At 69.5% G+C, this 51,099-nt stretch carries 42 protein-coding genes; 12 read left to right on the top strand and 30 right to left on the bottom strand.

All coding sequences use genetic code 11. From position 1 onward, the window contains the following. The 3 genes from G6035_RS14880 to G6035_RS14875 all read right to left on the bottom strand — a co-directional run. The coding region (locus tag G6035_RS14880) for a sugar phosphate nucleotidyltransferase (RefSeq protein WP_256128021.1) at positions 1 to 153 on the bottom strand (153 nt) is incomplete at its 3' end. A 136-nt stretch (positions 154 to 289) separates the two neighbouring features. Beyond that, positions 290 to 415 carry a hypothetical protein gene (locus G6035_RS20215; RefSeq protein WP_256128017.1) on the bottom strand — a complete coding sequence of 42 codons (126 nt, stop codon included), beginning with the start codon at positions 413 to 415 and terminating at the stop codon, positions 290 to 292. Between the two features lie 174 nt (positions 416 to 589). Further along, positions 590 to 958 carry an Hpt domain-containing protein gene (locus tag G6035_RS14875; RefSeq protein ID WP_176617881.1) on the bottom strand — a complete coding sequence of 123 codons (369 nt, stop codon included), beginning with the start codon at positions 956 to 958 and terminating at the stop codon, positions 590 to 592. Positions 959 to 1,223: 265 nt separating this feature from the next. Here G6035_RS14875 and G6035_RS14870 point away from each other — a divergent pair, with 265 nt between their 5' ends. The 5 genes from G6035_RS14870 (at position 1,224) to G6035_RS14850 (ending at position 4,875) form a co-directional block, all read left to right on the top strand. Continuing rightward, the gene (locus G6035_RS14870) at positions 1,224 to 1,772 is read left to right on the top strand and encodes an alternate-type signal peptide domain-containing protein (RefSeq protein WP_176617880.1); all 549 of its coding nucleotides are present in this window, start codon (positions 1,224 to 1,226) and stop codon (positions 1,770 to 1,772) included. A gap of 106 nt (positions 1,773 to 1,878) precedes the next feature. Beyond that, complete coding sequence (locus G6035_RS14865) at positions 1,879 to 2,472, top strand: hypothetical protein (RefSeq protein ID WP_176617879.1); 594 nt, start codon at positions 1,879 to 1,881, stop codon at positions 2,470 to 2,472. A gap of 23 nt (positions 2,473 to 2,495) precedes the next feature. Then, positions 2,496 to 3,107 (top strand): signal peptidase I, encoded by a 612-nt coding sequence (locus tag G6035_RS14860; RefSeq protein ID WP_176617878.1) that lies wholly within the window; start codon positions 2,496 to 2,498, stop codon positions 3,105 to 3,107. Then, a complete protein-coding gene (locus tag G6035_RS14855; RefSeq protein WP_176617877.1) occupies positions 3,104 to 3,940 on the top strand; it encodes a hypothetical protein in 837 nt (278 codons plus the stop codon). The genes G6035_RS14860 and G6035_RS14855 overlap by 4 nt, the downstream gene beginning before the upstream one ends. Beyond that, positions 3,937 to 4,875 (top strand): hypothetical protein, encoded by a 939-nt coding sequence (locus G6035_RS14850; RefSeq protein ID WP_176617876.1) that lies wholly within the window; start codon positions 3,937 to 3,939, stop codon positions 4,873 to 4,875. Before G6035_RS14855 ends, G6035_RS14850 begins: the two co-directional genes overlap by 4 nt. Here G6035_RS14850 and G6035_RS14845 read toward each other — a convergent pair. After that, a complete protein-coding gene (locus G6035_RS14845; RefSeq protein ID WP_176617875.1) occupies positions 4,872 to 6,539 on the bottom strand; it encodes a cell wall metabolism sensor histidine kinase WalK in 1,668 nt (555 codons plus the stop codon). The genes G6035_RS14850 and G6035_RS14845 overlap by 4 nt on opposite strands. A 195-nt stretch (positions 6,540 to 6,734) precedes the next feature. Between G6035_RS14845 and G6035_RS14840 the strand changes: the two genes are divergently transcribed. Further along, positions 6,735 to 7,613 carry a response regulator transcription factor gene (locus G6035_RS14840; protein ID WP_176617874.1) on the top strand — a complete coding sequence of 293 codons (879 nt, stop codon included), beginning with the start codon at positions 6,735 to 6,737 and terminating at the stop codon, positions 7,611 to 7,613. A gap of 39 nt (positions 7,614 to 7,652) precedes the next feature. Here G6035_RS14840 and G6035_RS14835 read toward each other — a convergent pair whose 3' ends face one another. From G6035_RS14835 to G6035_RS14775, 13 genes are all read right to left on the bottom strand, one after another. Continuing rightward, complete coding sequence (locus tag G6035_RS14835; RefSeq protein WP_176617873.1) at positions 7,653 to 8,918, bottom strand: alkaline phosphatase family protein; 1,266 nt, start codon at positions 8,916 to 8,918, stop codon at positions 7,653 to 7,655. Next, on the bottom strand, positions 8,905 to 9,231 hold the full coding sequence (locus G6035_RS14830; protein WP_176617872.1) for a hypothetical protein: 327 nt from the start codon (positions 9,229 to 9,231) through the stop codon (positions 8,905 to 8,907). Before G6035_RS14830 ends, G6035_RS14835 begins: the two co-directional genes overlap by 14 nt. Beyond that, positions 9,164 to 12,772, bottom strand: a complete 3,609-nt coding sequence (locus G6035_RS14825; RefSeq protein ID WP_176617871.1) for a hypothetical protein — start codon at positions 12,770 to 12,772, stop codon at positions 9,164 to 9,166. The genes G6035_RS14830 and G6035_RS14825 overlap by 68 nt, the downstream gene beginning before the upstream one ends. Beyond that, complete coding sequence (locus tag G6035_RS14820; protein WP_176617870.1) at positions 12,769 to 13,596, bottom strand: glycosyltransferase; 828 nt, start codon at positions 13,594 to 13,596, stop codon at positions 12,769 to 12,771. The genes G6035_RS14825 and G6035_RS14820 overlap by 4 nt, the downstream gene beginning before the upstream one ends. Further along, on the bottom strand, positions 13,593 to 17,192 hold the full coding sequence (locus G6035_RS20210; RefSeq protein WP_256128016.1) for a polysaccharide lyase: 3,600 nt from the start codon (positions 17,190 to 17,192) through the stop codon (positions 13,593 to 13,595). The genes G6035_RS14820 and G6035_RS20210 overlap by 4 nt, the downstream gene beginning before the upstream one ends. A 62-nt stretch (positions 17,193 to 17,254) precedes the next feature. After that, positions 17,255 to 17,464: a hypothetical protein gene (locus G6035_RS14810; RefSeq protein WP_176617869.1), complete on the bottom strand. Its 210-nt coding sequence runs from the start codon at positions 17,462 to 17,464 to the stop codon at positions 17,255 to 17,257. Continuing rightward, entirely contained in the window at positions 17,451 to 18,542 is a 1,092-nt protein-coding gene (locus tag G6035_RS14805) for a hypothetical protein (RefSeq protein ID WP_176617868.1), read from the bottom strand. The genes G6035_RS14810 and G6035_RS14805 overlap by 14 nt, the downstream gene beginning before the upstream one ends. Before the next feature lie 11 nt (positions 18,543 to 18,553). Next, positions 18,554 to 19,972 carry a hypothetical protein gene (locus tag G6035_RS14800; protein WP_176617867.1) on the bottom strand — a complete coding sequence of 473 codons (1,419 nt, stop codon included), beginning with the start codon at positions 19,970 to 19,972 and terminating at the stop codon, positions 18,554 to 18,556. Then, positions 19,969 to 20,943 carry a glycosyltransferase family 2 protein gene (locus G6035_RS14795; protein ID WP_176617866.1) on the bottom strand — a complete coding sequence of 325 codons (975 nt, stop codon included), beginning with the start codon at positions 20,941 to 20,943 and terminating at the stop codon, positions 19,969 to 19,971. Before G6035_RS14795 ends, G6035_RS14800 begins: the two co-directional genes overlap by 4 nt. Before the next feature lies 1 nt (position 20,944). Further along, positions 20,945 to 21,730, bottom strand: a complete 786-nt coding sequence (locus G6035_RS14790) for a glycosyltransferase family 2 protein (RefSeq protein ID WP_371131027.1) — start codon at positions 21,728 to 21,730, stop codon at positions 20,945 to 20,947. A 421-nt stretch (positions 21,731 to 22,151) separates the two neighbouring features. Further along, positions 22,152 to 23,306 (bottom strand): glycoside hydrolase family 16 protein, encoded by a 1,155-nt coding sequence (locus G6035_RS14785; RefSeq protein ID WP_256128015.1) that lies wholly within the window; start codon positions 23,304 to 23,306, stop codon positions 22,152 to 22,154. A gap of 326 nt (positions 23,307 to 23,632) precedes the next feature. After that, complete coding sequence (locus tag G6035_RS14780) at positions 23,633 to 25,435, bottom strand: hypothetical protein (RefSeq protein WP_176617865.1); 1,803 nt, start codon at positions 25,433 to 25,435, stop codon at positions 23,633 to 23,635. Between the two features lie 1,223 nt (positions 25,436 to 26,658). Further along, the gene (locus G6035_RS14775) at positions 26,659 to 27,159 is read right to left on the bottom strand and encodes a DUF2505 domain-containing protein (RefSeq protein WP_176617864.1); all 501 of its coding nucleotides are present in this window, start codon (positions 27,157 to 27,159) and stop codon (positions 26,659 to 26,661) included. Positions 27,160 to 27,355: 196 nt separating this feature from the next. On the opposite strand from G6035_RS14775, the gene mfd reads away from it, so the two are divergent. Continuing rightward, positions 27,356 to 31,060 (top strand): transcription-repair coupling factor, encoded by a 3,705-nt coding sequence (gene mfd, locus G6035_RS14770; RefSeq protein ID WP_176617863.1) that lies wholly within the window; start codon positions 27,356 to 27,358, stop codon positions 31,058 to 31,060. Positions 31,061 to 31,115: 55 nt separating this feature from the next. Next, positions 31,116 to 31,664: an acyl-CoA thioesterase gene (locus tag G6035_RS14765; RefSeq protein WP_176617862.1), complete on the top strand. Its 549-nt coding sequence runs from the start codon at positions 31,116 to 31,118 to the stop codon at positions 31,662 to 31,664. 108 nt (positions 31,665 to 31,772) lie between these two features. On the opposite strand, the gene G6035_RS14760 is transcribed toward G6035_RS14765, so the two are convergent. The 3 genes from G6035_RS14760 to G6035_RS14750 all read right to left on the bottom strand — a co-directional run bounded on the left by G6035_RS14760 (position 31,773) and on the right by G6035_RS14750 (position 33,953). Further along, positions 31,773 to 32,000, bottom strand: a complete 228-nt coding sequence (locus tag G6035_RS14760; RefSeq protein ID WP_176617861.1) for a hypothetical protein — start codon at positions 31,998 to 32,000, stop codon at positions 31,773 to 31,775. 84 nt (positions 32,001 to 32,084) lie between these two features. Continuing rightward, positions 32,085 to 32,792, bottom strand: coding sequence for a deoxyribose-phosphate aldolase (deoC, locus tag G6035_RS14755; protein ID WP_176617860.1), 708 nt, complete (start codon positions 32,790 to 32,792; stop codon positions 32,085 to 32,087). 78 nt (positions 32,793 to 32,870) lie between these two features. Beyond that, positions 32,871 to 33,953: a YeiH family protein gene (locus tag G6035_RS14750; protein ID WP_176617859.1), complete on the bottom strand. Its 1,083-nt coding sequence runs from the start codon at positions 33,951 to 33,953 to the stop codon at positions 32,871 to 32,873. A 70-nt stretch (positions 33,954 to 34,023) separates the two neighbouring features. Here G6035_RS14750 and G6035_RS14745 point away from each other — a divergent pair, with 70 nt between their 5' ends. Then, positions 34,024 to 34,944, top strand: a complete 921-nt coding sequence (locus G6035_RS14745) for a LysR substrate-binding domain-containing protein (protein WP_176617858.1) — start codon at positions 34,024 to 34,026, stop codon at positions 34,942 to 34,944. Here G6035_RS14745 and G6035_RS14740 read toward each other — a convergent pair. The 3 genes from G6035_RS14740 to nirB form a co-directional block, all read right to left on the bottom strand. Beyond that, the gene (locus G6035_RS14740; RefSeq protein ID WP_176617857.1) at positions 34,926 to 36,122 is read right to left on the bottom strand and encodes a uroporphyrinogen-III synthase; all 1,197 of its coding nucleotides are present in this window, start codon (positions 36,120 to 36,122) and stop codon (positions 34,926 to 34,928) included. The genes G6035_RS14745 and G6035_RS14740 overlap by 19 nt on opposite strands. Beyond that, positions 36,119 to 37,009, bottom strand: coding sequence for a uroporphyrinogen-III C-methyltransferase (cobA, locus tag G6035_RS14735; protein ID WP_256128014.1), 891 nt, complete (start codon positions 37,007 to 37,009; stop codon positions 36,119 to 36,121). Before cobA ends, G6035_RS14740 begins: the two co-directional genes overlap by 4 nt. Before the next feature lie 72 nt (positions 37,010 to 37,081). Beyond that, positions 37,082 to 39,760, bottom strand: a complete 2,679-nt coding sequence (gene nirB, locus G6035_RS14730; RefSeq protein WP_371131026.1) for a nitrite reductase large subunit NirB — start codon at positions 39,758 to 39,760, stop codon at positions 37,082 to 37,084. A gap of 406 nt (positions 39,761 to 40,166) precedes the next feature. Here nirB and nirD point away from each other — a divergent pair, with 406 nt between their 5' ends. Together nirD and G6035_RS14720 are read left to right on the top strand one after the other, a co-directional pair. After that, positions 40,167 to 40,562, top strand: coding sequence for a nitrite reductase small subunit NirD (gene nirD / locus G6035_RS14725; protein ID WP_371131028.1), 396 nt, complete (start codon positions 40,167 to 40,169; stop codon positions 40,560 to 40,562). An 86-nt stretch (positions 40,563 to 40,648) separates the two neighbouring features. Further along, positions 40,649 to 40,864 carry a DUF2945 domain-containing protein gene (locus tag G6035_RS14720; protein ID WP_176617855.1) on the top strand — a complete coding sequence of 72 codons (216 nt, stop codon included), beginning with the start codon at positions 40,649 to 40,651 and terminating at the stop codon, positions 40,862 to 40,864. Positions 40,865 to 40,992: 128 nt separating this feature from the next. On the opposite strand, the gene G6035_RS14715 is transcribed toward G6035_RS14720, so the two are convergent. The 5 genes from G6035_RS14715 to G6035_RS14695 all read right to left on the bottom strand — a co-directional run bounded on the left by G6035_RS14715 (position 40,993) and on the right by G6035_RS14695 (position 47,319). Next, complete coding sequence (locus tag G6035_RS14715; protein ID WP_176617854.1) at positions 40,993 to 42,399, bottom strand: mycothione reductase; 1,407 nt, start codon at positions 42,397 to 42,399, stop codon at positions 40,993 to 40,995. After that, positions 42,389 to 43,606 (bottom strand): YihY/virulence factor BrkB family protein, encoded by a 1,218-nt coding sequence (locus G6035_RS14710; RefSeq protein ID WP_218063257.1) that lies wholly within the window; start codon positions 43,604 to 43,606, stop codon positions 42,389 to 42,391. The genes G6035_RS14715 and G6035_RS14710 overlap by 11 nt, the downstream gene beginning before the upstream one ends. 105 nt (positions 43,607 to 43,711) lie before the next feature. Beyond that, on the bottom strand, positions 43,712 to 44,350 hold the full coding sequence (locus tag G6035_RS14705; protein ID WP_176617853.1) for a DUF1992 domain-containing protein: 639 nt from the start codon (positions 44,348 to 44,350) through the stop codon (positions 43,712 to 43,714). A gap of 91 nt (positions 44,351 to 44,441) precedes the next feature. Further along, positions 44,442 to 46,241: a phospho-sugar mutase gene (locus tag G6035_RS14700; protein ID WP_371131025.1), complete on the bottom strand. Its 1,800-nt coding sequence runs from the start codon at positions 46,239 to 46,241 to the stop codon at positions 44,442 to 44,444. A gap of 256 nt (positions 46,242 to 46,497) precedes the next feature. Then, complete coding sequence (locus G6035_RS14695; protein ID WP_176617852.1) at positions 46,498 to 47,319, bottom strand: purine-nucleoside phosphorylase; 822 nt, start codon at positions 47,317 to 47,319, stop codon at positions 46,498 to 46,500. A gap of 156 nt (positions 47,320 to 47,475) precedes the next feature. On the opposite strand from G6035_RS14695, the gene G6035_RS14690 reads away from it, so the two are divergent. Continuing rightward, the gene (locus tag G6035_RS14690) at positions 47,476 to 48,852 is read left to right on the top strand and encodes an NAD(P)H-quinone dehydrogenase (protein ID WP_256128018.1); all 1,377 of its coding nucleotides are present in this window, start codon (positions 47,476 to 47,478) and stop codon (positions 48,850 to 48,852) included. A 120-nt stretch (positions 48,853 to 48,972) separates the two neighbouring features. Here G6035_RS14690 and G6035_RS14685 read toward each other — a convergent pair whose 3' ends face one another. Together G6035_RS14685 and G6035_RS14680 are read right to left on the bottom strand one after the other, a co-directional pair. Next, positions 48,973 to 50,700, bottom strand: a complete 1,728-nt coding sequence (locus G6035_RS14685) for an FAD-dependent oxidoreductase (protein WP_176617850.1) — start codon at positions 50,698 to 50,700, stop codon at positions 48,973 to 48,975. Then, a partial coding sequence (locus tag G6035_RS14680) for a molybdopterin dinucleotide binding domain-containing protein (RefSeq protein WP_305144534.1) occupies positions 50,697 to 51,099 on the bottom strand: 403 nt, incomplete at its 5' end. The genes G6035_RS14685 and G6035_RS14680, both read right to left, overlap by 4 nt.

The following is a 51,099-nucleotide window of genomic DNA, read 5'->3' as shown; positions in this document are numbered from 1 at the left end:
ACTCCCCGTCAAGTCATGCAAAAACTTCGGCGCCGCCGCCCGCGACAAAGGCCACAGCCTGGTCCCGACACCCCCGGCCGGAATAACCGCTACGAATTTGTCCACTGGGCTGTATCCGGGCGCAGCTGCGCCCCGGAATGCATTGGTGTTCATTCTTGACACTGTACCCATGGACCGCCCCAATCCCACTTTGTTGTACCTACACCTGGATGTGATTCCCGCGATAGCGGCATGTCCATTCGCACGGATCCAGGCGCCGGCGTCCCCGCCGCAGCCCCGCGGAGGTGCATTAGTGAAGCACCGCCAGGAGTGTCCAGGCGACGGCAACGGCAACAGCGGCCACGAGGCCCGTCATCAGGTACTTCCGGGACGCCGGGCGGGCGCCGACGGCGATGCCCTTGTGTCTGCCGCTCATGTGGATGCCTTCCCTCTGCGTTTGGCGAATTTGCCCTACCTTCCACGGTAGGCTGGCGCGACCGGGGCGGACAGAGTGGTGACCACTGGCTTTTTTGCGGGCCGGCACTTGCTTCTCCGCCGCCGTTACTTGGTCCATGTTTCCTTGGTCTTTGCGGACCGATTGACGGGTGCCCTAGGCGCGCCGGACATACCGTTCCAGCAGTGCATCCACCGTTCGCTGCCCGCACCGCCCCAAGGAGGGCAGGGCGGCCGTGGCGCCGCCCAGGCAGCCGCTGCGCAGGTTCTTGATCAAGTCCTGGGTGCACTGTTCCAAGCGCTGGGCGCCCACCATGTGGCTGGAGGTGCAAAGGCTCAGTGCCGCATCCATGGCGTCTTCCAGGTCTTCTGCCGTCACGGCGGAGGCCAGCCGCTGGAACCGCCCGGACCACATGGCCACATAGTTGTTGACGAATCCCTTGCACAAGGCGGTTTCCCCGCCCAGGGAATCCTCCAGCTCGTGCAACTGGGCCAGGCTCACCAAGGGTGGACATGGACGTGACATTGCGTGCCTTCCCTTCCCTTTGGTGCCAACTTTCAGTGTTTCCAGCCTAGTTCCCGGGCCCGCCAAACCCATGTATTTTCGGCGAATTGAGCAGATCCTGCCCAAATATTGAGCTTGCCTGGAGGTCTTGGGAGCTTGGGTAAACCTTTGGCGGACCTTCCGCTGATCTTCCCTAAATTGGCGGCATTTTCTTGAGGTGCCTGCCGGATGGTTGTACCCATCGGCAGGAAAACCCGCCGGGAACACTTGAACAAGGGGTCTCACAATGAACAAGATGGTCAAAGGCGCAATCGCAACCGGCGTAGGCGTCATCCTTTTGGTAGGCGGCGGCGGCACGCTGGCCACATGGAACCAGGCACAGCAGGCCAACATGGGCTCCGTGGTTTCCGGTGACCTGAACCTGGCGGCCACCAACGGCAAGTGGACCAACGCCGCCGGCACCGTCATCCCGGACATCACCGCCTACCACGTGGTTCCGGGCGATGTACTGACGTACACGCAGGACGTCACCGTCACGCTCACCGGCGACCTCATGCAGGCCAAGCTGGCGGTCACCGGTGCCGGCCAGGACGGCACCGGCGCCACTGCCTTCGGCGGCGCCGCAACCCTCAGCCCCACCACGCTGACCAAGGGCACCCAGATTCTTCCGGATACCATCCTCACCCCGGCCGATTCCGGAGTGGTCAAGGCGTCCACCACCTTCACCTTCAACACCTCCACCACGGGGCGCACCGCCACCAACGCCACGTACAACCTGGGCGGCATCGGTTACGCGCTGGTCCAGCAGGCGCCCGCCTCCGCGAACAACTCGTAGCCGGGGCGGCCGTTCCCCTGAAGGGGCTGCGGCCAACCCATCCGTTGATGACCCCGGTGGTGTGCCGGCGGACTGCCGGTACACCACCACCCTGTTCGGAGAAGCCATGCGAAGTACGCCCATGCTGAAGGCGGCCGGCCTGGTCCTGGCCGCAGTCCTCCTGGGACTCATGGCCGTCCCGGGCAGCTACGCACTCTGGAACTCGGCCGCCAGCGCCAGCGCCGGCACCATCCAGGCAGCGGACTTCAGGGTCACATTGACTGACACGCAGACCAGCAACACCACGGACATGACACTTCCCAACGGCACCGCCGCCGCCATTGCACTCACCACCACGCCGGCCGGAGCCCTGGTTCCCGGACAGGCCACCTACGCCGGCGTCCAGGTGGGAAACGTCACGAACGCCGGCGGAGCCTTCACCATCCGCGCCGCCGTTGGCTCCACGCCCGTCAAGACGGACACCGGCAGCGGCCTGGCAGGCTACCTGACCGTCAAGGCCGTGGCTGCAGGGTCCCTGGCCCAATGCGCCAGCGCCTCCCTGTACACCTTGGCACTGCCCACCGACCTGCCCTCCATGGCCATCGCCAAGGGGAGCACCGGGGTGTTCTGCTTCCAGGTCAGCCTCAACGCGGCCATGCCCGCCAACCTGGCTGGAAGCACCGCCGGGATCTCCATTCCCCTCACCGTCGCCCAGCAATAGACCAACACCAGAGAAGGATCGCCATGACCGCCACCCACACAGCCACTCCGGTGGCCCAGCCCGCAACGCCGGCAAGCACGGGCACGCCCGCACGGCGCTGGCTGCGCCTGGCCGGGCGCGCCGTGGCGTACCTGCTGTTCCTGGTGGCCGCGCTGGCGGCCCTGGTCCTGGTGGTGGCACCGCTGGCCACCGGCTCCCAGACGTACACGGTCCTGACCAACTCGATGGCACCGAAATACGCGCCGGGCACGTTCATGGTGGTCAAGCCCACGCCGTTCGCCGACCTCCGCGTGGGCGACATCATCACCTACCAGATCGCCTCCGGAAAGCCGGCCGTGATCAGCCACCGGATCATTTCCGTGGGCACCACCCAGTCCGGCGAACGCGTGTTCACCACCAAGGGGGACAACAACTCCCTGGCCGACGCCGGCCCCGTCCACGCCCAGCAGGTCCGCGGCAAGCTGCTGTACGCCGTGCCCTACGTGGGCTTTGTGGCCAACTCGCTGGGCCAGACCAACCGCGGGGCCATCCTGCCCATTGCAGCCGTGGGGCTCATCGGCTTCGGCGCCTTCAGCATGGTCCAGGGCGCCTGGGGGAAGAAACGCACCAAGAAGGAATCCGGACAGGGCGCATGAACCCCGCCCGGTCCGCAGCCCGCCGGAGGCCCCGCCGGGTCCGCGCAGCGGCCGTGGTGGCCGGCGGCCTCCTGGCAGCCGCCGCATCCGGCCTGGCGGCAGGTCCCGCCAGCGCCGACGGCGGCCCGGCCATGGAACTGAGCAGCGATGGCACCCACTTCAGCAGCAACCGGGAGCCTGTGGTCTTCCCCAATCTCTCCGGCATGGTGCCCGGCGATTTCCGCCGCGGCACCGTCTGGGTACGCAACTCAGGTACCGCACCGGCGGAGATCTCCCTGGCCGTGACCTCGGCCCGGGGAAATGCCGTCCTGACGCAATCCCTTGAACTCGCCGCCGGATCGCACGGCGGGCCCGCGGCCACCGTGCCCCTGGCCGCCCCCGGAGGCTGCCGCAGCGTATTCCACGGCCTGGCGCTGGCCCCCGGCCAGACCGCGCGCCTGGAACTGGCCCTTGGCCTGGACGCCTCCGCCACCAACGCCACCCGCCGCGAAAACGCCGCGTTTGGGCTGCTCTTCCTCATGCAGGAAGCCGGTGCCGGCGCCACCATCCAGGCGTGCCACGCGCCGGACGGGACGGCCGCCCCGGCCGCCCGGACCACCCTGCCCCAGCTGGCCGGCACCAGCGGCACTGCCGTGGAGGCGGGCACCGCACCGGCCGCGCCCGAAGCGGCCGGTGCGCCGTCCGGCGTCGGGCATCAGGAGGATCCCGCACCGGACCCGGCGCCGCACAGTAATGTGGTGGGCAACGACCAGCGCCCCGGGCAGCTGCTGCTGCTTGCCGGCGGCCTGTTCTGTGCCGCTGCCCTGGCCAAAAGAAGGCGGAGGAATCCATGAGAAGCCGCCAGCCCCGGCCGGAGGCGGGCCATGCCGCAGGTGCATGGTCGCGGCTCCGCGCGCTGCCGGGCTTCAAGGCCTCCGTGGTGGCGTTCCTCGTGACGGTCTTCATTGGCGGCGGGACCTTTGCCGCCGTGGCCAACTGGCAGCAAAGCAGCACGGCAACCATCGCCATCACGGCCGGCGCGCCCGCCATCACCGCGCCGCCGCCCGTGGGCGGGGTGGTGGCCTCCCCGACGCTCGCCGTGCGGCCGGGGGCCTTTGTGGGCGGTTTCAGCTGTACGTCCGCCAAGCAACAGGGGAGTGTGGCCTTCACCTTCACGTGGCCGGCCGTGACGAATGCAACGTCCTACGCGACCACCCTGTCCCTGACCGGGCCGCCTGCGACGCCGGTTGCCACCGAATCCGTCACCGGCACCACCGCGGTGTTTACCTTCCGCGAAGCCGCGGTCTCCAACGGCACGTCCTACCTGCTGCGGATTGAGCCCTTCGACGGCGCCACGGCCGGTGACCCCGTCTACAAGTCGTTCACGTTTTCCTCGAACACGTCCGGCCAGTGCGACCAGGTCACACCCGCCGCGGCACCGCCGCTGGGGACCGTCAGCCCGACGGCGCAGCCCGTGGTGCGCGGCGCCACGACGTCCACCATGGCCATCAACTGGACTGCCTCAACGGGGGCCACCAGCTATGTGGTTACCGTGAAGTCCACGACCTCCGGCTACGGCACCGAGTTCACCACCGGCAACCTCTCCGCCACGCTGACGTTCCCGCAGGCCGCCACGGATGCCTCCGGAAACCTGGTCAACCCGGCGGACGCAACCGCGCCGTATTACTGCGACTACAGCTTCCGGATCCAGCCGATGAACGGGACCACCGCCGGCGACCCCGTATACAGGACCATCAAGTACTACTCCGGCAGCGCGTCCATGGGCTAGGACGCGCCCGGCGCCTCCACACAGTCCGGCAGGACCAGGCGCATGGTGGTGCCCACGTTGCGTTCGCTGCACACCGAAATGGTGCCGCCGTGCCGGGTGACGATTGACCTGGTGATCATCAGCCCCAGGCCCAGCCCGGGGATGGAGCGCTGCAGGGCGGAATCGGCCCGGAAGAACTTGGTGAAGGCCTCCGCCTGCTCGGCGCTGCTCATGCCCAGCCCGGTGTCCTGGACCTCGCACAGCAGGTCACGGCCGCTGGCCCACAGGCGCACGGTGACCGTCCCGCCGTCGGGCGAGTACTTCACGGCGTTGGAGACCAGGTTGTCCAGCACCTGGCCGATCCGGACGGGGTCAACCCAGGCGGCCAGGCTGGCCGGTGCCTGGGCCGTGAGCTCCACGCCGTTGATGGCCGCGGCCGGGCGCGCCGAGGCCAGGCTGTCCGCAACCAGGCCGGCGACGTCGGCCAGGGACTTCTCCACCTCCATCGCGTCGGTGGTGAGCAGGTCCGCGACCAGCCCGCTGAGCCGGTCGGCGTTGCGTTCGGCCACCGTCAGGTACTTCGCCACGTCGCCGGGCAACAGCTCCGGTTCATCAAGGGCAAGGGCCAGGTATCCCTGGATCGAGGTCAGCGGGGTGCGGAATTCGTGGGAGACGTTCGCAACGAAGTCGTCCTTCGCGGCCATGGCGGCCGTCATGTCGGTGATGTCCTGGAAGGCGATGACGGCGCCGTCGTAATCGCCGTCCTCATTGCGGATGGTCCGGGCGGTGGTGGAAAAGGCCCGGGCCCGGTCCCCGGAGCCGATCCAGATGGGGTAGTTGGTGAAGGACTCGCCCTTGACGGCGCGGCGGACGGGGCGGGCCTCGGCCTCCAGCGGGGTGGTCTTGTCCCCGGCAAAGACCAGCAGGTCCTTCTCGGCAGGGTTCACGACGCCCTCCGGCACGGCCAAGGCGTGGTTGGCCCGCTGCATGGAATTCATCAGCTGGTCATGGCCCCCGCCGTCCACCACCACCAGGCCCACGGCCACCGTGTCCAGGACGGTGGAGAGGAGCTGTTCGCGCTGGCGGCTGGCCTTCAGGGAGGCACGCAGCTGGGCGTCCTTGGCCACCACCTGCAGGCGCTGGCTGTCCATGCTGCTGGTCATGGTCACGACGGCCACGGCGAAGCCGGCCATCATGAACGGGAAGAGCAGCGGCTTGCCCAGATCCCGCGCCGCCACCGGGGTGGTGGCCAGAAACACCGGGGTCCAGACCAGCAAAAGGGTGGCCACCGCACTGCTGACCACGGCCGTCTTGCGCGCCAGGCCGGACGCCGCGAGCCAAAACACGGGGAAGAGGATCAGCAGTCCGGCCGAGGTGGCATATTCCAGGCTGCCCTGGCGGGTGAATCCGATGGCCACAAAATCCAGGTAGGGAATGGCCAGGAAGCTGGGGTGGGGGAGCCGGTCCCAGGGAACCAGGAGACACAGGGCAAGAATGGCGGCGTGCATCCACAGGCCGGCGGTGAAGATGGGCTTCCCAAAGACCTCCGGGTAGATGAGCACGGCGTGGATTACCAGCAACATCACCGTCAGGCTCAGGGGTGCCTGCGTGAGGAGCACCTTGACGCGCAGGGAGCGCTCGTGGAAATAACGGCGGATCAGCCTGGTGGTTCTGGATTCTGTCAAGGGACGTCCCTCTGCGAAAGCGTTGCCCCCAGCAGCTGGAAGTCACGCGGCGTGTCATTGGCGCCGGATGGTTTTGCGGACAACCCTCCTGCGCCCCGACAATGATGATGTCATACTGTTCAGAGGCGTGCATTGGTGGACGCCCATTGCTGCTGTTTGGGGCAGCAGGTCTCTTATGTACCTTCGGGGGTAGTTGTGGATGGGTCGCGGGTTGCTGTCATCATTGAGGACGACCAGGACATTCGTGAACTGATCAAGGTGGTCCTCGCCCAATCGGGCTTTGAGGTGCACACCGCAGGCACCGGCGCGGCCGGGGTGGAGGCCGTGCGCAGCTACCGCCCGGCCGTGGTCACGCTGGACTTGGGCCTGCCGGACATTGACGGCTTTGAAGCGGCCCGGCGCATCAGGCTCTTCAGCGATTGCTACATCATCATGCTTACCGCCCGCGGCGATGAACTGGACACGCTGCTGGGACTGGAAACCGGCGCCGACGACTACCTGACCAAGCCCTTCCGCCCCCGCGAACTGCGGGCACGCGTGGGCGCCCTGCTGCGCCGCCCGCGCCAGGGGGCTGTTGCCGGGCAGGGGACTGCTGCACCGGTGGCCGGTGTCGGGGCCGCAGTGGGGGCCGGCCCGGCGCCGTCGGGCACACCGGCGCCATCGGGAGCTTCGGCGCCGTCGGGAGCCCCGGCCGGGCTGGGGGCCGGCACCCCGGCGCCGTCGGCCGCCGTCGAACATCCCCCGGCGCAGGTGGGCCTGCTGGTGCACAGCGGGCTGTGCCTCAACGGGGCCATGCGCACGGCCGAGGTGGACGGGACGGAACTGGAATTGACCCGCACCGAGTTCGACCTGCTGCTGGCCGTCATGGAAGGCGGGAAGCGGGTGCTCTCCAAGGCCGAGCTGGTGCGCCGGCTGCGCGGGGAGGGGTACGACGTGGGCAGCTACATCAGCGACTCGGACGAACGCACCATCGAGGTGCACATGGCCAACCTGCGCCGGAAGCTGGGCGACGACCCGCGCTCGCCGCGCTGGATCAAGACGGTCCGCGGCATCGGGTACCGGCTGGCCGTGTAGCGGGTCTGGCCGGTGGGCTCCAGGGCCGGCCAGACCCGGTCAGGGTGACGGCGTGCCGGACGCCGTGGTCCACACGTCGGGGCCGAACGCCTCCAGGCCCGGCATCCCGGCGTACCCCAGGTAGGGCAGGCCGAACAGGTTTTCAATGGAGCGCAGCAGCGAATAGTTGTTGTAGGGGACGGTGCTGGTGGCGCCGGCGGCCACATACGGGGAGAGCACCAGTGCGCCGATGCGGCCGCCGCCCTTGCCCGCGCCCTCGTCCTGGCCCAGCGTTGAGTTGTTGGGCGCACCCGGGTAGGCAACATTGGGGCCGGCGGGTTCCTTGCAACAGGCCCGGGAATCGTTCTTGGCTTCGTCGGCCATGATGACGATGGCGCTGTCCTTGTATGCGGGCGATGCCTGGATGCGCGGGATCCAGGTGGAGAGCCAGGCGTCCGGGGTCCGGGGGGCGGAGCACTCGTTGTGGCCGTCGTCGCACAGGCTGGGCGAGATGAACGCGAAGTTCGGTGTGGTGGCAGCGCTCTTCAGGTCCTCGGTGAGTTGGCCGAGGGGACGGACGTTGGCGGCACAGGCCGGGGTGTCCCGCACCGAGGAGAAGTAGATGAAGGGGTTGTGGCGGGCCGCGTAGTTGTCGCCTTCCGCCGCGCCCTGCGTCTCATCGGCACTGTCCGTGCCGAGGCTGGGGATGCCGCAGGTGGCCTGTTCGCGGCTGGGAATGTTGCCCATGTCCTGCATGTAGCCCTTCCACGTCAGCTTTTTGGCGGTGAGCTGGCCGGCCAGGGTGGGGACAAACTGCGGGAAGACGCAGCCGTGCCCGGACTTGACCTGGCCGTTGGCTGCCGGGGTGGCGTCCGTCATGTCCGTGTAGTGCGTGCAGTCGCCCTGGATGTCCTTGGTGGGTGCCGTGCCGCCCAGGATGGCCAAATAGTTGCCAAGGCTCCAGTGCGCTATGCCGTAGAACTCGCTCAGCAGCAGGCCTTGGGGGCGCAGCGTGTTGGCTAGGTAAGGGTAGATCGGCTTGGAACCGTAGACGGAATCATAGGAAACGTTCTCCAACATGATCACGAAGACGTGTTTTACGGGCGGCTGGGCCGGCACGGGTTCGGCGGACGCGCCCGCTGCCCCGGAGGTGCCGGTCCCGGATGAGCCGCCCGCACCCGGGGTCCCCGCCGTGCCCGGGGAACAGGCGCCCAGGAACAGGGTGGAGAGCAGCGCCGCAACGGCGGCAGCCGTGGTCCATGCGGACCTGCGCCGCGCCGTCGTGAACCAGCGGCGTGCCGGGGCGGGGGGTTTAGCTGCCTGCATGGGAGACCGCCTTCGATGGGTCCGGGCCGTGCTTGAGGCCGTCCTGGCCGTACAGGAATTGTGCCATGGTTATCCTGGGCAGCCGCTGTGCGCCCAGCAGGGCGAGCGTGAGCCCTGCCACCACCCACATGCCGGCGGCAGGGTTCCAGAGGCGGAAGTAGACCATGCCCGTGGCCACCAGCAGCGAGGAACCCAGGCTCAGGGCGATGGCCAGGGCAAGGTAGAACGCAGCCCCGGTGGCGAGCCTAGACCGGTGTCCGGGGGCTGTCCGCCAGAACCACAGTGCCGCCGCCCCTCCCGGGCCAATCAGCACCAGGGTCCCCAACACCGACGCCCGCAACGGCACGGACCCGGCCAGGGCCAGGGGAAACGTAGCGGTAGCCAACAAGGCTAGGGCCAGGTCGGGGAGATATCTCAACTTCCGCATGGGGGACTCCGATGATGTGTAGGAGGATGCCGGAGGGGGTTTTGTCGATGACGGTCCAGCCGGGCAGCTTTTGGCAGCTGTCCAGGAATTTCTGCACGCCGTTGGGCGGGCCGATCCCGAGCATCTGCGCCGATTCAATCTGGCTTTGGGTGACCAGCAGGTACGCCCCTGCCTTGCCGGCCACGGACTGGACGTACCCGCAGTTCAGTTGCGGCGTGAAGGCTGTGGGCTTGCCGGGCATCAGGGTGCGGTATTTGTAGGTGGCGTACTTGATGCTGCGCCACGGGGTGTCATGCACGGCCTCGATCACCACGGCGCCGTCGGGGGCGACGTCGTCGAGCCGCTGGACCAGTGCCAGCTCGCCGGGCGTAAAGGTCTCCAGCGCGTCGTTGCCGTACCGGGTCACAAGGAAGGTGCCGGCCAGCACCAGTCCGACGGCGCCCACCACCAGCGTGCGCCACAGCCCGGGCCGCCGCCCGTGCGCAGGAAGCAGGAGGACGGTGGCCAGGCAGGCGGCGAAGGGCAGGCTGTACAGGTACACCCGCAGCAGCAGCTCGCCGCCATAGGGCTGCAATGGCACCAGCAGCAGCGGGATGCCGGCGGCACCGGCCGCGGCCAGCCACGGCCGGTGCCGCCGGGCCAGCAGCCAGGCCCCCGCCGCGCCGGCCGCCCACATGAGGCCCGATTCGGCCAGGCGCGCCGTGATGACGATCCGGTGGTCCGGGTCCCCGGCCACGCGCTGGGTGACGCCAACGGTCTGGCTGACGTCGCCGATGGAACCAAACAGGACATCCATGTGGCCCACCAGGTACGGGGTGGCCACGAACACCAGCCAGGCAATGGGAAGCAGCACGGCCACCACCGGCAATATGCGCAGCCTGAACTGGCCGGTGAGCATGAGGCCCAACAGCACGGCGGCCAGGGCGAACGGCGTGAGCTGGTGCGCGGCCGTGAGGGCCACCATCAACAGCACCAGGCAGAGGCCCAGGACCACCGATACCGGCCGGGAGAGGCCCGGCCCCCGGTGGTATTTCGGGTCCATCCGGGCCGTCAGCCGCTGCCACCACCGGGTGGTTCCCTTCCAGGCGCGGCCGCCAAAGGCCGTCAGCGCGCCGGCGATGATGGTCAGGCCCACAATGTAGGCATACGCCTGGGGTGCCAGGTAGTCCTGGCCCACCCAGCTGGTCAGGTAAAACATCCACACGGCCGCCCATGTGGCGCGCCAGTGCCCGGTCAGGCGCCGGGCGATGGCCAGCAGCACCGGCAGCAGCAGCAGGTTCACGGCCGGGGGCGCCCAGGTGGCGGCCAGCATGAGCGAGTTCATGCCGGTGGAATCGGAAAACATGCCCAGGAAGGCAAAGAACCCCGGCCAGGAAAAGTACGCATCCAGTTTGGTGTCCAGCTGCCCGCCGGCGCCGATGAAGTTGGTGATGCCCAGGTGCCGGTAACTGGCCTCCAGGCGGGGCGTGCCGTGGATCATCGGGTCCAGGCCGTGCAGCAGGAAAATCAGCACCACCAGTTGCACCACGAGAACCCAGACGTGCTGGCGCCTCCGCGCGAGGGACAGGACCACCCCGGCCACGGCGGCCGCCAGCGCCAGGAAGTAGGGCGCCGGCAGTGCCGTCACGGCGCCGAGCGAGCCAATCTTGCTGACATCGGCATGCAGCATTCCCCACATGCCCACGGCCAGGGCCGCCACGGCCGCCACGGCCAGGCCCGACGACGTCACGCCCCTCCGGCGCGTCCACCCGGGCCGGGCGTGGGCCAGCCAGGATTCCAGCCAGCCTTCCAGCCGTGTTCCCTGCCTTGTTGCCAGCCGTGTTGCGGCGACGGTGGGCCGGGCGACGAGCCGTGCGGCGGCGACGGTGGGCCGGGCCACCAGCCGTGCCGCGGCGACGGTGGGCCGGGCGACGGCGTGTACGAGCCGTTTCCGGATGGCCACCCAGTGCGAGTGGTGCATCCGCCAGGCAGCGCGCAGGCCGCGCGCCGTGGGCACCGCCGAGCCTTGGTCCGGGGCGAAGTCGTGGGCCGAGGTGTAGCTGAGGCGGCGGATCCGGCGGCGCAGCAGCCCGGTCCGGGGGAGTGACTTGGGGCGGGCGCCGGCCGGTGTTGTCAGCACCCGGAGCCGCCAGCCCGCCAGCCCCGCGGCCACCACCTGGCCGGCCAGCCACACGAGCGATACCCCCTGAAGGCCCCGCTGCGTAGCCAGGGCCGCCGCGGGCGCCACGGCGATCACGGCGGCCACCACGGCCACGGCCGTGGCCTCGGCCAGGCGGTGCCGCGCCCGGCAGATGCCGTAGTACACCTGGGTCACGCAGCCCACGAGCAGGGCGGGGGCCATGATGAGCAGCAGCGGCCAGCCGTTGGCGTACACGGGACCGAGGAACTTCAACAGCACCGGGCCCACCGCCACCAGCACCACGGCGGCGCCCGCCGTGAGCACGATGCTGAGCCCCAGCGCCGGGCGGACCAGCGCGCGCACGGAAGCCCCGGGGCCGGGCCCCTGCCCCGGTGAACCATCCCCGGGGGTTCCCTGGCCCGGTGCGCCCTGCCCGGCCAGCTTGGCCTGCAGGGAATAGCCGGCGGACTGCGGCACAAAGAACACTGCGGTGGAGAGCATCCAGACCATGTACCAGGACGCCGTGGCGGTGGCGGAAACGGCGGCCGTGACCACCAGCGGGAGGAGGTATCCGGGGGCCCGGTCGGAGAGCATCAGTGCGTGGTTGGGGAGGCCGTGCCGCACCAGCAGGCGCGCCTCCACCCCGCTGAAGCGGACGGGCCGCCAGCCACGGTGCCATTGCTGGGCGGCGCCCAGCGCCACGCTGGCCAGGGCGCCCGCTGCGACGGAGTAGAGCAGCGTCAGCACGCCGCGGTCCCCGGCCCACAGGCCTATTCCCAGGGCGCCCAGCTGGACCACGCCCTGCACAATGCTGCGGGCCAGCGCCTGGTGGGAGCTGGCCTGGGCCACCGCGATGTGGTCAAGCTGGTAGGCCAGGGTGGCCAGGACGGAGGCGGCGAGGAAGACGGCGACGACGGCGGTGCTGTCCCACGCCGCGCCCGTCGCCCCGCCCAGGGCCCGGGTGATAAGCACCACGGCGGCACCCACCACCAGGGAGCTGCCCGCCACGGCAGCCAGCGAGGCGCTGAGAAGCCGGCGGCCGCCGTCGTGCTGGCCGGGAAGGAGGGAAACCGTGGCCGGGCCCACCCCCAGCAGGGCCAGCTGGACGGACAGCAGGACGGCGGAGACCAGCGCGGAACCGAGGCCGAGCCGGGCCGGGGAGAGGGACAGGGCCGCCAACGCCCAGAAGATGAAGCCCACCACCATGGGAGCCACGCGCGCCGCGGCCAGGGCGAGCGTGTTGGCCCCCATGGACTCGGTTTGCAGCGGGCCGGGGCGCAGACGGACCAAAAGGTCGCGGGCGGTCATGTGCGGGCCCGGGTGCCATGCATCCATTCCGAGACCATCGATTGATAGTTGTAGCCAAGGAATCCCGCCCAGTACGGAAGATAGCGCGGGGCGTGGGCCAGGGAGAGGCCCGCCCCGCGGACAGTGGCGAGCAGCGGCAGGGCCACCACCCAGCCGGCGCGTGAGGGGTGCTTGGCGGCCGTGCGGGCCAGGCCCGCCCCGTCCTGCACCCATTGGTCCCGTGCGTTGTCGAAGCCGCCGCTGAAGCGGTGTGCCACGGTGGTGGTCCGCGAGACGCCCAGCCGGGCACCGGCCTCCTTCAGCCGGACGCGCAGCTCAATGTCCTCGCCGGAGCGCAGGTCTTCGTCGAAGCCGAACTCCAGCAGCAGGTCCCGGCGCATCAGGGTGGCGCATACGCAGAACCACTCCCGGACCCGGCTGTGGTTGTGGTGCCAGGCCAGGGCCCGGCCCCAGTAGTCGTCGGAATCGGAGTGGCTCGCCAGGGCGAACTGCAGGCCGTCATAGTGGCCGGAAGTGAACTCGGAGAGCAGGGTTTCCAGCGCGCCGGCCGGAACCAGCACGTCCGCGTCAATCAGGGCGAGCACCTCGGATCTGGCCGCCTGGGCGCCCAGCATGCGGGCTGCTGCGACGCCGCGCCCGCCGTCGGAGAGCACCCGCGCCCCGGCGGCCTGGGCGATGTCCACGGTGGCGTCCGTGGAGCAGCCGTCCACCACGATGACCTCCGCCGGGTGCTGCGCCTTGATGCTGGCCAGGCAGTCCGTCAGCCAGTGGGCCGCGTTGCGGGCGGGGACCACCACGGAGACGGGGAGCTCGGCGCCGGTCACGGCACGGCCTTGATGACGGTGTCGTCGATGTTGATGGACGCCGGCTGCGGGGTGTGCTCCGAACCCATCATCACCGTGGAGGTGCTAGTGGCGGAGGTGGCGACTGCGGCCGAGCTGTACACCTGCGCGCCGTCCAGCCAGACTTCGATGGTGGTGGCGGCGCCGTGCGCTGCCACATGCATTTGGAGTCGGTGCCAGGCATTTGTCGAGACTGAGCCGGCGGTCAGTTGGGTGTAGGTGTCGGTGCCGGTGGGGTTGAGCACCCGCAGCCACAGCTGGCCGTTGGAGTTGTACCGGTAGATGTCCGCGAACCGGGTGGAGCCGGTGAAGAAGCGGAAGTACGGCACGTCGTTGCCAGTGGGCCCGATGGCCGAGATGTCAAACCAGCCGTCGGCGTACACGTCGGTGGAACCGGCCGGAATGGAGTGGGTCATGTTCGCCAGGGACAGGCTGTTGGTGGTGGTGACCAGGCCGGCCGAGTACAGGCCCGTGCGGACGGGGGACTGCTGGGCCGTTGCCGTGCCGTCGCCGCCGGTGTGGACCGTCCATTTGCCCAGGTTGCCGCACTCAAAGCCGTCCGCCACCACGGTGGTGCCGGGGAAGTTGTTGGTGGGCACGGCCGCCGTGCAGTTGGGGACCACGGGGGCCTGGGCCTTGATGACCACGTTGTCCAGGAGCAGGTCGCCCTGGAAGCCGGCGTATTGGTTGCCCATGGAAACCGCGGTGGTGGCACCGGTGAAGCCGTTCACGCCCGTATTGGTGTAGAGGCTGGAGCCGTCCAGCCACACTTCCACCGTGGATGCGGCACCGTTGGGCAGGTAGTGGAACTGGATGTGGTGCCACTGCCCTGTGGTGATGGCCGTGCTGGTCAGCCTGGTGCGGGTCCAGAGGCCCGCGTCGGAGAGCGCCTCAAACCAGAGCTGCCCGTCGTTGGCGTTGCGGTAGAGGGAGGCGATGCGGGTGGTGCCGCTGTTGAAGCGGAAATAGGAGTTCGCGGCCCCGGCCACCGCAGGCGTCTGGATGTTGAAGAAGCCGTCCGCGTAGACCTCGCCCAGCCCGGTCGGGATGGCCTTGGTCATGGTGGCGATGGAGCCGGTGTTGGTGGTTTCGTGCAGGTAGGCTGCGCAGGCTCCCGTGACCGAGCCGCCGGAGACCACCGATGCCGTGCCGTCGCCGCCTGCGTTGACCGTCCAGTTGTTCAGGTTTCCGGACTCAAAGTTGTCAGCAACAACCGTGGTGCCGGGGAAGGTGTTCGTCGGTGCGGCGGTGACGGGCTGGCAGGTGGGGGCGGGCTCCGCCTGGGCCTTGATGATCAGGTTGTCGAGGTAGAGCACCCCCTGCTGGCTGACAACCGGGTTGCCGACGGTGACCGAGGTGACGGCGCCGTTGCGGCCGTTGAGAATTCCGGTGTGGTAGATGTCGGTGCCGTCGAGCCAAACCCCGATGTAGGAACTTGTGCCGTTGGGCAGCAGGCGCAGTTGGATGCGGTGCCAGCGGCCCGTGGTGACCGCCGTGCTGGTGATCTTGGTGTGGACCACGGTGCCGGCCGAATTGAGGGTGTCAAGCCAGAGCATGCCGTCGTTGGCGTCGCGGTAGACGGAGGCCACCGGCGTGGTGCCCATGTAGAAGCCGAGGTAGGAATTCGCGGAGCCGGCCTGCGCAGGGGTCTGGACGTCAAAGTAGCCGTCAGCGTAGACCTCACCCAGCCCGGCCGGGATGGCCTTGGTCAGGGTGGCGATGGAGCCGGAGGAGGTGGTGGATTGGATGCGGGCCGAGCAGGCACCCGTGACCCAGGCGTTGGAGACCACCGATGCCGTCCCGCCGCCGCCGGTGTTGACGGCCCAGTTGTTCAGGTTGCCGGACTCAAAGTTGTCGGCCACGACGGTGGTGCCGGGGAAGGTGTTGGTGGGCTGTGCCGTGGGGGACTTGCATGCCGGGGCGGTGGGGGCCTGGGCCTTGATGACCAGGTTGTCCAGGTAGAGGACGCCCTGCTGGCCGGCGCCCTGGTTGCCGACGGAGACCGAGGAGACGGCGCCGGTGCGGCCGTCCAGGATTCCGGTGTGGTAGATGTCCGTGCCGTCCAGCCAGACTCCCACATAGGAACTGGTCGCGTTGGGCAGCAGCCGCATTTGGATGCGGTGCCAGCGGCCCGTGGTGACGGCCGTGCTGGTCAGCCTGGTATGGACCACGGTGCCGGCCGAATTGAGGGTGTCAAGCCAGAGCATGCCGTCGTTGGCGTTGCGGTAGACGGAGGCCACCAGCGTGGAGCCGATGTAGTAGCCAAGGTAGCTGTTCGCCGAGCCGGCCTGTGCCGGGGTCTGGACGTCAAAGTAGCCGTCTGCATAGACCTCGCCCAGCCCGGCCGGGATGGCCTTGCTCAGGGTGGCCATTGAGCCGGAGGAGGTGGTGGACTGGATGCGGGCCGAGCAGGCGCCCGTGACCCAGGCCTCGGAAACCACGGCCGCGATGCCGTTCCCGCTGGTGTTGACCGTCCAGTTGTTCAGGTTGCCGGATTCAAAGTTGTCAGCAACAACGGTGGTGCCGGGGAAGGTGTTCGTCGGTGCCGGGGTGGCCGTCTTGCACACCGGAGCCGTGGGTGCCTTGGCCTTGATGAGGAGGTTGTCGAGGTAGAGCACGCCCTGCTGGCTGACAACCGGGTTGCCGATGGTGACCGAGGAGATGGCGCCGGTGCGGCCGTCAAGGTTGCTGGTGTGGTAGATGTCGGTGCCGTCCAGCCAGATGCCCAGGACGGAGGTGATTCCGTTGGGCAGCAGGTGCATTTCGACGCGGTGCCAGCGTCCGGTGGTGACGGCGGTGCTGGTGAGCCTGACGTGGACCACAGTGCCGGAGGAGTTGAGGGTGTCAAGCCAGAGCTGGCCGCCGGTGGTGTTGCGGTAGATGGAGGCCACCTGCGTGGAGCCGATGTAGAAACCGAGGTAGCTGTTCGCTGCGCCGGCGAGTGCGGGTGTCTGGACGTCGAAGTAGCCGTCTGCGTAGACCTCGCCTTGGCCGGCCGGGATGGCCTTTGTCAGGGTGGCCATTGAGCCGGAGGAGGTGGTGGACTGGATGCGTGCCGAGCAGGCGCCCGTGACCCAGGCGTTGGAGACCACCGCTGCCGTCCCGTCGCCGCCAGTATTGACGGTCCAGTTGTTTAGGTTGCCGGATTCAAAGTTGTCCGCGACCACGGTGGTGCCGGGGAAGGTGTCCGTCGGTGCCGCGGTGGCGGACTTGCACACCGGGGCCGTTGCAGCAAGCGTGGTTGCCTTCGGGGCTGTCGTTGTGGTGGTTGTGGCCGAAGGCTTTGGGGCGGGCGCCGTGGTTGCCGTGGTGGCGGGCGCCGACGTGGCCGGGGCGGTGGTTGCGGGTGCCGTGGTGGCTGGTGCGCTGGTTGCGGGTGCCGTGGTTGCCGTTGTGGCCGGAGCCGTGGTTGCCGGGGCCGTTGTGGCGGGCGCGGTGGTTGTGGTGGTGGCAGGTGCAGTGGTGGCTGGGGCAGCGGTTGCCGTGGCCGCCGGGCTGGTCCCGGGGGAATCGCTGGGGGGTGGCGTGGCGGCCGTGACTGCCAGGCCCGCCGTCATGGCGAGCACGGCGGTCATCATTACTGTGCGAATTCCTGCTCCTGGCCTTTTCACAATGGCACCTCCAGATTGCCGGTCCCGCCCTAGGGGGCGTCCACCGTGGCCAGCGGGCACCTTGCCCGCTCCACCGATTTACCGGCGGCGTTTGCCGCCGGGGCGTAAAGAATTGTTGCGCTGGGCGCTGCGGCGGGGACGCCGTCGCAGGCCAGCAGGTGCGCGGTGGCGCGGACCCGGACGTCTCCCGAGGGGGACGTCCGGCGCGCCATGCCGGCGGCGAGGCTAAGCCCATTCATTGAGCAGTGCCTGCACTGTGGCGGTGACGTGGTCGCTGGTCCGGTCTGCGGACCAGGCGGCCGGAATTTTCAGCACGTGGCACGGAATGCTTCCGAGTCCACGGCGGACAATCCTGGCTTTGTCGGCGAAGTATGACTCCAGGGGGACCAGCCCCGTGGCGCCCAACGCCTCGATCAGGCTGCGGGACACGCCGGGCAGCTCAGTGTGGAAATTGCCCACGATCCGGGTGGTCATCCACTCGGCGCTGCGCGGTTCAAGGACAGCATCCGCCCCGGAGTGCCGCTCCAGGAACATGGCCACCCGGGTTGGTGCCTCGGTGGCGATGTTTCCCGCGCCGAAAGCCTGCTCCGGCTGGACCATGCGGTGTTCCGGGGACCAGTGCCTGGTGAATGCGGCAGTGCGGGGATACCGGACGATGACCGGGTGGACAATCGTCGAGGCACGTTCCAGCGGCTTCGTCAGCCCCTTGGGCACCAGGGGCTTGCGCGGCCCCTCGAACAGCTGGGGGTAAATGGGCTGGTGGTGTGCCTTGATGAACATCGGCTTCGCATAGCCCAGCACCGTCCCGTCCGCGCGGAGGAAGGCCCAGTCGTCGGCCATGAACTGCACGCCGTCAATCTTCACCAGCTTGGCCACGGTGCTGGTCTTGCCAACGCCGCCCCAAGCCGGCATCAGTACGCCGGAGCCCCGGTAGTTGACGATTGCGGCGTGGACCATGGCCGCATCGTTAAGGACGCACAGGCGGTCCAGCAGGGGTATCACGGCGGTCAGCAGCTCACCGCGCCCGGCCACCGTAAACCCGCTGTCCGTGACTGTCACCGTCACCCGGTCCCGGGGGAGGAAGAGGGTGTCGTCCGTGTACCGGTAGGCATCCTCCGCGTGCGAGGGGTTCTCCAGCACCACGGCCTCCCCGGTGACCAGGATCCGGAACGGGTCGATCCCCGGGAATCCGGTGTGGAACGGCCGGAGCATGTCCACGAGCTGCGGCGCCCCGGGGGTGCCGGGCGCCACTTCGACGCTGACCAGGCCGTGGATGTCGAAGTGGGCGCCCGTTTGCACGGGTGAGGTTGGAGTCATGGGGTCCGCCGTCACGGGACAACCGCCTTTACGATTACGTCGTCGATGTTGATGGAAGCAGGCTGCGGGTAGTGCTCGGAGCCCAGCATCACCGTGGTGACATTGGTGGCCGAGGTGCTGACCGCGGAGGAGTTGTACAGCAGCGCGCCGTCGAACCAGACCTGGATGGTGGAGGCGGTGCCATTGGGCACAACTTCCATTTGCACGCGGTGCCACGAGTCCAGCGGCACCGAGTAGCTGGTCAGCCGCACGTAGGAGTATGTGCCGGCCGGCGTCAGCACGCGCAGCCACAACTGCCCGGTGGAGTTGTACCGGTAGACGTCGGCGAAGCGGGTTGTGCCGGTGAAGAACCGGAAGTACGGCACGTCATTGCCGTCCGGCCCGATTGCGGTGATGTCAAACCAACCGTCCACATCGGTTTGCGTGGTGCTCGCCGGCAGTGCGGTGGACATGTTGGCCAGGGAGTTGGTGTTGCTGGTGGTCACCAGGCTGGCAGCCAGTGTGCCGTCGTAAACGGTGGAGGACTGGACGCCGGCCGTGCCGTCGCCGGCCATGTGGACCGTCCAGTTGGCCAGGTTGCCGCATTCGAAGCCGTCTGCGACCACTGTTTGTCCCGGCATGGTGTTGGCGGGCGGGGTGGCGCTGCAGGACGTTTGGGCGGCGGTGGCGGCCTTGATGATCACGTTGTCCAGGTAAAGGTCGCCCTTCTGGTTTTTGCTTTCACTGCCCAGCATCACGGAAGTTACGGGCACGGTGGGTCCGTTTACGCCGGTGCTTGAGTACACCAGTGAGTTGTTCAGCCACACCTGCACGGTGGTTGCGGCGCCGTTGGGAAGGAACGCGGCTTGGACATGGTTCCAGGCAGAGAGTGGGACGGCCGCGGTGGTCAGCCTGGTGCGCACCCAGCCGGCCGTGGGGGAGAGCGTCTCCAGCCACAGCTGCCCGTTGGTTGCGTAGCGGTAGACGGAGGCGATCCGCGTGGTGCCGTTGAAGAAGCGGAAGTACGGGTTCGTGGCGCCTGTGGTGCCGGCCGTTGCCAGGTTGAACTCGCCGTCCGCATACACTTCGGCGGTGCCTGACGGGATGGCCTTCTGAAGGTTGGCCACCGAGCCCTTGGACGAGCTGGTGTGCAGGTATCCGGCACAGCCGCCCGTATAGGTGGGGGTCCCGACAACACTCGCCGTGCCGTCGCCGCCGGTCTTCACAGCCCAGTTGAGCAGCGTCCCGGACTCAAAGTTGTCCGCCACCACGGTGGTGCCGGGGAAGGTGTTGTCCGGCGGTGCCGTCAGGGGCTGGCAAAGAGGGACCGTCAGGGTTGCGGGGGCGGCGGCAACGGCTGCCGTGCCGGCCGCGGTGACGGACAGGCCGGCCGTCAAGGCCAGCGCCGCCGTCATCATGACGGTCCCAATTCCGAATCTTGACCTGGTCATAGCGCCACCTCCATATCGCCGGAATTGCCCCTCGCGGCGTGCGCGGCGGACAGGGGGTGCCTTGCGCGCCCCACAACATAGCCGGCGGCGGTTGCCGCCAGCACGGAAAAAATTGCCCCGCTGCTGACCAGCCCGTCGAACTGGCCGGAAACCAGGTTGCGGACGATCGCGCGGGGGAGCACCTCGGCGACGTAGCGGCGCTCCGGGCCCAGCCGCCGTCGTGCGCCAGGCAGGGCGGAGATTTGGGCCTTCGAGATCCCCTCGCCCCACGACCGGGCCAGCATGTAGCCCAAGGTGCCCCGGGATTGGGGGACATGGTGTGAGGCCAGCGACGCCGGCTCGTACACCACGCGCCCGCCGGGGCGCAGGGCGGCCGCCCGCATGCACAGCTCGGTTTCCTCACACCCGTGCAACGCCGTCGTCCGGCCCATGCGTTCATCGAAGAGGCCGGCGTCCTCGAAGACGGAGCGGCGGAAGGACATGCTGGCCCCGATCACGTTGCGGACCTGGGCGGCGACCCGCGGCAGGCCGCGGTAGGAACAGCCCACAATCCAGTCCAGCTCCTGCGGGAAGTGGGCCGGGCGGCCGGTTTCCCACAGCGGTTCGATCCGGCCGCCGACTGCGTAGACCGCCGGGTCGTCGTAGAGTTCCAGCTGGCGTTCCAGCCATTCCGGACCGGCGACGGCGTCGTCGTCCAGGAAGGCGATGATCTCCCCGGTGGCGGCCAGGACGCCGGTGTTCCTGGCCCCGGACAGCCCCTTGGCGCCATTGTTTTCAAGCACATAGGCGCCGGTGAGGTGGTGCAGGAGCCGCTTTTGCAGCGGCTGGTTGTGGTCCACGACGATGATGAGTTCGTGGGCGGCGGCGGTCTGCGCCTGGACCGATTCAATGGCCTGCTGCAGCCACGCCCAACGGTCTTCGGTGTACGCACAGATCACGACGCTGGCGGTGGGGAGCTGGTTGGCCGGCATCTCACACCCCCATCGGCGGGGTGAGCAGGGCTGCCAGGTCCTCCGGGGCACGGGAGACCTCGACCGGCGGCTCGTGGTAGTGGACCCGTTGCATCGACTCGGCCATGGCGCCGGCGGTGGGGGAATCCCACAGGGACCATTCCTTCACCAGCGTGTGCAGCACCCGCCAGCCGTCCTTGAAGGTGCGCAGGTTGGACGTGCCGGAAAGCCGGTTCAGCTCGTGCGTGGGCACTTCGGCGATGCGCAGTCCGGCCAAGGCGGCCCGGATGGCCAGTTCGGTTTCAATTTCAAAGCCGTTGGAGGCGAGCTCCAGGAGGGGCAGGCACTGCCGCCGCAGGCCCACGTACCCGTAGCAAAGGTCGGAAAAATGGCGGTGGCATGCGACGTTGGCCAGGCCGGTCAGGGCCCGGTTGCCCTGCCCCCGGAGCCAGGTGAGGTCGTCGGAGGCGCCCCCGGTGAGGTAGCGCGAGCCCTTGACGAAGTCGAAGCCGCTGCTCAGGAGCTCGGTGTACCAGCCAATCTCGGCCGGGTCCATGCTGCCGTCGGCATCGATCATGACGATCAGGTCGCCGGTGCTGGCGGAGAACCCGGCCCGGATGGCCGCGCCCTTGCCCTTTTCGCTTTCCAGGACGATGTCGACGTCGGGGCGGACCGCCTTGGCCACCTTGACGGTGTCATCCACGGAGCGGCCGTCCACGATGACCACCTGGTCCACGAACGGGGGGATGCGCCGCAGCACCCACGGCAGGTTCCGTGCCTCATTGAGTGTGGGAATCACCAGGCTCACCGTTGGATTCCGGTGTACGACTGGAGGGTGGGGAGTTCTCTGGGGCAGATGCGCCGTAGTGGCGCCTCCTGCTTCTGCCGGGCCCGAATAGGTCATTGCTTCCTCCAGATTTGCGGAAGACACGGTGAAACCTATTTAGGCCCCCGTGCCCTTGCCGCGGCTGCCTCCCTCAAGGACGTCCCCAGCAAAACTATTTATTTCAATCCCACAAATGAGACCTAGACCGGCCGCCCATGTGGTTTTTTCCCTGGCGGCTAAAAAAACACTACGTCCGGGGGATGGCCGCCGATAGCGTAGGAACTACTTGAATTGAAAGGGCCTGTACTCGTTTTTGGGGGCCGCTACTTGCGCACGAAAAGGGCCGCCGGACGTCGGTGTGACGTCCGGCGGCCCTGATGCCGCGGTATGAAGGGGTGGTGGGCTACTTGTAGACGCGCACCCAGTCGATCTGCATTTGCGAGGGCTTGGTGGCCGCTCCGCTCGGGAACCAGTCCAGCTGGATCGTCTGGTGCATGCCGACGCCCGGCTGGTGGGCGGGGTTGGTGTCGGTGAACGTCTTTACGCCGTCGATGTAGCCGGTGATGCCGGCCGGTGTCCACTCCACGGCGTAGTTGTGCCATTGGGTGGTGTCGATCGGCGTCGAACTGGTGGTCTGGAAGTCGGAGCCGCTGCAGGCGTAGTGGAGGAAGAACTTCATCTGCGTGGTCAACTCCGTGCTTTCGGCGTAGTCGATTTCCGCGCACGTGGAGGAGGCGTTGTTGTTGGGCCACAGGATCAGCACCGGGTGGTACTGCGGGTCCCGGTCGTTGGTGCGCATGCGGGCTTCCCACCGGCCATACTCCTGCTGGGCGAACTTGGCAGACATCCCGCCGGTGTTGCCCGAGGAGTCGCCGCTGACGGTGGCCATGCCGTTGGCAACGTTCCAGGCCGCCGGGGTGCGGGTGCCGTTGCCCGCGTGGCCGGCACTGTCGTAGACGCTCCACTTGGTTGAATCCGGGGCTCCGGTGTAGTTGAACTCGTCACCGGCAACCACGGACCCCCAGCCGTACTTGACCGCGGCCTGGGTGCCGTCGCCGGTCGGAGCTGCTGCCAAAGGGGCGCTGGTGGCGGTCGGCGTGGACGTGGCAGTCGTGCTGGAGGTGGGGCTGGGGCTGGTCACGGGGCTGGGGCTGGTGACAGGGGCCGGGCTCGGGGCGGACGTTGTGGTCGGCGAGGGCGACGCCGTGGGGCTGGGGGAGGGCGACGCCGTCGGCTTGGGCTTGTGGGAGTTCGTTGCCTTGGTCGTTTGGGTGCTCCTCTGCGTCAGGGAATGCGAGGCCAACGGCTTGCTGGCGGCGGCCAATTCTGCGCTGGAGCCGGCGGCTGCATTGCCGTGGCCGCCCGGCGCGGCCAAGCCGCAGCCCGTCAGGGACATGACTCCGATGGCCATGAGCAGCACGGCCTTGTGGGCGGCTGCCTTGCGGGGGGCGGCCTTGTGTGCGGCGGCGGTGCGCGGCCTGGCCGCTGCTCCGGCCGTGGGGGCTGTTTTTGCTGCCAGGTGCTGCGCGTTTTGGGCATGGTTGTGCTTAAAAGGCATATATCTCCCGGGTAGGGACGCCCCTGTGGGACGTTCATGTAAGGTGACGGCGACACACCGCCGGGAGAACCCCCAGGCCCTTGGCGGACGCGGCCGCCGTCGGAAAATGCATGGAAAGGCATCCGGCCATGGGACCGGAACCTTTAGGAGACCGGGCACCACATTACCGAAATGGCGCTCAGATAACAAAACGGTAACGACGCCGGCGTGTCGCCGGGCAGCCCGATGGCCCCGGCGCCGTCCGGTTGACGGGGGCGCGGGGGCCGCGGGCTGCCGGCTTACTTCAGGGGGCTGCCGGCCGGGTGCTGACCGGGTTACTGCCCGGCTTACTGCCCTGCGGGCCGGCGGCTGCGCCACACGGCGCCCGCGCCGACCACCAGGAACATGATTGCCAGCGAGACACTCCAGGCCGGGTCATAGCCGGTTGAGGCCAGCGCGGTGGGCTGGGCTGCCGATTGCGGCAGTACGGAAACGGCCTGCGGAACCACTACGGCTGCGGCTTTCGGGAGCACTGGTGTCGCTGCCTTTGGAAGCACGGGCGGGGCCGGGTCCGATACGGGCTTGGCTGGCGGGTCTGTCACGACCGGGGTTGCCGGAGGGTCTGTGACTACCGGGGTCGACGGCGGGTCAACGGGTGTGGTGACGGCCGAGCAGTCCACTGTCCCAAAGGTGACCGTGTAGCTGGCCGTGCCGTCGTTGTTGGCCGTCCAGCCTGCCGCGGCGGCCAGCTTGTGGCTGGCCTGGGGTGTTGCGGTGACGGTGACGGTGCTGCCGGCCGCTGCCGGTCCGGTTACGGTGTAGTCGATTCCGGGTGTGGTGGCGAGCGTCAGTGTGGGTGCGGTGGCGGTTCCGGATGGTGTGCAGACAGCCTGGGTGGCGGTGGGCGCCGTCGGGGTGGCCGCAACAATCGGTGTCGCCGCGGCGCATTCCGGTGCTGCGTCGAAGGTGACCGTGTAGCTGGCTGTGCCGTCGTTGTTGGCCGTCCAGCCTGCTGCCGCGGCCAGCGTGTAGCCGTCGGCCGGCGTGGCAGTGACGGTGACAGTGTGGCCGGCGGCTGCGGTTCCGTTCACGGTGTAGCCGATTCCGGTTGTCGTGGCGGGGGCCAAGGCGGGTGTGGTGGCCGTTCCGGAAGGTGTGCAAACAGCCTGGGTGGCGGTGGGCGCCGTCGGGCTTGCCGAAACAAGAGGGACCACCACGGCGCAGTCGGGTGCAGGGTCGAAGGTGACCGTGTAGCTGGCCGTGCCGTCATTGTTGGCCGTCCAGCCTGCTGCGGCGGCCAACGTGTAGCCGGCCGCCGGGGTGGCCGTGACGGTGACGGTGCTGCCCGGGGCTGCCGTTCCGGCCACGGTGTAGCCGATGCCGGGTGTGCTGGCGAGGGTCAGCATGGGTGCCGTGGATGTCCCGGGTCCGTTGCAGACTGCCTGGACGGCGGCTGGCGCGGCCGGGACCGCTTCCGTGACGCAGCTGGGGGCCGCGTCAAGGACAACGGTGTAGCTCGCCGTGCCGTCCGCATTGGGCATCCACCCATTGGCGGCTGCCAGCGTGTACGTGCCCTGCGGCGCGGGCGTTGCGACCACAGTGACGGTGCTGCCGGCAGCGACGCTGCCAACCACCGTGTAGAAAATCCCCTGGGTGGACGCCACCTCTACTACGGGGACAGTGGCCGCGCCCTGGTCCGTGCAGGTGGCCTGGCTGACGGTGGGGGCCTGGGGCGTAACCGCTGTGGCGGGCGGCGCCGTTGCACAACCATTGTTGAAGATGGCCTGGCCCGCGGCGTCCCAGTTCTGGCCGTTCGGCCGGAGGCTGTTGGGCGGGTAAATGTCATCGACGTGGGTGCCATGGCCCGTCTTGAAGGCATCAAGGCTGACGGTGACTAATAGGTACTGGTCCACGGGGTTGCCTGTGGCATGGCACAGGCTGACCATTTCATCGGTGGGCGCCGCTGAGGTGGTGGCCGCTGTGGCGGTGGCCGCTGTGGCGGTGGCCGCTGTGGCGGGGCCGGCGGCCAGCGCGGCGAGGCCGGCAAACGCCAGGGCGAGTACTGCGGTCGATGCGGTCAGGCCGGACAGCAACCGCCGCCCCCGCGCGCCCCGGGCCGCATGCAATGACTTGCTGGTTTTTCCTAACATGATTCCCCAACTCCTAAAATGCAGTAGTAACTGCGCCAACGGAATCCGCCGAAATTGTGCAGCTTTCCAGGATTTTTTTCGGCGGTGTGGGATGCCTGGTCGCGGGCATCCGATCCGGCGGTGGGGGTGAAGGAAACGCATGGCTGAGGGCCGGCGAGCCATGCTCCAGCCGGTCCTTTCCATACTCCATGAATAAGTAACACTTGCTTCTCCGCCCCAGCGTCGGACCAATACCGCAAGACTAGATTTGCCTGATGGGCAATCAATAGCGTGATGGCCACTCGTATTTTTATGGAGCACCACTTGGGTGATGCGATTTACTACTTGGAATTTCTTATTTTCTGCCGGTATTTTTCGGTCGGTTGGGCCTGGTGTGGGGCGGTTCAGGCTTGGTGTTGGCCCGTTTTGGCGCCACAGTGCTGGGTTCACGCAGGGTTCATGCTGGGTTCACGCGTGGGGGGGCTGCTGGTGCCGCGAGCCGGCGGGCGATTTTTGGGCATGGCAAATTCGGGCTGGAATTGAATTTCAGCCCATTTTGTGGTTGCGGAAAAATTTATTTCACAGGGTGCGTTTTATGCGCGCAACGAGGATCTCTTGGTGGCAGGGTCCGCAGGCAAGGAAATGCCTTTCGAATTGCGTCCATGAAATTGAATTGAGACCACGCATGATTGCCGTACCGTTGCCAGCCCATCCTTTCCACAATCTTCTGACTATGAAAAGCGTATGATGCGGGGATGCGTGGCCGATAGGGTGGTTTCCACTCGTTTTTTCCGGCTGGCTACTCTAAAACCGGCCCAAGTACTGGCGTGCGCGCCGCTGCAGCTGGTGCTGGCTGGGCGGGGGTGGGGTTCGGCGGTGCAGCAAAAGCGGGTTGGTGACGGGGCCGGGGTTCGGCGGTGCAGCAAAAGCGGGTTGGCGGGCTGCCGGGTCGCACAAGCTGCACCATCAATTTGGGACCCGACAGGATCTGCACCGCCGAATTGGCAACCCGCGGTTGTCAGAGGCGGCCGTGCCTTTATGCGCCGGACCGGGGCTGGGTTTGGCGCAGCTCGTTCACTGGCGCCAAACCCGCGACGGGTCCGGAGCATAAGAAAAGTTTCGGGCCCTTATGCGCCGGATTGTGGGGGCAATCCGGCGCATAAGGTCCGGCGGGGTCTCGTCGCGCTCGCAGGACTCGCTGCCCGGCCGGCGGGGACGGGCCCGCTGCCCGGCCAGCGAAAAGGTTACGGGTGTTCGTTCAGCCATTCCTGGGCGAGCGTGGCCTGCAGGTTCAGGGCCTTGCCGATGACGGGCTCGGCCGCGGAGGCGATCTTCGCGCCCAGGAACGGGACGGCCGACTTCACTTCGCCGCTGAGCTCCACCAGGGTTGAATCGCCGGTAGCGGACAGTGTCTGCACGGCCGTGACGTCCAGCGGGGCGCCGGCCACGGTGAGCTTGATGTTGTTGCTGCGCGAACCGTCGGCTGCCGGGGCGCTCCAGTCCTCGAGCTGCGTGACGGTCAGCGTGGCGCCCACCACCTTCCGGGCGATCTCCGGCATGCGCGTGGTGGGCAGCGTGCGCACCGTCTTGGTGGTGAAGGCGCCGGAGGTGGGGCCGCTGATCTCAAAGGACTTCAGCTCCCCGCCCACCGTGAAGCTCACGTGCTTGACGAACTCCTCATCGGCAAAAACGTCGGTGACGCGCTGGGCGGTGGCGGACAGGGTGGTAGAGGCGGTAAGCGCCATGGTTCCTCCGAAGGCATGGGAAAGGGTGCGGGCACAACCTTACCGCGGGCCGCCCGTGCCGGGACCGCCGGCCGCCCCTGCCCGGAGTAACCCGGAGTAAGCTGGAGGCATCCCCGGCGTTCACTTGTGAATTTCGGGCTTTCGTGTTGCCTGCGAAAGTGCCACCCCTGCACCGTCCCAAGGAGAATTTCCGCCCATGAGTCTCAATGGCCTGCGCACCGCCCTCGCCGGGGATCCGATCTTTGCCCGGGTGCGTGCCAACGCGGCCGCGGACCATGCCAGGCGCAGCCCCGACCTGGCCTTCAGCGCACCCTCCGGCATGCGCCCCGTCCTCCTCGCCGAGGTGGCCGACGGCTTGGCCGCAGCCACGGCACCCGGCGCCGGCCCCGGCGTGGTTCTGGCCGTCACCGCCACCGGCCGCGAGGCCGAGGACACCGTGGCCGCGCTGCGCTCCTTCCTGCCCGAGAACGCCGTGGCCGAATTCCCCAGCTGGGAGACACTCCCGCACGAGCGCCTTTCGCCGCGCTCGGACACCGTGGGCCGCCGCCTGGCGGTGCTCCGCCGCCTGGCCCACCCCGAGTACGACGCCGGGGAGCACCTGCGCGTTGTGGTGGCACCCATCAGGGCGGTCGTCCAGCCGATTGTGGCCGGCCTGGGCGAACTCGTGCCAGTGCGCGTCAAGGTGGGGGAGGAAGTGCCGTTCACGGACCTCATCAAGCGCCTGGCCGACGCCGCCTACGCCCGCGTGGACATGGTGACCCACCGCGGCGAATTTGCCGTGCGCGGCGGCATCCTGGACGTGTTCCCACCCACCGAAAGCCACCCGATCCGGATTGAGTTCTTCGGCGACGAGGTGGATCAGATGCGGTGGTTCTCCGTGGCCGACCAGCGCTCGCTGACGTCGCGCGTCTCGACCGGCGGGGCAGGCTCGACCGACGGGGCAGGCTCGACCGGCGGGGCAGGCTCGACCGCCGGGCCGGAGGAGCTGTACGCGCCGCCGTGCCGGGAAATCCTCATCACGCCCGCCGTCATGGGCCGCGCCGCGAAGCTCAAGGACAGCATGCCCGCGGCGGCCGGCATGCTGGAAAAGATTGCCGGCGGCATTGCCGTGGAAGGCATGGAATCCCTCGCCCCGGCACTCGTGGACGGCATGGTGGCCCTGACCTCGCTGTTCCCGGCCGGCTCCGTGGCCGTGGTGCTGGAGCCGGAGAAGGTCCGCGCCCGCGCCCACGACCTTGAATCCACCAACGAGGAATTCCTCGAGGCCGCCTGGTCCACCGCGTCCGACGGCGGCACCGCACCCCTGGACCTCTCCGCCCAGGGGATCGACCTGGCCGCAGCCTCGTTCAAGTCGCTGACCGAAACGCGCGAGGCCGCCCTGGCCCACGGGGTCAGCTGGTGGTCCATCACCTCCCTGGCCCAGGACGACGAGCTGCTGCCGGACGTGGACGTCATCAACCTCCAGGCCCGGGAACCGCGCGGCTACCGCGGCGACGTGGCGGAAATGATGGAGTTCATCGGCTCCCGCATCAAGGACCAGTGGCGCGTTGTGGTGGCCACCGAGGGGCCCGGCCCCGCCCAGCGCCTGGCCGAGCTGTTCCACGAAGCGAACATCCCGGCGTCGCGCGTGGAATCCCTGGACGCCGAGCCGTCGCCCGGCATCATCGAGGTGACGACGGCGGACACGGGCCGCGGCTTTGTCCTCGACTCGCTCAAGCTGGGTCTGCTGACGGAAGCTGACCTGCTGGGCCGGTCCTCCGCCGTCTCCACCCGGGACATGCTGAAGATGCCCTCCAAGCGCAGGAACGCCGTCGACCCCCTCCAGCTGCGCACCGGGGACTACGTGGTGCACGAACAGCACGGCGTGGGCCGGTTCGTGGAACTGATCCAGCGCAAGGTGGCGGGGGCCGGGGCCTCGAGGGGCCCGACCGGCGGGGGAGGCGTGGGGCTGCGCGAGTACCTGGTGCTTGAATACGCGCCGTCCAAGCGCGGGGCACCCGGCGACAAGCTGTTTGTGCCCACCGACCAGCTGGACCAGGTGACGGCGTACGTGGGTGGGGACGCGCCGGCGCTGTCCAAGATGGGTGGCTCGGACTGGGCTGCCACCAAATCCAAGGCACGCAAGGCCGTCAAGGAGATCGCCGCGGACTTGATCCGGCTGTACTCGGCGCGCATGGCCAGCCGCGGGCACGCCTTCGGCCCGGACACGCCCTGGCAGGCGGAGCTGGAGGAGGCGTTCCCGTACGTGGAGACGCCGGACCAGCTGGTGGCCATCAACGAGGTCAAGGCGGACATGGAGAAGGAAGTGCCCATGGACCGGCTGATCTCCGGCGACGTAGGCTACGGCAAGACCGAAATTGCGGTGCGTGCCGCGTTCAAGGCGGTGCAGGACGGCAAGCAGGTGGCCGTGCTGGTGCCCACTACCTTGCTGGCGCAGCAGCACTACGAGACCTTCAACGAACGCTTTTCCGGCTTCCCGGTCCGGGTGGCGCCGCTTTCGCGGTTCCAGACGGGCAAGGAATCCAAGGAGATCGTCGAGGGCGTGCGTACCGGCGCAGTGGACGTGGTGATCGGCACGCACCGGCTGCTGTCCCCGGAGTTTGCGTTCAAGGACCTGGGCCTGGTCATTGTGGACGAGGAGCAGCGCTTTGGTGTGGAGCACAAGGAGGCGCTGAAAAAGATGCGCACCAACGTGGACGTGCTGGCCATGAGCGCCACACCCATCCCGCGCACGCTGGAGATGTCCATGACGGGCATCCGCGAAACCTCCACCCTGGCCACCCCGCCGGAAGAACGCCACCCGGTGCTGACCTACGTGGGCGGGTACACGGACAAGCAGGTGGCCGCCGCCATCCGCCGCGAGCTCATGCGCGAGGGCCAGGTGTTCTACGTGCACAACCGGGTCAAGTCCATCGACCGGACCGCGGCACACATCCAGCAGCTGGTGCCGGACGCCCGCGTGGCCGTGGCGCACGGGCAGATGTCCGAGGCCCGGCTGGAACAGATCATCGTGGACTTCTGGGAAAAGCGCTTCGACGTGCTGGTGTGCACCACCATCATCGAGACCGGCCTGGACATCTCCAACGCCAACACGCTGATCGTGGAGCAGGCCAACAACTACGGGCTCTCCCAGCTGCACCAGCTGCGCGGGCGCGTGGGCCGCGGGCGCGAACGCGCCTACGCCTACTTCCTGTACCCGGCTGACAAGCCGCTGGGCGAGGTGGCGCTGGAGCGGCTCAAGGCCGTGGCGGCGCACAACGAGCTCGGCGCCGGCATGGCCCTGGCCATGAAGGACCTGGAAATCCGCGGCGCCGGCAACCTGCTGGGCGGCGAGCAGTCCGGCCACATCCAGGGCGTGGGCTTTGACCTGTACATCCGGCTGGTGGGCGAGGCCGTGGCCGAATTCCGCGGTGACGGTGAGGAGCGCGCGGCGGAGATGAAGATCGAGCTGCCCGTCAACGCGCACCTGCCGCACGACTACGTGCCGGGGGAGCGGCTGCGCCTGGAGGCCTACCGCAAGCTGGCCGCCGCCACGACGCTGGAGGGGATCGAGGAAGTGGTGTCCGAGCTGGTGGACCGCTACGGCGAGCTGCCGCCGGCCGCCGAAAACCTGATTGCCGTGGCCCGGTTCAAGGTCCACGCCCGCGCCGCCGGCCTCTCCGACGTGGCGCTGCAGGGCAACTTCATCAAGTTCGCCCCCGCGGACCTGCCGGAGTCCAGGCAGATGCGCCTGAACCGCATGTACCCGGGCGCCCTGGTGAAGCCGGCCCTGGATGCGGTGTTGATCCCCAAGCCCAAGACGGCGCGCATTGGCGGCCGCGACCTGGCCGACGCCGAGGTCCTCACGTGGGCCGAGGGCGTGCTGGAGGCCATCTTCGAGCCCGTCCCGGCCACGGCCTAGACATTGGAGGCAGCCAACACCACGCGCTGAAGTTACTGACGGGTAACATTGGTGCATGCACCTGCTTCTGAGGACCCTCTACCACCTCCTGCTTTCGGGCCGCCGCAGCCCGCTGTCCATCTGGGACGCCTCCTCGTGGCGCACCCGCGCATGGCCCACGGACGTCGACATGGCCCGGCACATCAACAACGGCATGTACTTCTCGCTCATGGACCTGGGCCGCTTTGACCTCATGCAGCGCAGCGGCATCTGGGCGCGCATGCGCGAGTTGAAGTGGAACCCCGTGGTGGCCGCGGAGACCATCGCGTTCCGCAAGTCCGTGACGCTGTGGCAGCGCTTCACCGTCGAGACCAGGATCATCGGACTGGATGCGAAGGCCATCTACTTTGAACAGTGCATGGTGGTGGACGGTGAAATCTACGCGCGGGCCTACATCGCCACGCGCCTGCTGTCCGCCGACGGCCCGGTCAGCAACGAACGGATCATGGAGGAATTCGGGACCCCGCCTGCCAGCCTGGTGCTGCCCGATTGGATCCACGAGTGGCGTGAAAACAACGCCCTGCCCGGGGCCCGGCGTCCCGCCCCGCACCTCCGCGAAAGGTGACGGTCCCGCCGTCGGGCCTTAAACACAAACTGGGTGGCAGTTGTTGCAGAAATTGCGGGAAAAAACCCGGCAAAACTGCAACAACTGCCACCCAGTTGTGAGGGGCTGCTACTCTCCGGCGGAGTTGGAGCGGCCGATGAACGTCAGGGGGATCATCAGGGCCAGGAACACGCACAGGAACGCGATGCCGCCGGGGATGAAGGCGTGGGCCGCGCTTCCCAGGCTCCAGAAGGACATGGCGAAGATGCCGCCCAGGAACAGGCCAAAGAAGATGATGAACAGGATGATGGACTGCACCAGGTTGTTCTCGGAACGGTACTTGGCGTTGCTGGACACGGGTCCTCCTAACCCCAATGCGGGGATCTGGGTGGCTGCACCGGTGCTCCGGCGCTCTGATCTACCCCCGATCTTAGTACGTTTTTAGTACGAGTCCGTGCCTGCACCGCCGGTGACGATGGCAATGCCGGAACTGGTGCCGATGCGGGTGGCGCCGGCGTCGATCATCTCCAGCGCCTTCTCCCGGGTGCGGATGCCGCCGGAGGCCTTGACCCCGATGTCCGGGCCCACGGTCTGGCGCATGAGGGCGACGTCGGCCGCCGTGGCACCGCCGCCGTTGAAGCCCGTGGACGTCTTGACGAAGTCGGCGCCGGCCTCCACGGCCGCCTGGCAGGCCAGGACCTTTTCGGCGTCGCTGAGCAGGGATGTTTCGATGATGACCTTCAGGATGGACTCCTCGCCGTGGACCACCTCGGCCACGGCGGAGATGTCGTTGACCAGGCTGTCCTTGTCCAGGGCGCGGGCGGCGGCAATGTTGATGACCATGTCCACCTCGTCGGCCCCGTCCATCGTGGCGCCGCGGGCCTCGAAGACCTTGACGTCGGTGTTGTGGGCGCCGAGCGGGAAGCCGACGACGGCGCAGGTCAGCACGCCGGTGCCCAGGAGGGCGCGGTTGGCGGTCCGGACCCACACCGGGTTCACGCACACGGACTTGAAGTGGTGCTCCGCCGCTTCCTTGCACAGGCGCAGGATGTCCGCCTCCGACGCTTCCGGCTTCAGCAGCGTGTGGTCGATGTACTTGGCGAGTCCGGCGGAGGCATCCTGGGGTGCGGATGTGGCGTGCGGCGTCATGGGAACGGCCTTCCTGTGTGGTTCCAGCGTGTTCACTGCGTTTGCAGATGGTGCGTTACCCCCATGGTGCCACAGGCGTCAGCCAAAGATCAGCACGCCGGCCAGGGCCAGGCAGGCCACCCACACGGTGGCCGCCGCGGCCAGGATGAAGGGCCTCAGGCCCACGCCCAGCAGCGACTTCACGTGGACGCCCGTGCCCAGCGCAAACATGGCGGCCGCCAGCAGGAAGCTTTCGCCGGCCTTGGACCAGTCGAGCGCAGCGCCCGGCAGCCAGCCGGTGGCGCGCAGGGCCATCATGGCAATGAAGCAGGCCACGAACAGCGGCATGATGGGGGGCTTGCGGGAGGTGGCCGAGGCGCCCATGGCCCGTCGCCGCTGCACGCTGATGACGGCCATGACGGGTGCCAGCATCAGCACGCGGGCCAGCTTTACGATCACGGCCACGCCCAGGGCGGCCCCGCCGATGGTGCCGCCGGCGGCCACCACCTGGGCCACCTCGTGGATTGAGCCGCCGGCCCACAGCCCGGCCTGGTAGTTGCCCAGGCCCAGCAGCGCGGCGGCGGCCGGCAGGATGGGAATCATCAGCGTGCCGAAAATCACCACCAGGGCGACGGCCGTCATGACTTCCCGGCGTTCCCTGGTTTCAATGACGCCGTCGACGGCGGCCACGGCGGCAGCGCCGCAGATGGAAAAGCCGCAGGCGATGAGCAGCCGCTGCGTGGGGCCGACCCCCAGCCAGCGGCCCATCAGCAGCGTGCCGCCGATGCCCAGGCCCACGATGCACACCACCACGAGGATCATGCCGGGGCCCAGGGAGAGCACGTCGGAGACCAGCAGCTGGTAGCCGAGCAGCACCACGCCGGCCCGCAGCAGGGTCTTGGCCGCATAGCCGAATCCGGGCAGCAGCCGGGCCGGGACGGGGACCAGGTTGCGCAGCAGCACGCCGATGACGATGGCAATGAGCAGCGTGCTGGCCCCCGGCAGCAGCGCGGTGAGCCCCACGGCCGCAGCGGCGGCAGCGGCGCACACGGCAACGCCGGGCGCCAGCAGTTTCCAGCGCGCCGGGCCCCAGGAGCGCAGGAAGGCCCCGAGCCGCCGTCCGGTGTGGGTGGTGGATGGGGGTCGCGTGGCGGGGCCCGAGGGGAGTTCCTTGGTGGTCATGGCTCCATGCTTTCGTGGCACGGGGCCGCCGGGTAGCCGTCAATTCCGGATATGGCCATATCATTTCGATATGACATGGACATGGCCGGACCTGGCTTCCCTGGAGCTTTTCACCGCAGTGGCGGAGGAGGGCAGCCTCAGCGCGGGCGCCCGGCGCGTGGGCATGGCACAGCCCAATGCCAGCCGCGCCATGGCCCGGCTGGAGCAGCAGCTGGGCGTGGCGCTGCTGGACCGGCGCACCGGCGGCTCCCGGCCCACGGCCGCCGGGGCGGAGCTGCTGCGCGACGGCCAGGCCGTGCTGCTGGCCGCGCGCGCCCTCCTGGACCGGGCCGGAGCGCTGGGCACCGAACGGCGCGGGCACCTGCGCGTGGGCGCCAGCCTGACGGTGGCCGAATACCTCATGCCGGGCTGGCTGACGGCCTTCAAGCGCATCCACCCCGACGTCCAGGTGGAACTGGACGTGGAAAACTCGGGCCACATCTTTGGGCAGGTGGCGCAGGGGCACGCCGACGTCGGCTTCGTCGAGTCCCCGAACATCCCGGCCGGACTGCGCCGCCTGGTGGTGGCCGCCGACCGCCTCGCCGTGGTGGTGGCCCCGGACCACGCCTGGGCCCGGCGCGGCACGCCGCTGGCCGCCGCAGACCTGGCCGCCGCGCCCCTGGTGGTCCGGGAACCCGGCTCCGGCACCCGGCTGGCCCTGGAGCGCGCCCTGGACCGGGCCCTGCCGGGCCGCGGGCAGCTCAGGCCCGCCCTGGAGCTGCGCAGCAACGCCGCCGTGCGCATTGCCGTCGCGGCGGGGGCCGGGGCCGCGGTGCTCAGCGACTTCGCGGTCCGCACCGCCGTCGAACGCGGTGAACTCGTGGAGGTGCCCGTGGCCGGGCTGCGGCTGGAGCGGCGCATCCGGGCCGTGTGGAAGGGCGCCCGGGTCCTGGACGGGATGCCGGGCGAGCTCGTGACGCTGGCCGGGGCAGGTTACACGCGGAGCCGGTAGCCGCGCTTGACCACGGTCTCCACCAGGGCCGGGTCCGGCAGGGCGGCGCGCAGGCGGCTGACCGCCATGTGCAGCGCATGCCCGCCCAGGCCGAGCGTGGCGGCCAGCTCGGCCTGGGAGCACACCGAACCGCCTGCCCCGATGAGGGCCTTCAGGAGCTGCAGCGGCGCGGGCGCCAGCGGCACCGGCACGTGGTTGATGAGCAGCGCCTGCCCGCGCACCTCCAGCAGCCCGGATCGGCTCTCCACCTGCACCGCGCCGGCCTCCTCAAGGTGTTCGACGACCAGGCGGATCAACGCACCCATGCGGAACCGTTCGGGCACGAGCGGCGTGATCCCCGCGGCCAGCAGCGGCGCGGCGGTGACGGGCCCGACGGCGGCACTCGCCACCGCGGCCGTCCCGCCGGCCGAGTGGGGACCGACCGTGTGGGGACCGACCGTGTGGGGACTGTCTGCTGCTGGGGGACTGCGCAGCGCGGCCAGGAAGGCGTCGCCCTTTCCGGAGGCGGCGGCCGCGCTCAGCACGGCGTCGGCGGCGGGGGCGCTGGTGAAGGTGAGCACGTCCAGCTCCCGGTTGGCCACGGCATCGATCAGCTGGGAGAGCCGGTCGCCGTCCCCGGCGCTGATCCAGCGGTAGGGTGTCACGGTCAGCACGGTGGCCCCGGCGTCGCGCAGCTGGGCCAGGGCGGCGGCGTCCGTGAAGCCGTGGACCTGGACGGCCACAACCTTGCCGCGCACGCCGGCGCCAATGGCCAGCCCCGTGAGGGAGGCGGTGGTCTCGTCGGGGCTGATCCCGGCGTCGTCCAGCCCGGCGGCCCGCACGGCACCGCGCGCCTTGGGGCCGCGCACATAAATGTCCGCCCGGCCCAGCACTGCCAGCAGTTCCTCCCCGCGCCCGGCGGCGTCCGCGGCCTCGCACCAGCGGCGCAGGCCGTAGGCCGTGGTCACCAGGACGATGTCCGGGGCCGCCGCAATGACGGCCGCGATTTCCGCCATCAGGGCCTCGTCGCTTTCGACGGGCGCAATTTTCAGTGCGGGGGCGTGCAGCACCTGCGCGCCGCGCCGCTCCAGCGCCTCGATGAGGTCCCCGGCCCGGCGGTGGGCCGTGACGCCGATCCGGAAGCCCTGCAACGGCCCCGCCTGGCCTGTCACTTTCGCCGTGCCCAAGGTGTCCGTCACGCGCGCCGCCGCACTGGGAGAGCGGCGGCTTCGGAGGTGCCGATGCCGCGGGCGCCGAAGTCCGGCGTGCCGGTGCCGGGGGTGCCGCCGCCGGACGTGCCGCCGCCGGACGTGCCGCCGTCGGACGTGCCGGCGGGCAGGAAGTCCGCGGCCGCCTGGTGCGCCCCGCCCGCCACGGACACCACGTCCCCGATGACGATGACCGCGGGGTTGCGGCAGGCCGTGGCGGCGGTAACGATGCTGCCCAGCGTGGCCGCGGTGGTGCGCTGCGTGTGGCTGAACCCGCGTTCGACGACCGCCACGGGGGTGCCGCCCGACAGCCCTGCCAGGCGCAGCCCCGCGACGAGGGACGGCAGGGTGCCGATGCCCATGAGCACCACGATGGTCCCGCCCAGCCCGGCCAGGTGCCGGTATTCGTGCGGCTCCAGGGGTGCGTGGCCGGAGACCACCGTGAACAGGTGGCTCACATTGCGGTGGGTGACCGGGATGCCGGCGGCCCCGGGAACCGCGACGGCGCTGGAGACACCCGGCACCACCGAAACGGGGATGCCGGCCGCCACGGCCGCGGCCACCTCCTCGCCGCCGCGGCCGAACACGAACGGGTCCCCGCCCTTGAGCCGGACCACATGCAGCCCGGCCCGGGCGCCGTCCACCATCCGCGCCTGGATCTCCTCCTGCGGGACCTTGTGGTGGCCGGGCGTCTTGCCGACGTCGACGAAAGTCGCGTGGGGTGCCAGCTCCGCCAGGTCCCGGGTGGGGCCGAGCCGGTCAAAGTACACGACGTCCGCCGTGGCCAGGGCCTTGACGGCGCGGACGGTGAGGAGGTCGGCCGGGCCCGGGCCGCCGCCGACCAGGGTGATCCGGCCGGTGCGGTTGCGCTTCATCATCGTGTGCCTGCCTTCTGGGTCAATCCGTCCGTGCAAATCCGTCTGTGCCATTCCGTCTGTGCCAATCCGGGCTCAGTTCCGGCCGGGACCGGCGCCCCGGACGGGGATGTGGGTGGCGATCAGCACCGGGCCTTCCGCCTTTTCCGCCACGGTGGCCGGGCGCACCTGGCCGCGCTCGGGCACAAAGGCGATCTCGTCGTCGGCCGCTTCCGGGGCGTTGATGAAGGAGCGGAAGCGCTTGAGCCGTTCGGGGTCCGCGAGGGTGGCGGCCCATTCGTCCTCGTAGCTGTCCACGTGCCGTGCCATGGCCGCCTCGAGGTCCGCCGCGATGCCGAGCGAATCGTTGACCACCACGTCCACCACGTGGGCCAGGCCGCCGTCGAGCTCCTCCTGCCAGCGGGCGGTGCGCTGCAGGCGGTCGGCCGTGCGGATGTAGTACATCAGGTAGCGGTCGATGTAGCTGATGAGCGTGGCGTCGTCCAGGCCCTTGGCGAGCAGCTGCGCGTGGGCCGGGGTGGCGCCGCCGTTGCCGCCCACGTACAGGTTCCAGCCGTCCGCGGTGGCGATGACGCCCACGTCCTTGCCGCGGGCCTCGGCACATTCGCGGGCGCAGCCGGAGACGCCCAGCTTGAGCTTGTGCGGGCTGCGCAGGCCCCGGTAACGCAGCTCGAGCGCGATGGCCATGGCCACCGAATCCTGCACCCCAAAGCGGCACCAGGTGGAACCGACGCACGACTTCACGGTGCGCAGCGACTTCCCGTAGGCCTGCCCGGACTCCATGCCGGCGTCGGTGAGGACCTTCCAGATCGCCGGCAGCTGCTCCAGCCGGGCGCCGAACAGGTCGATCCGCTGCCCGCCGGTGATCTTCGTGTACAGGCCGTACTCCTGGGCGACGGCGGCGATCACTGCCAGCTTGTCCGGGGTGATTTCGCCGCCGGGGATGCGCGGGACCACCGAGTAGCTGCCGTCCTTTTGCATGTTGGCCAGCGCGCGGTCGTTGGTGTCCTGGAGGGTGCCGCGGCCGGCGTCGAGCACGTATTCGCTGTGCTGGCTGGCCAGGACGGAGGCCACGGTGGGCTTGCAGATGTCGCAGCCGCTGCCGGCGCCGTCCACGCCGAACCGGGCCAGGATCTCCGGGAAGCTGCGCAGCTCCAGGGCGCGGACGGCCTCGAAGAGTTCGGCCCGGGACATGTCGAAGTGCTCGCACAACGCCTTCGACACGGCGATGCCGGACTTGGCCAGCTCGCCCTCCATGAGCTTTTTCAGCAGCGGCACGCAGGAGCCGCACTGGGTGCCGGCCCGCGTGCACGCCTTCAGGCCGGGCACATCGCGGACGGGCTCGGCGCCCTCGCAAGTGCCGCAGCCATTGACGGCGTCGCGGATGGCCCCGGCGGAGACGTTGTTGCAGGAGCACAGGATGGCGTCGTCGGGAAGTTCGACGGCGGGCGCGTCCCCTCCGCCGGCTGCCGACAGGAACGCGCCGGGCCCGGCCGGCAGTTCCCGGCCCAGGAGCGGGCGCAGGCTGCTGTAGGGCGACGCGTCCCCGACAAAGATGCCGCCCAGCAGGGTCTTGGCATCGGCGCTCGTGACGATCTTTTGGTACACGCCGCGGGCAGGGTCGGCGTAGACCACTTCCAGGCTGTCTTCCGTGGTGGCAAAGGCGTCGCCGAAGCTGGCCACGTCCACGCCGGAGAGCTTGAGCTTGGTGGCGGTGTCGAAGCCGGGGAAGGTGGCGGTGCCGCCGTGCAGCCGGTCGGCCACGATCTCCGCCATCGTGTTGGCAGGAGCCACGAGGCCCAGGCACATGCCGCCGAAGCTGGCCACCTCGCCGATGGCCCAGACGCCGGGGACCGACGTGGCGCAGGCATCGTCGATCTCGACGCCGCCGCGCGGGCCCAGGGACAGGCCGTGGGCCGCCGCGCCGTCGGCTCCGCGGGCCAGCTCGTCGCGCGGCCGCACGCCGATCGCCACGACCACCAGGTCGGCGGGGACCACGGCGCCGTCGGCCATGAGCACCCCGGTGACCTGCCCGGCGTCGTCCGTTTCAATGGCGGAGGGGAACACGCCGGCGGTGGCGGACATGCCCTTCGCGGCGACCAGGCGGCCCAGGGCCTGGCCGGCGCCCTCGTCGAGCTGGGTGTTCATGAGCCAGTCGGCGCCGTTGATGACGGTGGCGTCGGCGCCGAGGGTGATGAGGCCGGCGGCTGCCTCGAGGCCGAGGAGACCGCCGCCGATGACGGCGGCCCGGACCGGCCGGCCCAGCTGTTGCTTGAGGCGGGCGGTTTCGCGGTTCAGTGCCCAGACGTCGTCGAGGGTGCGGTATACGTGGCTGGCCTCGGCGCCGGGGATGGGGAGCCGGGCGGCGTTGGAGCCGGTGGCCAGGACCAGCTGGTCGTAGGCGTGGGTGGTTTCGGCGCCGTCCTGTGCCCGGGTGGTGACGGTCTGGGCGGCGGGATCGAAGCTGACGGCGCGGCTGCCCGTGGACAGGGTGATGGCGGGGTGCTCCCAGAGTCCGGCATCGCCCAGGGACAGGTCTGTTTCCGTCTCGGTCAGGGCCCGGCTCAGTGCCACGCGGTCGTAGGGGGCGTGGACTTCCTCGGCCAGGACCGTCACGTGCCAGCCGTCCACTCCGCGGGCGTGCATTGCCTCGGCAAAGCGGTGTGCGGCGGGGCCGCCGCCCACGACGACGACGTGCCGGGGTGCTTCTGCGGCGGAAGTGCCTGCCGCCATTGGTGCTGTTGGTGCGCTCATGTGCCAGCCCTTTCAGTCTTTTCCTACGGCCGGGGGGCCTGGACGTGGTCCACGGTGTGGTGCCACGTTGGATACAAGGCTAGGGAACGGGGATTGCCCCGCCGTTTCGCTTATGTTTCGGCGCGTTAACTTTCACCTCACGGCACGGCCCCGGGTCCCGGTGAGGGAAGGTTTACGTGTTTGTCATGCACCGGGAGGGAGGGTGAAACACGGCGTCCGTAGTGTCTTTCCCATCGACTGGATCCCCGGCACCGGTGCCCCGAGCCGCCCGTGCCCCGAGCAAAAGGAAACGCATATGGAAACGCTGATGGAAACCCGCGTGGAAGCCGGCTCCGCCCTGCACTCGGTCCCGGAGGCTGGCCGGCACGGCGGCGCCCTGCACTCGGTCCCGGACGTGGCGCCGGACGTGGCGCGCGCCGCGGCGGGCTCCGCGGCGGAGGCTGGCCGGCACGCTGCGCCGCATTCCGCGCCGCGGGCTGCGGCCACGTGGCACCGGGTCTGCCCGCTCACCGAGCTGGACGATTCCTGGGGCGAGGCCGCTCTCATCGGCGGCCGCCAGGTGGCATTGTTCCGGGTGGGGGAGCGCAGCGTGTTCGCCGTCTCCCACGCCGACCCGGCCACCAGGGCCAACGTCATGGCACGCGGCATTGTCGGATCGCGCGGCACCACCCACACCATCGCCTCGCCCCTGCACAAGGAGGTCTACAGCCTGGCCACGGGCGAGTGCCTGGGCAACCCCGAACTGCGCCTGGGCACCTACCCGGTGCGCGTCGTCGACGGTGCCGTGGAGGTCGAGCTGTAGCACCGGCCCGGCCCCGCGCGGCCCACGCCCGGCGTCGCCTGCTCCCGCCGTTGCCCTCCCCGGCGGGAGCAGGCACAATCGCTACCATGGCACATCAATTTTCGGTGGGCGACCACGTGCGGTGGAATTCGGAGGCCGGCTGGGTGGAAGGGACCATCACCAAGGTCCACACCCGCGACGTCGACTACAAGGGGCACATGCGCCGCTGCACGCCCGAGGACCCGCAATATGAAATCAAGAGCAGCAAGACAGACCACATCGCCATGCACAAGGGTGGCGCGCTGCAGAAAATCCGGGAGTGACGATGCCTCCCGGGCCGCCCCACTTCGCCGAGGAAGGGGACAACCCGCGAGGAAGGTGATGGCCAACACCGTTCTCGCGAGTTGTCCCCGATGTCAGTGATGCCGCCCGGCCACGCGCCCCCGCCCGGCTACCCCTCCGGCCCCGGCTCCGGCAGCCCCAGCAGCGCATTCTCCACCAACTCGCTCAGGGCCGGGTGGATCCAGTACTGGCCGCGGGCGACATCGTGCGCGGCCTGCCCGAAGCTCATCGCCTGGATCAGCGGCTGGATCACGGTGGCCGCCTCCGGGCCGATGACGTGTGCGCCCAGCAGCAGCCCGGTCGCCGGATCCGCCAGCACCTTCAGGAAGTGGCCCTTGTCCTCCCGTGCCCAGCCGGCCGCGATGTCCGCATAGTCCTGCCTTTTCACCGCGTACGCCACGCCCTGCGCCCGGGCTTCCTCCTCCGTCAGCCCCACGGACGCGATTTGCGGGTCGCTGAACACCGCGGCCGGCACATAGCGGTGGTCTGCCTCCATCATCGCGTCGGGGTGGAGCAGGTTGTGCCTGACCACGCGCGCCTCATGGTTGGCCACATGCTTGAGCTGGTAGTCGGAGCAGAGGTCGCCCAGCGCAAAAATCCCCTCGGCCGTGGTGCGCTGGAAGGCGTCCACCACCACCCTGCCCTCCGAATCCACGTCAACCCCGGCGTTCCCCACGTCCAGGGTGTCCGAGTTGGGCCGCCGCCCCGTGGCCACGAGGAGCAGCTCCGCCGCCACGGAGGATGTCCCGTTGGGCCCCTTGAGCTGAAGTTCGACGCCGGGACCCCCTTGCGCCGCCTTCTCCAGCACCGTCTCCAGCAGGACGGTGTACCGGCCCGAGGCCTCCTTCGTAAAGACCTTGGAGATGTCCGCGTCGTGGTGGCGCAGCAGGGCCGGGCCGCGCACAATTTGCGTGACCTGGGAGCCGTACGAGGCAAAGATGTGGGCAAACTCCGCCGCGATATAGCCACCGCCCAGGATCGCCACACTGGCGGGGAGCCGGTCAATGCGCATGACGGTGTCCGAGGTGTGGAACGGGACCGCGTCCAGTCCCTCGACAGGGGGCACCACGGTGCGGGACCCGGCCGCCAGCACAAACCGGGCGCCCGAGATCACCGTGGTGCCGCCGTCGTGCAGGTGGACGGCCAGGGTCCGGGGGCCCGTGAACCTGCCGTGGCCGGCGAACACCGTGACATTGGGGTTCGCCGGCCCCTCCCGGTAGCTGCGGCCGGCCTCCTCAATGGCGTCGATGCGGGTGAAGATGCGGTCGCGGATGCCGGCCCAGTCCACGCCGCGCAGCTCCGTGGTGACGCCGAGGGGCCGGGCGTGGGGCGGGGCGTCGGCGAGTTCGGCGGGATGGACAAACATTTTGGTGGGGATGCAGCCTACGTTCAGGCACGTGCCGCCGAAGAGGTTGTCCTCGACGATGGCGATGCGCAGTGCGTCGAATTCCGGGCCGGGGATGGTGTTGCCCGAGCCGGTGCCGACGATGACGAGGTCAAAATGTTCAACGTCCATTGTGTGCCCTTTCCCGTGCTGTCCTGGCTGTGCCGTTCCGCCGCCGCACCGCTGCCACCAGCACGACGGCGGCGCCCACCCCCGCGGTCCACCACAGGGCGTGCTTTTCCGGGGTTGCGCTGGGAACGGGGTCGGGGGCTGCCTGCCGGCGCAGGGACCTGCCCTCAGCCACGAGCTGCTCCTCCTTTTCGCGCCTTTTGACGCTGGCTGCGGTGTCCCGGGGCGGCAGCTGAAGCCAGGCCTCGGCCTTGATGCCGGCCATGAGCTGGCGGCCGCGCTCCAGTTCCGCGTCCACCTCGGCACCGAAGAGCAGCATCAGGTTCAGGATCCAGATCCACAGCAGCAGCACGATCATCCCGGCAATGGTGCCGTAGGTTTTGTCGTACCGGGAGAAGTTGCCCACGTAGAAACCGAAACCCACCGACGCCACGACCATGGCCACCAGGGCCACGGCCGCCCCGATGCTGATCCAGCGGAACTTGGGCTGGCGGACGTTGGGGGTGAAGTAGTACAGGACCGCGATCAGCACAATGGCCAGGACGGCGACCACCGGCCACTTTGCCAGGTTCCACACCGAAAGGGTTGCATCGCCCACGCCCATGACGCCGCCAATGGCCTTGGCCACCGGCCCGGAGAGGACCAGCATCAGGGCGATTGCCACCGCCAGCAGCACGGCGGCCAGGGTCACCAGCAGCAGGGCGGGCCGCAGCTTCCAGGCCGGGCGGCCCTCCGGGATTCCGTAGACGCGGTTCATGGCCCGGCTGAAGGCGCCCACATAGCCGGACGCCGACCACAGGGCCGTGACCAGGCCGAGCGCGAACGTCCAGCCGGCGGCGGAGGATGACGCCAGCGCCCTGATGGGCCCGCCGACGGTGTCCGCCACCTCCTTGTCGGTCAGCCGCCCCACCAGCTCCAGCATCACCGTGGTGGTTTGTTGCGCCTGGCCCACCAGCCCCAGGATGGAGACCAGGGCCAGGATGGCCGGAAAGAGCGAGAAGACCCCGTAGTAGGTCAGCCCGGCGGCCAGGTCCGTGCAGCCGTCGGAGCTGAACTCCCCGACCGCCCGCTTGGCCACGTATTTCCAGGACCGGGCCGGCAGGCTGTGCGGCTCCTCGGGCTTGCGCTCCTCGGGCTTGGGCGGCTCTTCCGGGGACGGTGACCCGGCACGGGCAAGGGCCGTGCCGGCGTTCGCGGCGTGCTGGTTCATCGGACAGTCCCTTCCATGCGGGCCGTGGGCATGGCTTTACCCTAGCGCGTGCCGCGGCGGGGCCGTTTTCCTTCAGCCTGTGTGTTGCGGCCCGTCGGCACCGAGCTATTGGCGCCGGAACAGCCGTGCCATGCGGCTGCCCCGGGCAGGCTCGGGCGCCGGGGCGGGGGTTGCGGGCCGGCGGGCCGCGGCCCGGGCCCGCCATGCGCCGAGTTCCGCCTCGATGTCCCGCAGCCGGGTGGTCACGGGCGGCCCGCCCATCAGTTGTCGGCGGGCCTCGATGATCCGGTGGTTGAAGTCGGCCAGGATGGCACGCACCTGCGCCTCGGAGAATTCGGCGTCCAGGGTTTGCTCAAGTTCGGCGTCTTCCTTGCGGAGCATGAGGGCCGGGGGACCGAGCCCGCTGACATGCTCACGTTGCAGCAGGCCCTTGATCCACCAGTCCGGATCGTCGGTGCCGCCCAGGCCTGGAATGGGCTTGCCGGCGTAGGCCAGGTTGTCAAAGTCACCGCGGGCCATGGCCGCCTCAACGGCGTTGTTGGCAACCTCCCACACCTGGTCTGATTCGTGGAAACGCGGCGGTGCGGTGTCCTGCACGGCACCCTCCGCATCCAACGTGCGGCCCGCCGCCTGGGAATATTCGTCGACCGGGATGGGCGTGGCCGCGGCGTCCCGGACGTCGCGGTACCTGGCCACTTCGAGGGCATGGTCGCGCGCACTCGGCCGCCTGTTGCGGTTTGCCATCGGGCCGCTCCAATCCCGTGCCGCGAATTGCCTGTAATCAAGCCTAGGCAGCGGCGCGGGCAGCGGTCAACGGCCCCGGAACGCCGGCCCGTTATTGGCCGAGCGCAGCCCTGACATCGGCCGAGACGGCCGCCAACGCACGGGAGGCCTCACGCCGCGCCGCCGCCAGCTCCGCGCGCCCGGCCACGGGCACGATGACCTCCAGGTAGCACTTGAGCTTGGGCTCGGTGCCGCTGGGCCGCACGATCACCCGGCTGCCCTTCCCCGTCAGGTACAGCAGGGCATCGGTGGCGGGCAGTTCCGCCGTCGCCACGGACATGTCGGTGAACCCGGACACGGGGGAACCGTCAAAGGATGCGGGAGGCTCGGCGCGCAGCCGGGCCATCATGGCCGTGATTTCGCCAAGGTCCTCCACACGGATGCTGATTTGGTCGCTGGCGTGCAGCCCGTGCTCCAGGGCGAGGTCGTCCAGCACGTCAAACAGCGTCCGGCCCTCCGCCTTGAGCGCAGCGGCCATCTCGGCGATGAGCAGCCCGGCGGACATGCCGTCCTTGTCCCGCACCACCTCGGGAGCCACGCAGTAGCCCAGCGCCTCCTCATAGCCGTACGCCAGGCCGGGCACCCGCGAGATCCACTTGAAGCCCGTGAGGGTCTGCACGTGCAGGTAGCCCGCGGCGGACGCAATCCGGGCCAGCAGCCTGCTGGAGACAATCGAGTTGGCGAACACGGGCACCCGGGAGGCATCCGGCGTCGCACCTTTTTCGGCACGGCCGCCGCGGGAGGCCAGGTGGGCGCCGAGCAGCGCACCCACCTCGTCGCCGTGGAACTTGCGCCACTGGCCGGTGGCCGGGTCCAGGGCGCCGACGGCGGCGCGGTCGGCGTCGGGGTCGTTGGCCAGCACGACGTCGGCCCCCACCTCGTGTGCCAGGGCGAATGCCAGGTCCAGTGCCCCGGGCTCCTCCGGGTTGGGGAAGGCGACGGTGGGGAAGTCCGGGTCCGGGGCGGACTGCCGGGGGACGGGGTGGATGTCCGTGAAGCCGGCCCCCGCCAGCACGGCCAGGGCGGTCTCGTGGCCCACGCCGTGCATGGACGTGTGGGCAATGCGCAGGTCACGGGCGGGGAACTTTTCCGGGTCGGCGAGGGCCGTGACGGCAGCCTTGTAGCTGTCCACAAGGTCCGCGCCGGGCACTGTCCAGCCCTTGTCCGCCTGCGCGATGGCGGAGGTGTCGCCGGCCTCCGCGGTGTGCGACACGGCGGCGATGTGGGCGGCTATTTGGGCGTCGTGCGGGGCCACGATCTGCACGCCGCGGGCCTCCGGCGCCACGGCGCGGCCGCCGAGGTAGACCTTGTAGCCGTTGTCCTTGGCCGGGTTGTGGCTGGCCGTGACCATGACGCCGGCCTCGCAGTCCAGGTGGCGGACGGCAAACGCGAGCACCGGCGTGGGCAGGGGAGCCGGCAGCAGGAACGTCTCGATGCCGGCGGCCGTGAAGATGGCGGCCGTGTCCCGGGCGAAGTCCCGCGAGTTGTGCCGGGCGTCGTAGCCCACCACGGCGCGCGGGGTGTAATCCGGCGCGGCCTGCCGGGCCAGGTCCAGCAGGTGGGCGGCCACCCCCGCGGCGGCGCGGCGCACCACTGTCCGGTTCATCCGGTTCGGGCCCGGCCCCATGACGGCGCGGAGCCCGGCCGTGCCAAACTGCAGGTTGCCGTCAAAGCTGTCCGCGAGCTCGGCGGCCGCCTCCGGGGTGTGGGCCGCGCGGCGCGCGAGTGTTGTTAATTGCGCCGCCGTTCCGGGGTCGGCATCGTGGGCGGCCCACTGGGAGGCCGCGGCAGTCAGGGCGGCAGTTTCGAGTGCGGCCGTGGACTCGGAACGGGTCTGCGAAGAATGGGTCACGCAACCAATCTAGCGGCTGCGTGCCGTTCTGCCCTGCGGCCGGGGTGGCGGGCCCGTGCCGTTATGCGCCGGACCCGTTGCCGGTTTGGCGCCAGTGGACAAGTTGCGCCAAACCCGGGCCGGGTCCGGCGCATAAACAAATAAGAGTGTCGTTATGCGCAAAACCCGCGGATGGATTCGGCGCATAAGGTCGCGACGGCGCCCTGCCGGCCCACCACGGCCCGTTCCCCACGGCCGGCACCCAACGAAACCGGCCCTACAGCCGGGCGATGATGTCCGCGAGGAGCCGGGAGATGCGCGGGCCGGCGGCCTGGCCGGCGTCGAGCACTTCGGCGTGGCTGAGCGGGACGGGGCTGATGCCGGCGGCAAGGTTCGTTACCAGGGAGATGCCGAAGACCTCCATTCCGGCGGCGCGGGCGGCAATGGCCTCCAGCGCGGTGGACATGCCCACCAGGTCGGCCCCGATCCGCTTCGCGTACTGCACCTCGGCGGGGGTTTCATAGTGCGGCCCCGTGAACTGGGCGTAGACGCCTTCGTCCAGCGACGGGTCAACCTCGCGGGCCACGGCGCGCAGGCGGGCGGAATAGAGGTCCGTCAGGTCAACGAAGGAGGCGCCTTCAAGCGGCGAGGTGGCGGTGAGGTTGATGTGGTCGCTGATCAGCACCGGCGTGCCCGGCGCCCAGGCCTCGTTCAGGCCGCCGCAGCCGTTGGTCAGCACCACCGTCTTGGCGCCCGCGGCCGCTGCCGTGCGCACCCCGTGCACCACTGCGCGCACGCCCTTGCCCTCGTAAAAGTGCGTCCGCGCGCCCAGGACCAGCACGTTCCGGCCGTCGGGGGTGCGGATCGAGGTGAGGGTGCCCACATGGCCCACGACGGCGGGGGCGGAAAAGCCGGGCACCTCGGCGGCGTTGAGCGTGGCCGTGGTCTCGCCGATGAGACCTGCCGCCTCGCCCCAGCCGGAGCCCAGCACCAGGGCCAGGTCATGCTGTTCGACGCCGGTGGCCTGGGCAATGTGGGCGGCAGCCTGGCGGGCCAGCTCCGCGGGGTCGGTTTCGGGGAAAGTTTCTTGGGTGTTCACCAGACCAACCTACCGGCAACTGCGCGGGCCACGCCAAGGGACGGCCGGCCGCAAAATTCGCCGCCTCGTAGAACTTGGTGCCTGTGCCCGAATAGGCGAGAATGTTCAATTGTGACCAGCGATCAAGATGTAAACCAGCCCTTTGCCGTCCCCAGCCTGGCGATCCTCGGAGGCGGGCCCGGAGGCTACGAAGCCGCCATGGTCGCAGCCTCGATGGGCGCCAAGGTGACCATCGTGGAGCGGGCCGGCCTGGGCGGCTCCGCCGTGCTGACCGACGTGGTCCCGTCCAAGACGCTCATTGCCACGGCCGAGTCCATGAACCGCAGCATTGACTCCGCCGAACTGGGTGTGAGCTTCAATGCCGACGACGTGAAGGATGCCCTGCGCGCCGATCTCCAGCAGGTCAACCAGCGCGTGATGAAGCTGGCCAAGGAGCAGTCCACGGACATCCGCGGCGGCCTCGAGGCGCTGGGCGTGACCATCATCATCGGCACCGGCCGCATGCTCGATCCCCACACCATCGAGGTGGACCGCGGGGAAACCAAGGAAATCCTCAAGGCCGACGCCGTGCTGGTATCCGTCGGCGCCCACCCCCGCGAGCTCCCCTCGGCCCGGCCGGACGGCAAACGCATCCTCAACTGGACCCAGATCTACGACCTCGACGAACTGCCCGAGGAACTCATCGTGGTGGGCTCGGGCGTCACGGGCGCCGAATTCGCCTCCGCGTTCAACGGCCTCGGCTCCAAGGTCACGTTGATTTCCAGCCGCGACCAGGTGCTCCCGGGCGAAGACTCGGACGCCGCCGCCGTGCTGGAGCAGGTGTTTGAGCGCCGCGGCCTGCGTGTGCTGTCGCGCTCCCGCGCCCAGTCCGTGGAGCGCACGGACGACGGCGTCACGGTCACCCTGGGCGACGGCAGCCAGGTCACCGGCACGCACTGCCTGGTGTGCGTCGGCTCCATCCCCAACACCTCCGGCATGGGCCTGGAAGCGGCCGGCGTGGAGCTGACGCCCAGCGGCCACATCAAGGTCGACGGCGTCTCCCGCACCAGTGCGCCGAACGTCTACGCCGCCGGTGACTGTACCGGCGTGCTGGCGCTTGCCTCCGTGGCCGCCATGCAGGGCCGCATCGCCGTGGCGCACCTGCTGGGCGACGGCGTCAGCCCGCTCAAGCTGACCCAGGTCTCCTCGAACATCTTCACCTCCCCGGAAATCGCCTCCGTGGGCGTCTCCGAGGCCGACCTCGAATCCGGCCGCTACCAGGGCGACGTGGTGAAGCTGCCGCTGCAGACGAACGCGCGGGCCAAGATGCGCAACGTCAACGACGGCTTCGTCAAGATCATTGCCCGCAAGGGCTCCGGCACCGTGATCGGCGGCGTGGTGGTGGGTGCGGGAGCCTGTGAGCTGATCTTCCCGATCTCGCTGGCCGTGGCACAAAAACTGCACGTGGACGACGTCGCCAACACCTTCACCGTCTACCCCTCGCTGTCCGGCTCCATTGCAGAGGCGGCCCGCCGCCTCCACGTCCACATGTAGGAAGGGCAAGCGGCAACCTCCTGGCCGCCCGGTGGACATCTAGGTCGCAGTTATTGCAGAAAAAGGGGCCTTCCGGGGCCGAATTCTGTAATAACTGCGACCTAGTTGAGGTTGATGGGGTTACGCCGGGGCGGCTTGGAAATGCTGCTCGATCAGGGCCCGCACGTCGCCGTGGCAGCCGCCACAGCCCGTGCCCGCCCTGGTCGTGGCGGAAACCTCGGCCACCGTGGCGCAGCCCCCGGCGACGGCGGCCGCTATGGCCTGCTGGTCGACGCCGGCACAGCGGCACACCGTCCGCGCGGGATCATTGCGCGCCGGCAGCCCTGCACCATCCAGGACCAGCAGGGCCGACCTGTCGGCGGGAAGCTCGGCCCGTCGTTCAAACAGCAGCACCAGCTCGGCCGCAGCCCGGGGCATGCCCACGCTGACGAACCCCTCCAACACGCCGTCCCGGGTGGCCATCTTCACGTACTTGCCGTGTTCCGGGTCCGCCCACACGCTGACGCGCAACGGCGCCCCGGCGCTCCCACCCACGGCAGCGGAACTGTCCGGGGAGGCGGCGGGAAAATCGTCAAACGGCCCGGCTGCCACATTTCCGGCGGCCGCCACGTCCACGCCGCGGGCCTTGAGCAGCATGACCGGCGCGTGCTCGGCGGGCGGCGGCGGTGCCGGCTCCCCAAGTCCGGCCGGCTCCCCAAGTCCGGCCGGCTCCCCAAGTCCGGCCGGCTCCGCGGGTCCGGCCAGGAACCCGGCCAGCCAGTCCGCCTGCCGCCAGCCGGGGCCGATCAGGCCCAACGGCCCGGCGCTGCCAGCGCACTCGCGGCAGCCGGCGTCGGGGCAGCGGACCTCGGCGCAGTCGCCGATCGCAAACACGTGGGGATCGTGGTGTGCCTGCAACGAGTGGTCCACCAGGATGCCGCGGCCCGTCCGGAGCCCGGACCCCGCCGCCACCTCCGTACGCGGCCGGACCCCGCAGGAAAGGACCAGCAGGTCCCCGGGAACGGTGCCGCCGCCGTCGAGCTCCAGGGCCGAAAACGACGGCTTCGGGGCAACAGGCCGGCCGCCCGTCCCACCGTCCCCGGCAGTCCCACTATCCCCCGCAGAAGCACCGCCGCCGGCAGTCCCGGCCAGGACCACCGCCGTCGACCGGGCATTGGCCGCCACCTCGATTCCGCGGGCCCGCAACGCGGCGGCCAGGACCTTTCCGGCGTCGGCGTCGATGCTGCGGCCCAGCGTGTGGGCGCCGTGGTGGACCACCGTGACGCGGGCGCCCTCCTCCGCCGCGGCCAGCGCTGCCTCCAGGCCCAGGATCCCGCCGCCGAGGACCACCACGCGACGCCCGCCCAGCACGGCCCGGTGCAGGGCTGCGGCGTCCTTGAGGTCACGCAGGGCCGTGACCCCGGCCGGCAGCCGCACCGGCAGCTCCGGGTCCGGGTTGAGCCCGCGAAGGTTCGGCACCACGGGCCGGGCGCCGGTGGCGAAGACCAGGCGGTCGTAGTGGACGGCGGGGCCGTCGGAAAGGTGCACGAGCCGGCGGGCGCGGTCGACCCGCCGCACGCAGCGGCCCAGGTGGAGCACGACGCCGGCCGCCTCGAGTTCCGCTGTATCCGCCAGCGTGATGGCATCCACCGTGGTCCGGCCCACGCCAAGGTCCGCCACCAGCACGCGGTTGTAGGCGGCGTGCTGCTCATCGCCCACCACCGTCACGGCCAGCGCGCCGGTCCGGACCGCGGCGAGCAGCCCGTCGACGAGCCGGGCGGCGACCGGGCCAAAACCGATGATGACCACCTGCGGCGTGCCTGTGGCCGCTTCCCGTGCAGCCGGCGCGGCTGAATCGATCCGTGTCATGCCTGGCCCCTTCCGGCCGGCGCCACCACGACCGCGCTGGTCTTGAACTCCGGCATCCCCGAGATGGGGTCGGTGGCCTGGGACGTGAGCAGGTTGGCGCTTTGCCGGCCCGAAAAGTGGAACGGCAGGAACACCGTGTCCAGGCGCTGGGCCGTGCTGTATTCGGCCGTGCAGTGCACCGCGCCGCGGGCGTTGGACACCGTCACGGGCCCGCCGTCGGCGATGCCGCGGGCCGTGGCCGTGGCCGGGTGGATGAGCAGCCGCGCCTCCGGGCGGGCCGCCGCGAGTTCGGGCACGCGGCGGGTCTGCGCGCCGGACTGGTAGTGCTCCAGCAGCCGCCCTGTGGCCAGTGCCAGCGTGCCGGGGCCGGCGTCGGCGCCGAACGGCGCGTCCCGGGTT

Origin of the sequence: Arthrobacter sp. SDTb3-6, assembly GCF_013376095.1 — a bacterium.
GTDB lineage: Bacteria > Actinomycetota > Actinomycetes > Actinomycetales > Micrococcaceae > Specibacter.
Note: the sequence above shows the minus strand (reverse complement) of the source record. Positions and strands in the feature narration are given on the sequence as shown.

Bases quoted from the DNA above. Each gene is read 5' to 3' on its own strand.
- G6035_RS20215 (WP_256128017.1), bottom strand. From the start codon at position 415: ATGAGCGGCAGACACAAGGGCATCGCCGTCGGCGCCCGCCCGGCGTCC.
- G6035_RS14875 (WP_176617881.1), bottom strand. From the start codon at position 958: ATGTCACGTCCATGTCCACCCTTGGTGAGCCTGGCCCAGTTGCACGAG.
- G6035_RS14870 (WP_176617880.1), top strand. From the start codon at position 1,224: ATGAACAAGATGGTCAAAGGCGCAATCGCAACCGGCGTAGGCGTCATC.
- G6035_RS14865 (WP_176617879.1), top strand. From the start codon at position 1,879: ATGCGAAGTACGCCCATGCTGAAGGCGGCCGGCCTGGTCCTGGCCGCA.
- G6035_RS14860 (WP_176617878.1), top strand. From the start codon at position 2,496: ATGACCGCCACCCACACAGCCACTCCGGTGGCCCAGCCCGCAACGCCG.
- G6035_RS14855 (WP_176617877.1), top strand. From the start codon at position 3,104: ATGAACCCCGCCCGGTCCGCAGCCCGCCGGAGGCCCCGCCGGGTCCGC.
- G6035_RS14850 (WP_176617876.1), top strand. From the start codon at position 3,937: ATGAGAAGCCGCCAGCCCCGGCCGGAGGCGGGCCATGCCGCAGGTGCA.
- G6035_RS14835 (WP_176617873.1), bottom strand. From the start codon at position 8,918: ATGCAGGCAGCTAAACCCCCCGCCCCGGCACGCCGCTGGTTCACGACG.
- G6035_RS14825 (WP_176617871.1), bottom strand. From the start codon at position 12,772: ATGACCGCCCGCGACCTTTTGGTCCGTCTGCGCCCCGGCCCGCTGCAA.
- G6035_RS20210 (WP_256128016.1), bottom strand. From the start codon at position 17,192: ATGATGACCGCCGTGCTCGCCATGACGGCGGGCCTGGCAGTCACGGCC.
- G6035_RS14810 (WP_176617869.1), bottom strand. From the start codon at position 17,464: ATGAATGGGCTTAGCCTCGCCGCCGGCATGGCGCGCCGGACGTCCCCC.
- G6035_RS14805 (WP_176617868.1), bottom strand. From the start codon at position 18,542: ATGACTCCAACCTCACCCGTGCAAACGGGCGCCCACTTCGACATCCAC.
- G6035_RS14800 (WP_176617867.1), bottom strand. From the start codon at position 19,972: ATGACCAGGTCAAGATTCGGAATTGGGACCGTCATGATGACGGCGGCG.
- G6035_RS14795 (WP_176617866.1), bottom strand. From the start codon at position 20,943: ATGCCGGCCAACCAGCTCCCCACCGCCAGCGTCGTGATCTGTGCGTAC.
- G6035_RS14785 (WP_256128015.1), bottom strand. From the start codon at position 23,306: ATGCCTTTTAAGCACAACCATGCCCAAAACGCGCAGCACCTGGCAGCA.
- G6035_RS14780 (WP_176617865.1), bottom strand. From the start codon at position 25,435: ATGTTAGGAAAAACCAGCAAGTCATTGCATGCGGCCCGGGGCGCGCGG.
- G6035_RS14775 (WP_176617864.1), bottom strand. From the start codon at position 27,159: ATGGCGCTTACCGCCTCTACCACCCTGTCCGCCACCGCCCAGCGCGTC.
- mfd (WP_176617863.1), top strand. From the start codon at position 27,356: ATGAGTCTCAATGGCCTGCGCACCGCCCTCGCCGGGGATCCGATCTTT.
- G6035_RS14765 (WP_176617862.1), top strand. From the start codon at position 31,116: ATGCACCTGCTTCTGAGGACCCTCTACCACCTCCTGCTTTCGGGCCGC.
- deoC (WP_176617860.1), bottom strand. From the start codon at position 32,792: ATGACGCCGCACGCCACATCCGCACCCCAGGATGCCTCCGCCGGACTC.
- G6035_RS14750 (WP_176617859.1), bottom strand. From the start codon at position 33,953: ATGACCACCAAGGAACTCCCCTCGGGCCCCGCCACGCGACCCCCATCC.
- G6035_RS14745 (WP_176617858.1), top strand. From the start codon at position 34,024: ATGACATGGACATGGCCGGACCTGGCTTCCCTGGAGCTTTTCACCGCA.
- cobA (WP_256128014.1), bottom strand. From the start codon at position 37,009: ATGATGAAGCGCAACCGCACCGGCCGGATCACCCTGGTCGGCGGCGGC.
- nirB (WP_371131026.1), bottom strand. From the start codon at position 39,760: ATGAGCGCACCAACAGCACCAATGGCGGCAGGCACTTCCGCCGCAGAA.
- G6035_RS14720 (WP_176617855.1), top strand. From the start codon at position 40,649: ATGGCACATCAATTTTCGGTGGGCGACCACGTGCGGTGGAATTCGGAG.
- G6035_RS14715 (WP_176617854.1), bottom strand. From the start codon at position 42,399: ATGGACGTTGAACATTTTGACCTCGTCATCGTCGGCACCGGCTCGGGC.
- G6035_RS14710 (WP_218063257.1), bottom strand. From the start codon at position 43,606: ATGAACCAGCACGCCGCGAACGCCGGCACGGCCCTTGCCCGTGCCGGG.
- G6035_RS14705 (WP_176617853.1), bottom strand. From the start codon at position 44,350: ATGGCAAACCGCAACAGGCGGCCGAGTGCGCGCGACCATGCCCTCGAA.
- G6035_RS14685 (WP_176617850.1), bottom strand. From the start codon at position 50,700: ATGACACGGATCGATTCAGCCGCGCCGGCTGCACGGGAAGCGGCCACA.